This window comes from Skermanella mucosa (assembly GCF_016765655.2).
GTDB lineage: Bacteria > Pseudomonadota > Alphaproteobacteria > Azospirillales > Azospirillaceae > Skermanella > Skermanella mucosa.
On sequence record NZ_CP086106.1, the window covers coordinates 6,090,699 to 6,146,028 of the forward strand.

The window sequence follows — 55,330 nt, forward strand, 5'->3', positions numbered from 1 at the left end:
CCAGCCGAAGGCCCGGTCGCGGTCGTGGGCGGTCAGGTAGACCGGCCGCCCGCGCGGACCGACGCGGAACTCGGTGTCGTGCTCGCCGACCGGCTTGACCGAATAGGCCACCTGCCGCTCGCCCCGGCCGCGCAGCTCCTGGATGAACGGGTTGTTCACCGCCGACGAGTAGAAGCCGGTCGGCGAGAACTTGTTCAGGAAGACGTCGCCCTCCTTCAAGGTCAGGAGCTTGCGCTTCCACGCCTCGGAGATCGGGCTCTCCCGCGTGAGCAGCGGACGGGTGCCGTACTGGAAGGCGATCGGCCCCAGGTCGGGGTTGTCGATCCACTCCTCCCACTCGCGCAGATACCAGACGCCGCCGGCCATGATGATCGGCGTGTTTTCCAGCCCGAAGCTGTTCATCATCTGGCGCAGCGCCAGCACCCGGGGGAACGGATCCTCCGGCGCCTCCGGGTCCTCGCTGTTAGACAGGCCGTTGTGCCCGCCCGCCCGCCAGGGGTCCTCGTAGACGACGCCGCCAAGGTTGTCGGCGAACCTGTAGTACGCCCGCTTCCACAGCGCGCGGAACGCCCGCGCGGAGGAGACGATCGGGTAATAGTGGATGCCGTAGCGCACCGCGATCTCGGCCACCTTGTAGGGCATGCCGGCACCGCAGGTGACGCCGTGGACCATGCCCTTGGCGCCTTCCAGGATGCCGTGGAGGATCCGCTCGGCAGCCGCCATCTCCCACAGGACGTTCATGTGGATGCGGCCCTGGCCGTTGGAGACCTCGTGGGCGATGCGCGCCTGCGTGATCCCGCCGGCGATCGAGTACGCGACCAGCTCCTCGTGCCGCTCGCGCCGCGTCCGGCCATGATAGACCTGATCGACGGGCTTGCCGTCGTCATCGAAGCTGTCGGCGTTCACGCCGGAAAATGTGCCGACCCCGCCTGCCGCTGCCCAGGCGCCGGAACTCTCGCCGTTAGACACGGAGATGCCCTTGCCGCCTTCGACCAGCGGCAGGACCTCGCGACCCGAGATCAGCAAAGGCTTGAGCGCCTTCAACGAAACCTCCAAAAAGCTGCTTTATTCTTCGACCCGCAGACACGGACGGCCGCGCACCGGTTTCGCTCCGGCGGCGGCCACGGCCTGCCCTTACTGCTCCATATATGAAAAATTTGCGACGCAGAAGAGTGGCAGTCGAATAATTATCGCGAATTCCTCCGCTCAGCCGCCCAGCACCGCCAGAATGTCACGGGGCCGGTCGGTGAAGACGGCGGCGACCCCGAGCCCCACCAGCTCCTTCGCCCGCGCCGGATCGTTCACGGTATAGGCCAGCACGGGCCGCCCGGTCGCCAGGTATTCCGCGATGCTTCGGGCATTCTCGCGGGACGCGTTGACATTGATGGTCGAAGCTTCCACCCGGTCGGCGACGGCCCGCCAGTCGCGCGGGCGCCGGTCGATCAGGTAGCCGCGCGGCCAGTCGGGCATATGGTCGCGTGCCGTCTCCAGGCTCGGCACCTCGAAGCTGGAGACCAGCGGCGCCGGCCGGCCGGCCGGCCACAGCGCCCGCGCCGCGTCGAGCGCGACCCTGGCGGTCTCGACCTCGCGCCCGGGGCACGGCTTGATTTCCAGGTTGATGCCCAGGTCCAGGTCCAGGACCAGCGCCAGCGTCTCCTCCAGCGTCGGGATGCGCTCGCCGGCGAACTCCGGCGCGAAGCGCACGCCGGCGTCCAGATCCCGCAGGTCCGCGAATTCCAGGCCCGCCACGGCGCCGCGGCCGTCCGTGGTGCGGTCCACGTCGTCGTCGTGCATCAGGACCGGCACGCCGTCGCGCGACAGCTTGACGTCCACCTCGACCCAGCGGGCGCCCTGCCCGGCCGCGACCCGGATGCCGGCCAGCGTGTTTTCCGGCGCATAGGCCCTGGCGCCGCGATGGCCGATGGTCTTTGGAAACGACAGCATGATGACGGGTGGATCCCTGGTCTGTTGAGCGAGCGGGTGGCATGCCGGGCGGCGCCGACCTATAGTCCGGACCGGCCGGTATAACCCAAATCCGGTATAGACCGAGTTACAGCACGAGTCCCCGATCATGAAAAGTACCGCGACGGCGCGCAGCCTGGACGGCCTCGTCGCCGCCGGCGCCCTTGCGCCGGAGCGGGCCGCCGCCCTCGGGCGGGTGGCGGAACGCTACGCCATCGCCGTCACGCCGCACCTGCTGGACCGCCTGGACGGCGCCGACCCCGCCGGCCCGCTCGCCCGCCAGTACCTTCCTTCGGAGCAGGAGCTGGAGATCCGCCCGGAGGAGCTGGCCGACCCGATCGGCGACGGGGCCCATTCCCCGGTCAAGGGGATCGTCCACCGCTACCCGGACCGGGTGCTGCTGAAGGCGCTGCACGCCTGCCCGGTCTATTGCCGCTTCTGCTTCCGGCGGGAGATGGTCGGCCCCGGCGGCGACGCGCTCGACCCGGCCGAGCTGGCGGCGGCGCTCGACTATATCCGCGCCCGCGAGGAAATCTGGGAGGTGATCCTGACCGGCGGCGACCCGCTGATGCTGGCGCCGCGCCGCCTGGCCGGCATCGTCGCCGCACTGGACGCCACGCCCCATGTCGGGGTGGTGAGGCTGCACAGCCGCGTGCCGGTGGCCGACCCGGGCCGGATCGACGACGCCGTCGTGGCCGCCCTGAAGGCGTCGGACACGGCGGTCTGGCTGGCGGTCCACTGCAACCATCCGGACGAGCTGACGGCCGAGGCCAAGTCCGCCCTCGCCCGGATCGCCGACGCCGGCATCCCGCTGGTCAGCCAGACCGTCCTGCTCAGCGGCGTCAACGACGATGCCGCCGTCCTGGAAGCGCTGTTCCGCGCCCTGGTCCGCGCCCGGGTCAAGCCCTACTACCTTCATCACGGGGATCTGGCGCCGGGGACGGGCCATTTCCGGACCGACCCGGCGCGCGGCCGCGAGCTGGTGCGGAGCCTGCGCGGCCGGGTGTCCGGCCTGTGCCAGCCGACCTACGTGCTCGACATCCCGGGCGGCCACGGCAAGGCGCCGATCGGGCCGGACCACCTGGAGGGGAACGCCGAAGCCGGCTACGTGGTCGAGGACTATCGGGGCAACCGGCACGCCTATCCGCCAAAGCCTCCGGCCGGCGCCTAGCCCCGGCCGGAGGCCGGACCCTACTCTATCGGCCGGACCATGGTCCCCGGCGGCTGGGCGCTGATGGTGCCGGGCAGGGTGCCGAACCCGTCGGGGAAGAGCTGCTTGGCGATGTCGCTGACCAGGAAGCGGAAGCCGGCCTGGCCCGGCGACACGCTGCCCACCATGCGGTCGGTGGCGGTGTTCAGCGGCTCGCCGCCGTCGCAGAAGGCCGCGGTGATCCGCGTCGCCGCCATCAGGTCGGTCTGCTCCGGCGGGGGCGCCGCCTCCACGTCGTTGGTCCTGGTGCAGAGCGCCGGCGCCTCCATCATCTCCTCGCCGTGGAACGCGATGACCATGCGATAGTCCTTGTCGCGGTCGAAGCCGACGCTGGACGTGAAGTTGGTCTGCGGGTTCATTAGCGTGCCCGGCAAGGCTTCCAGGACCTTGCGGCTGAACTCGTCCGGGGACGATCCCTTCATGACGCCGATGACGATGACGTCGAAACCGCTTTCCGGCGGCGCCGGGGCGGTAACCGGATCCTGCTGGGTCGGGGCTTGGCCGCCGGCCTGCGGTACGGTCTGCGCCATGGCGCCGGTCGCCCCGAACGCGATCATGGCACAGGTCAGTCCGGCCGCGGCGGCACGGAAACAGGGCGTGCGCATGGTTTTCTCCTCGCTGTCGAGACGTCGGCCGATCGATGCCGCACGTCTCGTACAAACGAAGGATTTGCGCGGAAGTTCCGTGCCCGCCGAGTCCGTCCTAGGGCAATTGTGCGACAGAACACCAGGTCTGGCGGGCCTTGCCGCCGTAGGGGCGGGCCAGGCCGGCCGCGATCAGTTGCTCGCCGACGTCGCGGCCGGACCGGGTGAGCACGCGGGCGCGGACCCGTCCGCCATACTTGTCATGCTGGATGTCGTGGAGCGTCACGCCGGGCTCGGCCAGCAGCGTCTCGGTTAATTGTCGGGCCTGCTCGGCCATGTCCTTCTCGCGCTGGCACTTGCCGCGCTTCTCCGGCGTGTCGATGCCGTCGATCCGGACGCGGGTGACGACTTCCTGGTCCAGCCAGACCAGAACCCGGACTTCCAGCGTATCGCCGTCGATCACCTGCGTGACCAGGCCGGCCACCGGCCCCGACAGCCGTTCCGCCGCCCGGGCGGGCGCCAGGGCCGCGAGGAGGGAAAGCAGCAGGGCGGAAACGAGGAGGTGCGGGCGCACGGGAGCTGATCCAAGGGAACGGCGGACGGAAATCGCCCGCCTATCGGAAGGATACTCGAAGGCTAGGAACTACTCAAGTTGATTAGGTCCTATTTCCTACCTACGACCGTATGTCATATGCATTCCGAAGTATGCGCGGACTCTCACCCTACATGGGGACGTGAGTCCCTCTCAGAAATCCGTGCAGCGTCCCTTGCTTTCCCAATCTCCGTACCGGGTCGGTTCCGGTCCCCGCGGACCGCCGATCTCCCCGGGCTTCTGCACCGGCGCGCCGGGCTTCGGCGCCGCGGCGTCGTTTTCGGGAACGGGCTTCGCCGCGGCGGCCGGCTGGACGGCCACGGCGGGATCTGCCGGCTTGCCGGCTTCTGTGTCGATCTGGCTCATGGGATGGATATGGCCCCGCCAGCCCCGGACGCCAAGACTTGAACCCCCCGGGGCAGGCCGCACATATCGGAGGTCCATCCCGACCCTCCCGGGGGCCGGGACCGCGCAGAGGTGACCTTCATGACGAGCTATTTCCGCACCGCGATCCTGCTGGCCGGCATGACCGCCCTGTTCCTGGCCATCGGCTATCTGATCGGCGGCCAGGGCGGCATGCTGATGGCGCTGCTGTTCGCGGTCGGCACCAACCTCTTCGCCTACTGGAACTCGGACAAGATGGTGTTGAGGATGTACGGCGCGCGGGAGGTGGACGCCCGCTCCGCCCCGCAGTTTTACGGCATGGTCCAGCAGCTCTCCCAGCGCGCCGGCCTGCCGATGCCCAAGGTCTACATCATCGAGAACGACCAGCCCAACGCCTTCGCGACCGGCCGGAACCCGGAGAACGCCGCGGTCGCCGCCACCAGCGGCCTGCTCCGCCGGCTGAACCACGAGGAGGTCGCCGGCGTCATGGCCCACGAGCTGGCCCACGTGAAGAACCGCGACACCCTGATCATGACCGTGACCGCGACCATCGCGGGCGCCGTGTCGATGCTGGCCAACTTCGCGTTCTTCTTCGGCGGCAACAACCGCAACAACCCGCTGGGGATGGTCGGCACCCTGCTGATGGTCTTCCTGGCGCCGGTCGCCGCGATGATCGTGCAGACCGCGATCAGCCGGACCCGCGAGTACGAGGCCGACCGGATCGGCGCGGAGATCTGCGGCCGGCCGCTATGGCTGGCGAACGCCCTGGTCAGCATCCAGGAGAGCGCCGCCCGGATCGACAATGTCCAGGCCGAGAACAATCCGGCGACCGCCCATATGTTCATCATCAACCCGCTGCATTCGCGGTCGGTGGACGGGTTGTTCCGCACCCACCCCGCCACCGAGGAACGGGTGCGCCGCCTGCGCCTGATGGCCGGCCCCGGACGCGGGCTCTAAGGTCTTTTTGGGCCACAGATTCACGCAGATCGACACAGATGGGCTTCGGCATTCCGTCGGCATGACGGGCCGCGAAAACTCATCTGCGTCCATCTGCGTGCATCCGTGGCCAAGTCATGGAAATCAATTGTCGCCCGGGTAGCTGTCGGCGCCGGGGATGTTGTCCAGCCACTTGATCCGGTGGGCGGTCCAGATCTCGTATTTCGGCGGCGGGAAGTCGGACGGGTCGTCGAACCCGCCCAGGGAGACGGAGACATAGTCGGCGCCGTCGCGCCGCCAGAACAGGGCCGAGCCGCAGCGGGGGCAGAACTCGCGCGTCGCGAAGTCGGACGCCCGATACGCGCCGACCTCCCCCCGGATCATCTCGAACCGGTCGAGCGGGAAGCTGGCGAAGGCCGGCATCGGCGCGCCGGTCTGTTTCTGGCACTGGGTGCAGTAGCAGATATTGGTGTCGTTGGGGGCGCCGGTCGCCCGGTAGCGGACGGCGCCGCACAGGCACCCACCCTCGTGGATGGCATCGGTCATGGCTGGTTTCCTCCCGTGGCCGGTTACCGGATCATGGCCGGAGCGTCGCGCATGCCCGCCCCCGCTTCAACCAAGGCTTTCTCATGCCTTCATGAGAGGAATTCATGCCGCGGTCAGCTATACAAATGGAAAGCTTCGCGGTATGACGGTTGCAGCGTCAACCGATTTCGGCGTATTCCCCCTCTTCCCACCAGGGTTGCCCGTCCCATGACCACCGGCCCCGACATCCGTCCCGCGATCACGGCCCTGCCCAACAGCCTCATCGGCGTCGTCGCCAATTACGGCCGGGGCCGCGACGGCTTGATACCGCTGTGGTTCGGCGAGGGTGACGTGCCGACGCCGGGCTTCGTCATGGACGCGGCGTACCAGGCGATGCGCGACGGCCATGTCTTCTACACCTGGCAGCGCGGCCTGCCGGAGCTGCGGGACGCCCTGTCGGCCTACCACCGGCGGACCTACGGCGCCGATGTCGCGACCGACCGGATCACCGTGACCGGCTCGGGCATGTCGGCCATCGCCCTGTCGATGCAGAGCCTGATCGACGCGGGCGACGAGGTCGTCGTGGTCTCCCCCGTGTGGCCCAACGTGTTCGCCAGCATCCGGATCATGGGCGGCGTGGTGCGGCAGGTGCCGCTGGCGCTGGAGAACGGGAAATGGACGCTGGACCTGGACCGGCTGTTCGATGCCTGCGGCCCGCGCACCCGGATGATCTTCGTCAATTCGCCCTGCAACCCGACCGGCTGGACCATCGGGACCGAGGACCAGCGGCGGATCATGGAATTCGCCCGCGGGCGCGGGCTGTGGGTCATGGCGGACGAGGTCTATTCCCGCCTGGTCTTCGACGGCGGCCTGGACGGCAGCGGCCGCGCGCCCTCCTTCCTCGACGTCTCGGAGCCGGATGACAAGCTGCTGGTCATCAACAGCTTCTCCAAGAACTGGGCGATGACGGGCTGGCGGCTGGGCTGGGTCGTCGCCCCGGCGGCGATGGGACCGGTCTACGAGAAGATGATCCAGTTCAACACCTCGGGCGTCGCCGGCTTCGTCCAGAAGGCGGGCTTGGCGGCCCTGGAACAGGGCGAGCCGTTCCTGGAGGAGATGGTCGAGCGCTGCCGGACCGGCCGCGACATCGTCTGCTCCGCCCTGGAGACCCTGCCGCGGGTTCGGGTCGAGCGGCCCGACGCGGCCTTCTACGCCTTCTTCTCGGTCGAGGGTGCCGGCGACAGCCTTGAGCTGGCGAAGCGCATCGTGGACGAGGCGCTGGTCGGGCTGGCGCCGGGTGCCGCCTTCGGCGACGGCGGCGAGGGCTACCTGCGGCTCTGCTTCGCCAGCTCGCCGGAATGCCTTGCCCAGGCGATGGAGCGCCTCGTCCCGATCCTGCGATGATCCGAGCGTTAACCATGATTTGGTTAATCGCTGATTAACCAGCCATGGCATGGCCTCATGCCAACCATGTGGAAGCCGCACTTCTCGCAAGTGCAGCATGCCACCATATTCCAGTCCACGAACAACGGCGGCCGGTGATCCTAGCCGGCCTTATTCTATCGAGGACTCATATCATGGCACTGGCAGTTCGCACGTCCGGTTACGCCGGTCGACGTTCGGCCGACTCTTCCGCTGACTTCATGCAGCGGTTGACCGACACCCTGAAGACTTGGAAGTACCGCATCGTCAGCCGTCGTGAACTGATGGACCTGGATGCCCACATGCTGCGCGACATCGGCCTGACCGACTTGGAAGCGCAGGCCGAAGCCTCCAAGCCGTTCTGGCGCGCCTGACGCCAAGCCGCGCCGCATGGCCGATCGGATCGAGCCGCGCTCGTCAGTATCGAGTATACTGGGCGCGGCTTTTCGATTCCGGGCACCGCCATGACGCCAGAACATTTCCGCACCTTCGCCCGCTACAACGCCTGGGCCAACGCACGCCTCTATGCCGCCTGCGCGGCGCTTCCCGACGCCGAGTTCCGCAAGCCGCGGCAGGCCTTCTTCGGCTCCATCCTGGGTACGCTCAACCATGTGCTGGTGGCGGATCGGGCCTGGCTCGGCCGTCTCGAAGGCGTCCCGTCCGGCATCACCGGCCTGGATCAGATCCTCTACGGTGATCTGGCCGAACTCACCGCCGCCCGGACCGCCGAGGACGCGCGGATCACGGCCCTGGTGGATCGCCATGACGCCGGAGACCTGGGCCGCGACCTGGTCTACCGGACCCTGGCGGGAACCGAGCAGCGCACGCCGGTGGTCTGGGTGCTGTCCCACCTGTTCAACCATCAGACCCACCATCGGGGCCAAGCCCACGGCCTGCTGTCCCAGACCGCCGTGGCCCCGCCCCCGCTCGACCTGATCTATTTCCTGCGCGAGCGGGAAGCGGACGTCACCGGGGATCGCGCTTGAGCCCGCGCTTCTCCAGTTCCCGGAGATAATCGGCCCACAGCTCCTCCTGGTGCTCTCCCAGCTCGTACAGGTACTTCCAGGAGAAGATGCCGCTGTCGTGCATGTCGTCGAACTGGATCCGGATCGCGTAGTTGCCGACCGGCTCCAGCCCCATGATGCCGACATGCCGGCGGCCGGAGACGATCTGCTTCTGGCTGGGGGCGTGGCCCTGGACCTCCGCCGACGGGCTCTCGACCCGCAGCAGTTCGGCCGGCAGGGAAAAGCGGCGTCCGTCGTCGAACGCGATCTCCAGCCGCTTCTCGGCCTTCTTCAGCCGCACTTCCACCGGCCAGTGCTGCGTGCCGAAGGGATCGGTGGCGAAGGATTCACCGGAAGCGGGCGCCATCAGTGGCCCGCCGTCTTGGAGGAATGGCCGCCGGCCGGATGGGAATGGGTGGGATGCGCGGTGTCGGCATCCAGCGTCCGGGCCTCGTCCACCAGCATGATGGGAATGCCGTCGCGGATCGGATAGGCCAGCCCCGCCCGGTCGCTGATCAGCTCCTGCGCCGCCGCGTCATAGCGGAGCGGCCCCTTGGTCAGCGGGCAGACCAGGATCTCCAGAAGCTTGGGATCGACCTTCGCCGCCGACCCCGTTTTGGTATCGCTCACGTGTTCGTCCCCTCGATGCGGCCCGGCAGCCGATATGTCACGTCCGTTACCGGGTCAGTGCCGGGCCATGGTATCGCCGTCCCGCTTGTCCAGGACAGCCATTTCGATGATGGCGATCATCATGCCGGCCCGTTCGGACAGCGTGCCGCATTCCAGCAGGGCCTGCTTCTCCGACGGCTCGAACGGGCAGATCATCGCGAGCGACGTCACCAGCCGTTCGTCCGGCGTCGATTCGATGGCGTCCCAGTTGGCCGAGATGCCCTGGATCTTGAAATAAGTGCGCAACCCCTCGACCAGCCGCGCCCTGTCGAACAGGGCGTGACCCGGCTCCGCCAGGTCGCCGGCGAATCGCTCCCACGAGGCCGTGACGCGGCGGTATCCGCGCGTGATCGGCAGCTCGCGCACGATCTCGAACCGGCAGACGCCGGTCAGCGTGATCAGGTAGCGACCGTCGTCGGTCTCGCTGAAGCTGGTGATCCGGCCGGCGCAGCCGATCGGATAGACCGGCTGGGCGCTGGCGCGGCTCAGGGGATCCGACGGCTGGATAATGCCGATCATCCGGTTGCCGGACAGCGCATCGTCGGTCATCGCCAGGTAGCGGGGCTCGAAGATGTTCAGCGGCAACTTGCCCCGGGGCAGGAGCAGCACCCCGGCGAGCGGAAAAATCGAAACGATTTCCGGCAGTTGGTCGAAAGATGGGTCGAACGGGTTTGGGCTCATGAAAATAAGATAGATGACAACTTCCGTCTTGCCATGACGGTCAGCTTGTCAGTCGGCCCGAAAGCCTCGAAAAATTTCACGAGCTGCTTGCGAGCCTGCTGATCGTTCCATTCCCGGTCACGGCGCACGATCTCCAGCAGCTCCTCCACCGCGGCGTCGCGCTTGTTGCCGGCGTAAAGCGCCATGGCGAGGTCGAAGCGGGTCTGGTGGTCGTCGGGATCGCGGGCGACCCGGTCCATCAGCTCCGGGACGGGGCCGGCGGCGGCGCTCTGCTCGGCCAAGTCCAGCGCGCTGCGGACGGCGGCAAGCTCGGGCGCCTTGGCCAGCTCGGGCGGCGCGCCGTCCAGCATCTCGCGGGCACGGGCTAAATCCTGGGCCGTCATGAGGCAGCGCACCAGCCCGGCATAGGCGGCGGCGTTGGTCGGCTCGACCCCCAGGATCTGGCTGTAGATCTCGCTGGCGGTGGCGGCATCCCCCGCTTCCAGCGCCTCGGCGGCGGCGTCGAGCGCTTCCTGGAGCCCGCCGTCGTCGGCGCCGCCGGCCAGCTTGGCCAGCCGGTCGACGAACTGCTTGATCTGCGATTCCTGCTGGGCGCCGACGAACCCGTCCACAGGGCGGCCCTGGAAGAAGGCGTAGACCGCCGGGATCGACTGGATGCGCAGCTGGCCCGCGACCTGCGGGTTCTCGTCGATGTTGATCTTGACCATCTTCACGGCGCCCTTGGCGGCCTTGACGGTCTTCTCCAGCAGGGGTCCGAGCTGCTTGCAGGGGCCGCACCAGGGCGCCCAGAAATCGACGATCACCGGCACCGTGCGCGAGGCCTCGATGACGTCCGCCATGAAGGCGCGGTCGCTGGTGTCCTTGATCAGGTCGGCGGCCGGCTTGGGCCCGCCACCCGGCGCGCCGGGCATATTGAACATGGTCTGCATGGAGGCGTCCTGTTGCTGGAAAGCTGGCTGGTCCGGAATCCGTGTATCGGATGGCTGCGTGTTTAGATGAGCCTTGCCGGATTATCCAGCAAGGTCGGCGACCACGGCCTCGTGGCCGGTGGAGGAGAGGAACTTGAGCAGGTCGGCCGAGCGGATCGCCGTCGTCCGGCCGTTGTCGAGCGGATGGTAGTTCAGCAGGTCGTGCGCCATCATCGCCTTTTCCAGCACCACGGTGACGCGGTGCCCGGTATCGTTGATCACGGCGAAGGGCGTCACCGACCCGGGCCGGACCCCCAGCACCTCCCGCAGAAGGTCGCCGTTGCCGAACGACAGGCGGGCCGAGCCGATCCGCTTGTCCAGGGTCTTCAGGTCCACCGCGCTGTCCTCCAGGGCGACGACCAGCCACAGGCGGCCCTTCTTGTCCTTCAGGAACAGGTTCTTGCAATGGCCGCCCGGCAGCGTCCCGCGCAGCGCCTGCGCCTCCTCCACCGTGAAGACCGGCGGATGGGAATGGGTGGTGGTCTCGATGCCCAGGCCATCCAGGTACGAGATGAGCTGTTCCGGCGACGTCGGCAGCGTGTCGCTATTGGAGCCGGTGTCGGGACCGTTGTCGGTGTCGGCGTGGTCGGGCATGGCGGAAACCTCGGTGTTCCGGCGGAATGTGGCGCCGCTGTTATAGCCGCTTCCGGCGGGGGCGCAAACCGGCGAGGAGGAATCGAAAAAAGGCCCTTGCAAAGGGGTCGGACTTCCGTATTATCCGCGCTCACCGCTGGTCACCACCCGGACCAGCCGCCGATGCGGGCGTAGCTCAGGGGTAGAGCACAACCTTGCCAAGGTTGGGGTCGAGGGTTCGAATCCCTTCGCCCGCTCCAGTTTCAAAAGATGAGTCGGATTTCGCGAGCGTCCCTTTCGGGGCGCTTTTCGCGTTCCGGGCAGGTCGTTGCCGCTGCCGTCCCCAAAAGCCGTCATCGAGCGGAAATCGGAAGTCCTTACCGTCCGCCACCTGCGCATCCCCTGCCCGGCAGGTTTCGCGATCCTTCGATGAAGGTCCCGCGGTTGGTCGGGCCAAGCTATGGGTTTCAGCCGCCCCTCGGCCATTCGGAATGATGCCGGTCGATGACAAGGGCGTGCGTATGGCGGATCGGCCCATGCCGATGGGGGTGGGCGTGCGGCTCCGGCCCCTCCCAGCCTTCATGTCCGTGCTGGTGATGCTCGTCATGGACGTGGAGATGCTCGTGCCCCAGCGGCCCATGCACATGCTCGACCTCGACCGGGTCGCCGGTCGGCCAAAGGCGGGCCGCGAGGGCCACGGAGGTCGCGGCCAAGGTGCCCAGGACCGCGAAGGCGGCGGCGAGGCCCGCCCCGCTCCCCAGCCACCCGGCCAGGGGATACGCCACCAGCCAGCAGGCGTGGCTCAGGGCGAACTGCGCCGCGAAGACCGCCGGGCGGTCCTCGGAATGCGCCGAACGCCGGAGCAGCCGGCCGGAAGGGGTCAGCACGGCCGAGTTCGCGGCACCCAGCACGAACCAAACCGGCAGCAGCGACGGCAAGGCCGCCGGTAAATGGGCGGGCAGACCGCCGCCGCCCAATATGGCGGCCATGACCAGGGTTCCGACGGCGAGCAGCCAGCCACCCGCGAGCATGACGCGGCGGGTGGACAGGCGCTCGAGCAGGCGCGGCAGGAGGAACGCCACCGCCATCGACCCGGCCCCGTAGGCGGCCAGGACGGCGGCGACATCGGAGTCCGTGCCGCCCAGCGTACCCCTGACGAGGACCACCGTGTTGACGATGACCATGGCCCCGGCGGCCGCGACCGCGCCGTTGAGCGCCAGGAGACCAAGCAGGCGGGGAGTCTTCAGGTAGATCCTGATCCCGCGCGTGATCCGGTCATGGATGCCGCCGCGGTGGTCCACCGCCTTGGGGTCGGGCAGTCTCGCGGTGACCACCATCAGGGCCGAGCCCATGAACCCGATCATGGTGCCCGCGAACAGGTCATGGTAGCTGACGACGGCCAGCAATGCCGCCGCGAGGGCCGGGCTGGCGAGGCTCTCCAGATCGTAGGCAAGTCGGGCCAGGGACAGGGCCTTGGTGTATTCCGTCTCGTCCGGCAGCACGTCCGGGATGGTCGCCTGGAAGGTCGGCGTGAACGCGGCCGAAGCGGACTGGAGGACGAAGACCAGCAGGTAGACCTGCCAAGGCTCCGTCACGAACGGCAGGCACAGCGCGACGGCCGCCCGGACCAGGTCCGTGGCGACCAGGAAGGCGCGCCGGGGCAGCCGGTCGGCGAAGGCGCCGACGACCGGCGCGATCCCGACATAGGCGACCATTTTGATCGCGAGCGCGGTGCCCAGGACGGCCCCGGCGTCGGCTCCGGCGAGATCGTAGGCGAGCAGGCCGAGGGCGACGGTCAGCAGGCCGGTCCCGGCCAAGGCGACGACCTGAGCGCCGAACAGGTGCCGGTAGGTGCGGTTGGAGAGGGGGGAAAGCATGACAGCCTCCGGGATGTCAGCGGAGCCGGGCGCCGGACAGCCGGATGGCGCCGGGACGGCTCAGAGATGTTTCGTGATCTCCTTGAACTCCTGGATCAACGCCCTGGACTCTTAACCGATCCTCAACCCTTGGCCGCTATTCACTTTACGGCCACACGGCCACACCGCCGTTGAAAGCTCCAGATCCCCGGATTGACCAGGCGATACCACGGGCCGGTGCCGCTGGACGGGATCGCTCGTTTTCCAGCATAATCCGGTCACCGTGTCCAGGCTTCCACCGAAAACGGTCCGCATGTCGTTGGCCTGCCTCATGAACGGTTTTCGCCTTGTCATCGCCGCCGCGGTGATGGCGGGGATTTTTTCGTTCGGGAACCACGGCCTCTCGTCCCACGGCCCTGGCGCGTTCCTGGCCGCCGCGGCGGACTTGGACGCTGGTGAAGGTCACACCCATGACCACGATGAAGGTCATGGCCATGACCATGATCTGGACGAGGATTCCCAGCCCGGGCATGTCCACGGGCACAATCCGCTCGACCATTCCCATGTGACGATGAGCCCTGCGACGGCGGTTGCGGAGCTCGCCGGCGCGAGGGATACCGCATGGCACGACGGGCCACCGCGGGAGTCCCGCGGTGCTCCGCCCTACTTCCTGGAACGTCCTCCCCGCTCCGGTCCCGTCGTGTGACCACGCCGTCGCCCCGGGGGCGCGGCCTTCCACAACACGGAAACCGGAAACGATGATGAACGGACCTTCACCAGGGGGGTGGTCGCGCCCTCCGTGCGCGCGGCCGTGGACCGCTCTCCTCGGCCTCGCCGCGGTTCTCCCGATGCTCGCATTCACCAGCCTCGATGCGCAAGCCCATGCCGTGACGCAGGGCGACAAGGGCTACATCCAGGAGATCACCGGCATCCACCTGCTGCCATTCGTCTATCTCGGCGCCAAGCACATGGTGACCGGGTACGACCACCTCCTGTTCCTGTTCGGGGTGATCTTCTTCCTCTACCGCCCCAGGCATATCGGCATCTACGTCAGCCTGTTCGCGCTGGGCCACTCGACGACGATGCTGCTCGGAGTGCTCTTCGACACGAATGTCAGCGGCTACCTGATCGACGCGATCATCGGCCTCTCGGTCGTCTACAAGGCGCTCGACAATCTCGGCGCCTACCAGCGCTGGTTCGGGTTCCAGCCCGACACCAAGGCGGCGACGCTCGTTTTCGGCCTGTTCCACGGTCTCGGGCTCGCGACCAAGATCCGCGAGTACGAGGTGTCGCCGGACGGCTTGGTCCCTAACCTGCTCGCCTTCAACGTCGGCGTCGAGATCGGGCAGCTGCTCGCGCTCGCCGCCATCCTGATCGTCATGGGCTATTGGCGCCGCACCGCAAGCTTCTGGCGCCACGCCTACACAGCCAACGTCGCGATGATGTCCGCCGGGTTCGTGCTGATCGGGTATCAGCTGACCGGCTGGGCCGTCGCCTCCTGACAAGGACCAGAGCCATGTACAACGCGAACATTCCTTCCCCAGCCGAACTCCCGACCTCCGGACAGCTGCTCCGGTCCACGGCGATCGCCGCGGCGGCGGCGGCCGTGCTGCTCGTCACGGTCGTCCTTCCGGCCGAATACGGCATAGACCCCACCGGCGTCGGCAAGGTGCTCGGCCTGACCGAAATGGGCGAGATCAAGGCATCCCTCGCCGAGGAGGCTGCGGAGGACGCGCGGGCCGCACGGGAACTCCCGGTCCCGGCGATACCCGCGCCGGAGCGGCGTTCAGACGCATCCGGCTCCCCGGCTTCGTCCCTGGTTTCAAGGGTGGCGGGCCTCGTCGTGTCGACCGCCGCGGCGGCACCGCCCGTTCCGGCGATTCCCGGCGAAGCGGGACTCGCCGCGACCGCCGTCGCCCAGACGGCCAAATCCGAACAGACATCTGTCACGCTCCGTCCCGGCGAGGCCGCCGAGGTCAAGGTAAGGATGCGCCAGGGGGCCAGGACCGACTATTCCTGGAAAGCCGAAGGGGGAGTGGTCAATCACGATACGCACGGCGAACCTTTCGATGCGCCCGATAAAACGCTCAGCTACAGAAAAGGGCGCGGGGTGGAGAGTGACCAGGGCACGCTTTTGGCAGCCTTCGATGGCAACCATGGCTGGTTCTGGCGTAATCGCGGAGACAAGGAAGTGACGGTGACGCTGAATGTAAACGGCGAATACACCGACCTGAAGCGCATGAAGTAGAAGCTCCTGGCGGCGTGGAGTTTCTCCGCGCCGCACTTTCTTGTCATACTTATCGCTGTCGAAAGCTGAAGCCATGGCTGGCGCGGGAGCGGGCCGCGTTCTCGTCGAGGGCATCGGCCACCACCATCGAAGAGCCGACGGTTCCGGCGCTGCCATAAGCCCGTCGAACAGCGTCGGCGAGCAGGACGGCGCCCAGACCCTGCCCTTGGCGTTCCCTTGCAATGGCCGGGCGACCGATCAGCATCGCGCTCGCGGGCGGATAGCGGGGAACGTGCTTGAGCGCCTCGTCCGGGACCTCCCCTTGAGAGATCGCCCCTGGAACAGACCTGTCGCCGATCGGCGACTTGCCTACTATGACGCCGTTCGTTGACATCCACCGAAAATCACCGATGTTCATTCGCACCGTTACCGATATCGGACTGGTCATCCGGGAGCGGCGCCGGAGCCTTGGTCTGGACCAGGGGGAACTTGCCGGCCAAGCCGGTGTCAGCCGCCAGTGGATCGTGGAGATCGAGAAAGGCAAGCCGCGCGCCGAGGTCGGCCTCGTCCTCCGGACGTTGAGTGCGCTGGGACTCGGCCTCTCCGTCGATGCCGCCGACGAGCTCGGCGGGACCGAGGCGCTGCGGGCCGATGCCATCCCTTCGATCGATATCGACGGGCTCCTCGACGATCTCGCGGCGAACCGGTCGTGACCAATTGGCTGATCGCCGGCACGGATGCCCATGCCAAGAACTATTCGCTGCTGATCGGCGCAGCCGGGCGCGGCCGTCTGGCTCCACTCTACGACATCGCCAGCGCGCTGCCTTACGGCAACCTCGACCCCCAGCGCCTGAAGCTCGCGATGAAGATCGGCGGCGAATACCGACTCCGCGACGCCGGTGTGCGTCAATGGCGGAAATCGGCCTTGGAACTCGGCCTTGATCCGGACAGGGTCCTGGCCAGTGTCGCCGAACTCGCCGGGATGATAAGCGGGCATATGGCGGAGGTTCGCCTGCGCGCGCAGGAGGACGGCCTGGATCACCCCCTCACCGGGCTGCTGGCGGACGCGATCACGGCAAGGGCACGCCATTGCGCCGGCATGCTCGCGGAACCGGCAAATCGGGGCTGATGAGAGTTCCCCGACGAAGTGACCACTGGAGCAGTGCCCGATCAGGTTGATCCGGCCGAGAGAGCCGGCCCAACGCTTGGAGCCAAATGTCTCGGTCGGAACACTGGTCGGATACTGCTTTAGACAGCGACCTTGAATTCCACGGAAGACACGCCCTCGGCGTTCTTCGATGCGTCGAGGATCTCCAACGCCACGAGGGCGCCTGTTCCGTCGTAGTCGAGGATTATGCCCGGCTTGTCCTCGTCGCTCTCAACCACCACGGCGTCACGAAGCACGACCGACAGGATGTCGGCCGCCGGATCGTACGTGATCTTCATGAGCCGCCTCCATACTTCGCCAGCTTTCCGGTACGGAACGCCGCAGTCACGACGGCCGACATTCCTAAAGCGACAGGTGATCGGTCATCAAGACAAAATCTTAAGCCGGACGGGCGTTGCGCTCTACCGTCTTGTCCATTTCCGCCTCCGATGTTTCCCCGAGAACTTCTCCAAAACCCCGCAGACGAACCGCCGGATAGTCGGGCAGCTTCACGATCAGCTCCAGCTCGCCGCCGACCGCCTCCACATAACTGCGGAGGGTCGAAAGATACATGTCGGCCTGCTTCTCGATCTTCGACACGGATGGCTGCTTGATGTTCAGGGTGGCCGCGATGTCGGCCTGCGCCTTCCCGGCGATCTGGCGCAACTCGCGCAGGCATTCCACATCCCGCTTCAGTTCCCGGTACTTCGCCTCGATGCGTTCCTGCCGCTCGGACGGAAGTTCGGCGATCACTTGGTCAATGCTCCGGCCCATCTGATCCGATCTTCCTCGCAGCTCTCAATGATTCCAAATGGGCGGAAAATCGGTGGTCCGCCTTGTCGATGAATTTCCTGTAGAAGCGCTTACCGCTCCCGCCGGATTTGTCGCCGACGACCAGAAGAACCGCCTTCCTTTCCGGATCGAAAGCGAAAGGGGCTCCCCGCGGATCGCGGGAAGCCCCTCCTTGATTGATCGAAAGCAGCCGTCCCCCGTCACTTCCCGGCCTGGGCCGCCGCAGCCACCGGCACCGCGCCGCTATCCACCATCTTCAGCTTCCAGTCCTGTGCCTCGGTGCCGTCCAGGTTCAGGTGGCCGGCCAGGAACAGCAGGCGGTCGGTGTCGGCGCCCTTGGCGGTGCAGAAGCGGTCCTGGAGGTAGTAGGGCGGCGTCGCCTGATAGTAGAGCGTCGCCTTGACCGAGGCGGCCGTCCCCTTCAGGTCCGCCAGCGGTACGGCATAGACCAGCGTGTCGCCGCCGCCGTCGCGGTAGTCGGGATCGTCGCCGACCGCCGTGGGAGTCACGTCCTCGGCAAGGTCAGGGCCGGCGCCCAACGCCTTGGCGATGGCGCGCCGCTGGTCGAGCCCCAGGAAACCGTGGGGCAGGATGCGGTTGTCCTTCACGTCGGCGCAGATCGACAGGAAGCTGGTGGTGAAGTCGCCGGTCGGTTTCACGTCGTGGCCGCAGACGGGGGCCTGCCCCGCCGGCAGGTCGGTGGGGGGAGCCGTCACCAGCTCCTGGTAGATCTGTGCCTGGTCCTGGCGGCTGACCACTTGGTAGTGCGGCTGGTGCGGCAGGCTGCCGGCGTTGGCCCGGCCGGAGCAGTCGTCGTTCCACCACAGCTCGCCGGCGACCGGCTTGCCCGCCTCGTCCACGATGACGCCGGCGCCGTTGGTCCGGCCCGAGGCCCACAGCACGTTGCCGTTGGCGTCGAGCACGTCGAACTCGATGAAGGCGCGGCGGAAACCGACGCCCGACGGCAGCTTGTGGCCGGTCCTGCTGGTGACCGCGACGGTCGCCCGGAGGTTGCCGCCGTCCGTCTCCACCCCCGTCACCGCGATCGCGGCGGTGCCGCCGGAGGCCTGGTCGAGCATCGCCTGCTCGGTCCGAAGCAGCGGATCGACGCCCTTGGACACCAGCATGGGGTCCTGGGTGCGGATGCCCAGGATGTCGGGGAACTGCTGGGCCATCTTGGTGAAGAAGACGTTCAGCCCGACCAGCGTGTGCTGGGCGAATCCATCGCGCACGGGCAGGTCGATGTCCTCGGGTCCCAGGTTGTTCTCGGCCTGGGGGAAGTTGGAATATTCCTGGATGCTCGCGATCTTGCTGCGGTACGGCTTGCCGTTCTCGTCCTTGCTCGGCATGTGGCAGTCCTGGCAGCTCGCGGGCGTGGCCCCCGGCCCGCCGGGCAGCTTGCCGTCCACGCCCTCCCCGGTCCGGTAGGCGCTGAAGGCCCATTCCGGATATGTGGTCTGCTCGTAGACGTGGGTCAGCACCTTGCCCTTGTCGAGCACCGGCAGATGGACCGTGTGGCAGGTGCCGCAGGTCTCGGAATTGGTGATCGCGGCGTGGTATTCCGGCCGGTTGCCCAGGGCCTGCTCCATCGGCTTGACCTTGGGGTCCTTGAAGGGGCCGAAGATCGTGTCCGGCCGCCCGACCAGGAAGCTGCCGGTGAAGGTCCGGGCGAAGCCGGTATTGTCCGGGTTCAGGAAAGCCTGCCGCTCGGCGATGCAGGCGTTCTGCGGCGCGTCCTTGAACTGCGCCGTCGCCTCCGCGCCCAGCGCCATGCGGTGGCAGGCGGTGCAGGAGACGCCGTCGCGCGCCAGCGCGCCGTACGGCGCGTGCCCGGCGGTCGGGTTGCCGGCGGGGAACGGCACGGCGTTGGCGAAAGACCGCAGGAAGTCCTGGCACTTGCCGGTCTCGGCGAACTTGTCCACCGTGAACTGCCGCTGGCCCAGGATGCCGTGGCAGCCCAGGCAGGTGTTCTCCACCAGGTCGGCGCTCTCGGGATGGAAGGTCTGGGTCTCGCTGGCGAGCTGGGCGAAGAAGATCGGGTCGCGGCCCGCCAGCCCCATGGGCGAGGTCCACCATGTGGCATAGGGCGACAGGTTCAGCAGCTTGGCGCCGTGGGGGTTCGGGCGGGTCATGTCGAACTGCAGGCCGGTGCTGCCGGCGTCGTGGCAGCCCATGCACTGGTCGGAGGTGATGAACTCGCTGGCGGCGCCGGGACCGCCGGCCTTGACCCAGACGCTGTCATAGGTCTGGGACGGCATCTTGGACACCGTCTCCCAGGTCGGCTTGGGAAGGCCTGCAACCTTCAGGCCGCTGGCGATGTCGGCATCGTAGCCGTACTGCGGCTGGCCCAGCCGCGCCGCGTCGTCGGTCGGCAGGCTGACCAGCCGGTGGTGGATCTCGGGCGCCGGGGCCTCGAAGAAATGCTGGCTGAGGAAGACCAGCGGCTCGCCCGGCTGGCCCAGCATGTTCTTCAGGCTGGCGAAGGTGTAGCCGTCCTTGGCCGAAGCGTGGCAGTTCAGGCAGTACTGGCCGAAGCCCATGTTGGCCAGCGGGTTGGTCGGCCCGGGCGGCCAGTCCGGCGCCCAGCCGCTCCAGCCGAACCAGCCCCAGAACCAGCCGTCGTGGGACGCCTGGGCGTCGCGCACCATGATGGCGGCGCCGCTGGTCGGCAGGAGGTTGAGCGGGTCGACGCCGTCGCAGGCCGCGGCCGGCGCCGGGAACATCTCCTTGACCATGATGGCGCCGTCGGGGACCGGCGCCGGGTCCGCCGGGGCGGCGGCCTCGTCGGACGGCCGGTTGACCTTCAGCCACTCCACCATCTCGGGCGAGTACCAGATCACCACCGGCGCATGGGTGCCGGCATAGGTCCCGACCCATTTGCCGTCCTGGAGGCTGGCGGTATAGGGGCCGGTGTCGCGCACCCGCTTGTCCCGCACCCACCCGGCCGCCGTATCCCGGTGGCAGAAATTGCGCAGGTAGTCCCCCAGCTTCGTCTCGTACTGGTCGAGCGGCAGGGCGCCCGGCTTGCGCACCGCCTCGGCCAGCGAGGCGCACAGGGCGCCGTCGGTCGGCACCAGCGGGGTCGGCCGGGCCGCCGTGCAGGCGGGCGCCGCGAGGGCCGGCCCCGCCGCGAGCAGGCCGCACAGGACCAGCGCGGGGGCGCCGGACAGGCGCGAGAGGACGGGGGCCAGGAGACGGGACAGGAAGGCTTGGGACATCCGCGGTTTCCCTTCGGAAGGACAGCCCGGTGCGGTTGAGCGGCGACCGGTTCTTTCTCCAGGGTATTAAACCTTCGTGGTTAAGTCTATCGGTCAGAGCCGGCGGCGGCTCCGGCACCGCGCGATTGTCACAGGCGCCGCTCCCCCGCTTGTCTGCCGCCCTGCCCGCTGTCATAGTGCCGGATGGTCCCGGAAGGCGGCGAAGATCCGCTTCGCCCTGCGTCATGGCGTCGCGACCCTGTGTCAGTCCGGACAATTCGGACCAAATGGGCTCGGACCAGATGGGCAATGGACCGGCAAGACGGATTTGCCTTTCAATCGGCGCATTCTGGTGAGATGACGGCTTGGTGGGAGAACGGGTAAGCATGAAGGCGGTCAAGGGTGCCCTGGAGAGCGCCCGGCGAGGGATCAACTGGCGGGATCATGGCTGAGTTCTTTTCGATGGGCGGCTATGCCGCCTATGTCTGGCCGGCCTACGGGGTCGCGGCCGTCTTCCTCGTGGGCATGCTGGTCGCCAGCCTGCGCGGCCTCCGCCGCCACGAGGCGCTGCTGAAGACCCTGGAGACGAGCCGCCCGCGGCGGCGCAACCGCCGCGACGGCGCGCCCGCCCCCGCGGCTCCCGCCCCATCGGCCGCCACGCCGTCAGGACTGCCCGCCGCGGAAGGACACGAGGGATGACCCGCAAGAAACGCCGCCTCTACATGCTGGGCCTGGCCCTGCTCGGGCTGGGCACCGCGACCGCGCTGGCGCTGACCGCGTTCGAGGACAACCTGGTCTTCTTCTACAGCCCGTCCGACCTGGCGGCCCAGCAGGTCGGCGACCGCAGCTTCCGCCTGGGCGGGCTGGTCGAGGAGAACAGCGTCAAGCGCCTGCCCGACGGCCTGACCATGGAATTCCGGGTCACCGACACCGCCCGGTCCGTCCCCGTCACCTATGCCGGCATCGTGCCCGACCTGTTCCGCGAGGGGCAGGGCGTCGTCGCCGAGGGGCGGCTGCGTCCCGACGGCGTCTTCGTGGCGCGCGAGGTGCTGGCCAAGCACGACGAGAACTACATGCCGCCCGAGGTGGCCGACGCCCTGACCCGCGCCGGCGCCCCCCAGCACGCGACCAAGTCGCTGGAAGCCCCCGTGCCGGCATCCGCGACCGGTCCCCTGACTCCCGCCGCCAAGGAGTAGCGCCGTGATCCCCGAACTCGGCCATTACGCCCTGGTCCTGGCGCTGTTCCTGGCGCTTGTCCAGGCGACCTTGCCGCTGGTCGGCGCCGCGCGCGGCGACACCGCCTGGATGGACGTGGCGAAGCCGGCCGCGATCGGCCAGTTCGCCATGATCCTGGTCAGCTTCCTGGCGCTGACCTACGCCTACGTGGTGTCCGACTTCAGCGTGCTGAACGTGGTCGAGAACAGCCACTCCATGAAGCCGATGCTCTACAAGGTGTCGGGCGTCTGGGGCAACCACGAGGGCTCGATGGTCCTGTGGGTGCTGATCCTGGCCCTGTTCGGCGGTGCCGTCGCCGTGTTCGGCCGCAACCTGCCGCCGACGCTGAAGGCGCGGGTGCTGTCGGTCCAGGCCATGATCGGCGTCGGGTTCCTGCTGTTCATCCTGGCGACCAGCAATCCCTTCATCCGGATCGATCCGGCGCCGCTCGACGGCAACGACCTCAATCCGCTGCTCCAGGACCCCGGCCTCGCCTTCCATCCGCCGTTCCTGTATTTCGGCTATGTCGGCTTCTCCATGGCCTTCTCCTTCGCCGTGGCCGCCCTGATCGAGGGCAGGGTCGATCCCGCCTGGGCGCGCTGGGTGCGGCCCTGGACGCTGGCCGCCTGGGCCGGCCTGACTCTCGGCATCGCGCTGGGGTCGTGGTGGGCCTATTACGAGCTGGGCTGGGGCGGCTGGTGGTTCTGGGACCCGGTCGAGAACGCCTCCTTCATGCCCTGGCTGGCCGGCACCGCGCTGCTGCACTCCGCCATCGTGGTGGAGAAGCGCGACGCGCTGAAGAGCTGGACCATCCTGCTCGCCATCCTGACCTTCGCCCTGTCGCTGATCGGCACCTTCCTGGTCCGGTCGGGCGTGCTGACCTCGGTCCACGCCTTCGCGGTCGATCCCGCCCGCGGTGTCTTCATCCTGGTGCTGCTGGTGATCGCCACGGCGGGGGCGCTGCTGCTCTACGCGATCCGCGCGCCGTCCATGAAGATGGGCGGGCTGTTCGCCCCGGTGAGCCGGGAAGGCTCGCTGGTGCTGAACAACCTGCTGCTGTCCACCGCGACCGCGACCGTGTTCCTGGGCACCCTCTACCCGCTGTTCCTGGACGCGATCGGCGCCGGCAAGGTCTCGGTCGGGCCGCCCTTCTTCAACTCCACGTTCATCCCGCTGATGGTGCCGCTGGTCGCCGTCATGTCGGTCGGGCCGCTGCTGGCGTGGAAGCGCGCCGACTTGGCCGGCGCGCTGGCCCGGCTGAAGTTTGCGGCCCTGCTGACCGTGATCTGCGTGCTGGGCGCCCTCTACGCCTACCAGGGCGGGCCGGTGCTGGCGCTGCTTGGCGTAGCGCTGGCGGCCTGGGCCTTCTTCGGCGCCATCGTCGAATTGGCCGACCGGATCAGGCTGTTCCGCGCGCCCCTCGGGGAAAGCTGGCGCCGCGCCAAGGGGCTGCCGCGGTCGAGCTGGGGCATGACCATCGCCCATGCCGGCATGGGCATCGCGATCGCCGGCATGACCGGGTCGGCGGCCTGGATGACCGAGCGCATCCAGCTGATGCGGCCGGGCGACACGGCGCAGATCGCCGGCTACGACATCCGGTTCGACGAGGTCCACCAGCAGCAGATCGCCAACTACATGGCCAAGTCGGCCACCTTCACGGTGATCCGCGACGGCGAGGTGATCGCGACGCTGCACCCGGAGGAGCGTTGGTTCCCGGTGGCCCGGATGTCGACCACCGAGGCCGCGATCCGGACCAACTGGGTGTCCGACCTCTATGTCGTGCTGGGGCAGGAGCAGGAAGGCACCGGCGGCTACGCCACCCGCCTGTACCATCACCCGCTGGTCCCGTGGATCTGGATCGGCTGCGTTGTCATGGTGGTGGGGGGCTGCGTCTCCCTCAGCGACCGACGCTTCCGGATCGGCGTGCCGGAACGCCGGCGGAACCGGCCGCCCGTGCCCCAACCTGCCGAATAGACCGCCCGCACAGGAAATCCAGAGATGCGCCGCCTGATCTATATCCTGCCGCTGGTCCTGTTCGTGGTCCTGGCCGGGTACTTCGCCGTAGGCCTGACCCGCGATCCCTCGGTCGTGCCGTCGGCCCTGATCGACAAGCCGGTGCCGGAGTTCGCCCTGCCGCCGCTCCTGAACGACGGCAAGGGCCTGGCGACCTCCGACCTGAAGGGCCAGGTCCAGCTGGTCAACGTGTTCGCCTCCTGGTGCGTGCCCTGCCGGGTCGAGCATCCCGTGCTGATGCGCCTCGCCCGCGAGCAGGGCGTCACCGTCAAGGCGATCAACTACAAGGATAAGCCGGAGGACGCGGTCCGCTGGCTGAACCAGGGCGGCAACCCCTATGCCGCCATCGGCGCCGACCAGGACGGCACGGTGTCCATCGACTGGGGCGTCTACGGCGTGCCGGAGACCTACGTGATCGATGCCGAGGGCCGCATCCGCTACAAGGTCGTGGGTCCCGTGATGCCTGACGAGGTCGAACGGACGATCCTGCCGCTGATCAGGGAGCTCCAGGGATGAGGGCGCACCTTCGGACCAGCCTCGCCGCCCTCCTCCTGTCCCTTTCCCTGGCCCTGCCCGCCCTGGCGGTCCAGCCCGACGAGGTCCTGAAGGACCCGGCGATGGAGGCCCGGGCGCGCGAGATCAGCAAGGAACTGCGCTGCCTGGTCTGCCAGAACCAGTCGATCGACGACAGCAACGCGCCGCTCGCCCGCGACCTGCGGGTGCTGGTCCGCCAGCGTCTGGTGGCGGGCGACGACAATTCCGGAGTCCTGGAATACGTCACCGCGCGCTACGGCGACTACGTGCTGCTCCGCCCGCCCTTCAAGGCCAGCACCTATGTGCTGTGGATCGGCCCGGCGGTCGTGCTGCTGCTGGGAGGGATCGGTGCGGCGCTGTTCCTGCGCGGCCGCCAGCGCGCCGTGGCCGGCGGCGAGACCGCCGCCCCGCTGACACCCGAGGAACGCCAGCGGCTGGACCGGCTGCTGCGCGAGGATACCTGATACCATGCTGTTCTGGATCGTCGCCGCCCTGATGACGGCGGCCGTGACCGCCCTGGTCCTCACCCCGCTGCTGCGCGCCCGGCAGTCGGCCGCCGGCCGCGCGCCCTACGACATGGAAGTCTACCGCGATCAGCTGGCGGAACTGGACCGGGACCTTTCCCGCGGCGTCATCGACGAGCGGCAGGCCCAGGCCGCCCGCACCGAGATCGGCCGCCGCATGCTGGCCGTCGCGGACGAGGGCGAGCGCGAAGCCGCCTCCGGCGCCGCGCCATCCGGCCGGGGCAGCCGCGCGATGGCGCTGGCGCTGTGCGCCCTGATCCCGCTGGGGGCGCTGGCCGTCTATATCCCGACCGGCCATCCCGACCTGCCGGCCCAGCCCTTCGCTTCCCGTGAAGCCCCGCCGAACGGCGGCCCGCCGGGCGAGGTGATGCAGGCCATCGCCAAGCTGGAGCAGCACCTGAAGGACGAGCCCGGCGACCTCCAGGGCTGGCTGCTGATCGCCCAGACCTATACCCGCATGGGCCGGTTCGAGGACAGCGCCGAGGCCTACCGGAACGCCGTCGGCGTCAGCCAGGGCAAGGACACCGGCATCCTGTCCTCCTACGCGGAAGCCATGACCGCGGCCAACCAGGGCGTGGTGCCCGAGGAGGCGGTCCGCACCTTCGACGCCGTGCTCCAGGCCGACCCGAAGGACGCCCGCGCCCGCTACTATCTGGCGCTCGCCCGCGCCCAGGCCGGCGACCTGCGCGGCGCGCTCGACCGCTGGGTCGCCCTGGCGGCGGAGAGCCCGGCCGACGCGCCTTGGCTCGCCACGGTGCGCCAGCGAATCACCGATACCGCCGGCCAGCTCGGCGTCGATGTCGCCACGGTGATGCCCCAGCCGCTGCCGCCCTCCCAGGCCCAGGCGGCGCCCGCCCCCCGGACCGCCCCCGGCCCGACGCGCGAGCAGATGGCCGACGCCGCGGACATGGCTCCTGAACAGCGCGACGCCATGATCCGGAGCATGGTGGACGGCCTCGCCAAGCGCCTGCAGGACAACCCTAACGACGCCGACGGCTGGCTCCGCCTGGGCCGCGCCTACAGGGTGCTGGGCGAGCGGGACAAGGCGACCGAGGCCCTGGCGTCCGGGGTAAAGGCCGCGCCGGGCCGGGTCGACCTGCTGACCGCCTATGCCGACGCCCTGATCGCCTCGGGCGGCGACCAGGACACCCCGCCCGCCCCCGCCGTGGCGGTGCTGCGCGACGTGCTGAAGATCCAGCCCGACAACCCGCAGGCGCTCTATTTCGTCGGCCTGGACGCCGCCCGCGCCGCCAACACCGCCGAGGCCTCCCAGCTCTGGGGCCGGCTGCTGACCCAGCTCCGGCCCGGCTCGCCGGAGCATGCCGAGGTCCAATCGCTCCTTGAGCGCCTGAAGCAGGGCGGCTGAGCCGCCTCGTGATCGTTCCCGACCTGCGATTCTCAAGAAGAAGCGGACCGGCGGCGCGGCTTCGCCTCAAATTGGAGTGATTTGGAAAATCGGATTTGCGCCGCAGCGGCTGCCCGGATAGCCTGTTGCGGTCATATCGGTAGCAGTCAGATCGGAAGCATGGGCCTGTCACAGCCGCCGCCAGCCAACCAGATCCCCAGCCCCGATCCCGGGGCGGCCATCGTCGTCGAAGATCTCCACAAGCGGTTCGGGCAGCTCGAGGTGCTGAAGGGCGTCTCGCTGGTCGCCCACGAAGGCGACGTGATCTCCATGATCGGGTCGAGCGGCTCCGGCAAGAGCACCTTCCTGCGCTGCATCAACCTGCTGGAGACGCCCGACGAGGGCCGCGTCTGGGTCAACGGCGAGCTGATCCGCATGAAGCAGGGCCGCCACCATGCGGTGCCGGCCGACCCCCGCCAGGTCGACCGCATCCGGTCCCGGCTCGGCATGGTGTTCCAGGGCTTCAACCTGTGGAGCCACATGACCGTGCTCCAGAACGTGATCGAGGCGCCGGTCCATGTCCTGGGCGTCCCGAAGGCCGAGGCGATCGCCCGGGCCGAGGCGCTGCTCGAGAAGGTCGGGCTGGAAGCAAAGTCCAAAGCCTATCCCAGCCATCTCTCCGGCGGGCAGCAGCAGCGCGTCGCCATCGCCCGGGCATTGGCCATGCAGCCCAAGGTGATGCTGTTCGACGAGCCGACCTCGGCCCTGGACCCCGAGCTGGTCGGCGAGGTGCTGCGCGTGATGCGCCAGCTCGCCGACGAGGGCATGACCATGATCGTCGTGACGCACGAGATGGGCTTCGCCCGCGAGGTGTCGAGCGAGGTCATCTTCCTGCACCAGGGCCGCATCGAGGAACGGGGACCGCCCGGCCAGGTGCTGGTCGATCCCCAGTCCGAGCGCTGCCGCCAGTTCCTGGCGCGCAATCTCTGATCGATGAAAAAGACCGCCGACAAAAAATACCGCCAACTAGAAAATACCAACGGAACAGCGACGACAAGTCGATGAACAGGAGAGACCGTATCTTGAAGAAGACCCTCGCAGCCATCGCAACCGGCATGATCCTGATCGCCGCCGCCGGCGTCCCGCAGGCCCAGGCGCAGACCAAGGTGCGGATCGCCACCGAAGGCGCCTACCTCCCCTGGAACGGCATGGACGCCTCGGGCAAGCTGATCGGGTTCGAGATCGACCTGGCGGCCGAGCTGTGCAAGCGGATCGGCGCCACCTGCGAAGTGATGGCCCAGGACTGGGACGGCATCATCCCCGGGCTCCAGTCGCGGAAATACGACGTGATCATGGCCGGCATGTCGATCACCGACGAGCGCAAGCAGGTGATCTCGTTCGCCGGCCCCTACGCCACCGAGCCGACCGTCTTCGCCGCCATGAAGGGCAGCCCGCTGCTCGACCAGAACCTGCCGACCACGGCCGTGGACATGGCCGAGATCAGCCCGGACGAGCAGAAGCTGATAGACCAGACCGCGGCCGTCGTCGACGGCAAGACCGTCGGGGTCCAGGTCTCCACGATCCAGCAGAACATGCTGGAACAGCTGATGCCCGGAGTCGAGGTCCGGACCTACGACAAGGTGGACAATCTCGGCCTCGACCTGGTGTCCGGCCGGATCGACGCCATCGTCGCCGACCGCTCAGCGATCGAGGGCCTGATCAAGGCCGGCGACCAGAACAAGGACATCACCAAGTTCGGCCCCGCCTTCTCGCGCGGCGTCCTGGGCGAGGGCGTCGGCGCCGGCGTGCGCAAGGCCGACACCGAGCTCCAGGCCAAGCTGGACAAGGCGATCAAGGAGGCGACCGCCGACGGCACCATCACCAGGCTGACGACGGAGTGGTTCGGCTACGACACTTCGATCAAGTAAGGGCCCGGGGGTGACCGGAAGCCGGATCCCGCGCCATGCTTGACCTGCTCGCCTGGGGCGACACCGGCTGGGGCGACGAGCTGGTCCGCGGCACGCTGATGACGCTGGCGGTGGCGCTGTGCTCGTTCGCGCTGGGCCAGGTGTTCGGCGCGCTGGGCGCCACCGCCAAGCTGAACGGCGGCATCGTCGCCCGCGGCATCGCCGAGGTCTACACTACGGTGGTGCGCGGCGTGCCCGAGCTGCTGGTCATATACCTGCTGTTCTTCGGCACCGGCAACGCGATCATGGCCGTCGCCGCGGTGTTCGGCTACACCGACTATATCGAGGTCAACGCCTTCACCATCGGCGTGCTGTCGGTCGGGCTGATCTCCGGCGCCTATTCGACGGAGGTGATCCGGGGCGCCATCCAGGCGGTGCCGTTCGGCCAGATCGAGGCCGGGCGCGCCGTGGGGATGCGCAGGAGCCAGATCTTCTTCCGCATCCTGCTGCCCCAGACCTTGCGCTACGCCCTGCCCGGCCTCGGCAATGTCTGGCAGCTCACCCTGAAGGACACGGCGCTGATCTCGGTCACGGCCCTGGCGGAGCTGATGCGCTCCGCCCAGGTCGCGGCCGGCGTCACCCGCGACCCGTTCCTGTTCTACACGGTCGCGGCGGCGCTGTACCTGGTTCTGACCTCGCTCTCGACCGTCGCGTTCGACCGGGCCGAGCGCTATTCCAACCGCGGCGTAAGGCGGGCCTGAGACCATGAACCTGTCGGTGATGTGGAGTGCCGTGCCGACGCTGCTGGCCGGCGTTCCGGTGACGCTCCAGCTGGTCGGTCTGGCGCTTCTGTTCGGCTTCGTGCTGGCTTCGGGCGTCGCCTGGATGCGGCTGTCGGCCAACCGCGTCCTGTCCGCGATCGCCGGGACCTATGTGTTCGTCTTCCGGGGCACGCCGCTGCTGGTCCAGATCTTCCTGATCTATTACGGGCTTGGCCAGTTCCAGGCGGTCCGCGCCAGCATCTTCTGGGAGATCCTGCGCGAGCCCTACTGGTGCGGCATCCTGGCGCTGACGCTCAACACGGCGGCCTATACCAGCGAGATGATCCGCGGCGGCATCCAGTCCGTGCCCCACGGCCAGATCGAGGCGGCGCGGGCCTGCGGCTTCTCCCGCTTCCTGGTGTTCCGCCGGGTCGTGGCGCCGATCGCGGTCCGCCAAGCGCTGCCCGCCTACGGCAACGAGGTCATCCTGATGGTCAAGGCCAGCTCGCTCGCCAGCACCATCACCCTGCTGGAGATCACCGGCATCGCGCGCCGGATCATCTCCCAGACCTTCGCGGTGTTCGAGGTCTTCATCGTGGCGGGCGCGATCTACCTGCTGATCAACTTCCTGATCACCCGCCTGATCCGCTATGCCGAATGGCGGGTCACCCCGCACCTGCGCCGGCCGGCATAGCGGGCGGCATCCGTTCCGGTCAGTCCAATTCGCGCTCGGCCGGATCGTCCTCGGCGTCGCCTGCCAAGCCCGATGAGATCCGGCCCGGCGAAATCCGGCCCTTGCCCCCGGCCGCGGTTCCCTCGTTCTCGTCGAGCGCCGCGTCGATGCCCATGAAATCCTCGAGGTCGTGGTAGCTCAGCATTTTCATTCTCCGGTGCGCGATCCTGGGACATTATCGATCATGATGCGCGTCATAAATTAAAAATGTCATCGATCCCTGCCGGATGCGGCAATAGGCCGATCTTTCTTCCGGTCGGAACCCCGGCCGATCAGACCCTTCGTTCCTCCCGCACCGCAAACAACAGCACCAGACCCAACGCGAGCAATAGCACGATGGTTGCCATTCCGGCCCGTTGACTTTCGAAGGATTCCGTGGCCCACGCGAGGAGAAGCGGCCCCACGAAGGAGACAGCCCTCCCGGATAGCGCGTACAGGCCGAACATCTCCGTTTCCATCCCCGGCGGCGACAGGCGGGCCATCATCGACCGCCCGGCCGCCTGCGCCGGCCCGACGAAGATCCCCAGCCCGAGCGCCAGCACCCAGAAGGCCGTCTGCGATTCGGCGAACAGCAGCGGAATGCCGAATCCGATCAGACCCCCCAGGCACCAGGCTATGGTCCGCTTCGGCCCGATCCAGTCGTCGATCCAGGCGAAGCCGAAGGCCCCGGCGGCCGAGGTGACGTTCAGCGCGATGGCGAACATCACGATCTGGTCGAACCCCATGCCGAAGGTCCCTGCGGCATAGATGCCGCCGAACGCGAACAGCGTGTTCAGCCCGTCGCGATAGAGCGCGCTGGCGACCAGCCAGCGGGCGATGTTGGCATAGCGGCGGATCTGGCGCAGGGTGTCCACCAGCGTCGCCAAGCCTTCCCGCACCGCCGTCCCGAGCGGCACGCCGGTGGACGGCCGGTCCGGCGTCAGCAGGAACAGCGGCAGGGCGAAGACGCCGTACCACAGCGCCACCAGCAGGGCCGTCGCCCGGACGTTCGCCTGCTCCGCCGTCCCCAGAAGGCCGAACAGCGGCGTTTCCGCCTGCACCAGCCCGAACAGCGACAGCACCAAGCAGCCCAGCCCGCCGACATAGCCCAGGCCCCAGCCCCAGCCGGACACCCGGCCGGTATGGCCCGGCGGGGCCAGAGACGGCAGCATGGCGTTGTAGAAGACGTTGGCCAGTTCGAAAGTGACGCCGGTCAAGGCCACCAGCACCAGCGCCGGCACGACGGAGGACGGCTCCGGCGTGACGAACCACATCAGCGCCGTCCCCGCGACGGTCAGGGCCGTGAACAGGGCCAGCCAGGGCTTGCGCCGCCCGCCCCGGTCTGCGATGGCGCCCAGCACCGGGCTCAGCACGGCGACCGCCAGCCCGGAGACGGCGACCGCCCTGCCCCATTGGGCGGTGCCCGCCACCTCCGATTCCGCCACCGCGCGGGTGAAGTACACGCTGAAGATGAAGGTGCCGATGACCGTATTGTAGGCCGACATGGCCCAGTCATAGAGGCACCAGGAGAAGATCCCGCCCCGCCGTCCCACCAAGATCCGCTCCCGTCCCGCCGGTCGAAGCGCCCCGGCTCCGGAAACAGGCTCCGGCCGGTCAGCGCTTCATGATGGCGCCCAGGATACCCCGCGCGATCTGCCGGCCCAACTGCGTTCCGAGGCTGCGCAGCGCGCTGTTGACCATCGCCTCCCCCGGGGACTGGCGCGGCGCGGCGGCGCGCGGCTGGCGTCCCGCGGGCTTCTGGGCTTTCGCGGGCTCGATCGCCGGCTTTTCCGCCCTTTCGCGCAGGTGCTCGTAGGCGGAATGGCGGTCGATCGGGTGGTCGTAGCGGCCCTTGACCGGGCTGCGGGCCAGCAGGTCGGCCCGCTCGGCGGCGCCGATCGGCCCCAGGCGGCAGCCGGGCGGCGCCATCATCACCCGGTCGACCACCGACGGGACGCCCTTGGCCTCCAGCAGCGAGACCAGCGCCTCGCCGACCGCCAGTTCCTGGATCGCCGTCGCGGCGCTGAATTTCGGGTTGGCCCGGAAGGTCTCGGCGGCGGCGCGCACCGCCCGCTGGTCGCGCGGGGTGAAGGCGCGCAGCGCGTGTTGGACCCGGTTGCCGAGCTGTCCCAGCACGTCCTCCGGGATGTCGAGCGGGTTCTGGGTGATGAAATAGACGCCCACCCCCTTGGAGCGGATCAGGCGGACCACCTGCTCGACCTTGTCCACCAGGGCCTTGGGCGCGTCGTCGAACAGCAGATGCGCCTCGTCGAAGAAGAACACCAGCTTGGGCTTGGGCAGGTCGCCGGCCTCGGGCAGTTCCTCGAACAGCTCCGACAGCAGCCACAGCAGGAAGGTCGCGTAGAGGCGGGGCGAGCGCATCAGCTTGTCGGCGGCCAGCAGGTTGACGGTGCCGCGCCCGTCCGGCGCCACCCGCATCAGGTCGGCCAGTTCCAGCGCCGGCTCGCCGAAGAAGCTCTCGGCACCCTGCTGCTCCAGCACCAGCAACTGGCGCTGGATCGCGCCGACCGACGCCTTGCTGACGGTGCCGTAGCGCGGCGCAAACGTCGCGGCATTGTCGGCGACATGGGCCAGCATCGCCCGCAGGTCCTTCAGGTCGAGCAGCAGCAGGCCCTCGTCGTCGGCGACCTTGAAGGTGAGGTTGAGCACGCCTTCCTGGACGTCGTTCAGCTCCAGCAGGCGGGCCAGCAGCAGCGGCCCCATCTCGGAGACGGTCGCCCGGATCGGATGCCCCTGCTCGCCGAACAGGTCCCACAACACCGTCGGGCAGCCGTCCGACGCAGGGTCCGCGATGCCCAGGAGCGCCGCCCGCTCGGCAACCTTGGGATTGCCGCCGCCAGGCTGGCTGATACCGGCGAGGTCGCCCTTGACGTCGGCCAGGAAGACCGGCACGCCCGCCCGGGAGAACCCCTCCGCCAGCACCTGGAGCGACACCGTCTTGCCGGTCCCGGTCGCCCCGGCGATCAGCCCGTGCCGGTTCGCATACTTGAGCGGGAGGACTTGGCTTTCCTCCCCCTTGCCCACGAAGATGCCCTCGCCCCCAGCCATGCGCCGCTCCTCTCCCCGGATGTCGCCCGTGATAGAATGCCAGGAATCCGGAGCGGATGCATATCATCATAGGCCTCCGCACCGCGGAGGGGAGGGATCACGGATGCACACGGGTAGGCACGGATAAACACGGATAGCGTTCGGAAAATCCTCGCCCCCAATCAAGCCGCGGCGCATGTCGGTTCCGTGTCCATCCGTGCCTACCCGTGTGCATCCGTGATCCATCGACCTGCCCGGCCCCAAGGCCCCCGCCGCCAGCCGGCACCCTGGCCCTCGATACCGAGTCGTTGACTCCCCCTCCCTCCCCGGTGCTATTTTCCGGCCGACGCACGGGTGAAAAGCGCCCGGAGCGACCATATGCATTGATGCAAGGCCGCGTCGCCGCACCGGACGCGCCGACCGCAACGGGTTTTCCAGGGTTCAGCTTTTGACCAAGAAGAAACTGTTCATCAAGACCTGGGGCTGTCAGATGAACGTCTATGACAGCGCCCGCATGGCCGACGTCCTGGCGCCGCTGGGGTATCGGCCGGTCGAGGTCCCCGAGGGGGCCGACATGGTCATCCTGAACACCTGCCACATCCGCGAGAAGGCTTCGGAGAAGGTCTTCTCCGAGCTGGGCCGCCTGCGCCTGGAGAAGAACCGGCAGGCGACCGACGAGGACGGGCGCCGCATGATCATCGCCGTCGCCGGCTGCGTCGCCCAGGCGGAGGGCGAGGAGATCATGGCGCGGGCACCATTCGTCGACATGGTGTTCGGCCCCCAGACCTACCATCAGTTGCCCGAGATGGTCGCCCGCGCCAGCCGCGCCGCCGGCGAGCGGGTGCTGAACACCGATTTCCCGGTGGAGAGCAAGTTCGACTTCCTGCCGGGCGAGAGCGCCGACGCCGGCGTCTCGGCCTTCCTGTCCGTGCAGGAGGGCTGCGACAAGTTCTGCACCTTCTGCGTGGTCCCCTACACCCGGGGCGCGGAGTACTCGCGTCCCGCGGCCCAGATCGTCGCCGAGGCGCGGCGCATGGCCGCGACCGGCACCCGCGAGATCACCCTGCTCGGCCAGAACGTCAACGCCTACCACGGCGACGGCCCGGCGGGCGGCACCTGGGGGCTCGGCCGGCTGATCCGCGAGCTGGCCGAGATCGACGGCGTGGAGCGCATCCGCTACACCACGTCCCATCCGCGCGACATGGACGACGACCTGATCGCCGCCCACGGCGAGGTGCCGCAGCTGATGCCGTTCGTCCACCTGCCGGTGCAGAGCGGGTCGGACCGCATCCTGGCCGCCATGAACCGCAAGCACACCGCCGACGACTACCGCCGGCTGATCGACCGGATGCGCGCGGCCCGGCCGGACCTCGCCCTGTCGTCCGACTTCATCGTGGGTTTCCCCGGCGAGCGCGACGCCGACTTCGCGGACACGCTGCGGCTGGTCACCGATATCGGCTACGCCCAGGCCTATTCGTTCAAGTACAGCGCACGGCCCGGCACCCCGGCCGCCGGCCTGGGCGACGCCCAGGTGCCGGAGACCGTGAAGAACGAGCGGCTGGCGGCGCTCCAGCAGCTGCTCAACGCCCAGCAGGTCGCCTTCAACCAGGCCTGCGTCGGCCGCGTCCTGCCGGTATTGCTGGACCGCGCCGGCAAGCGGCCGGGCCAGCTGATGGGGCGCAGCCCCTTCATGCAGTCCGTCCCGGTGGCGGCACCGCAACGTCTGGCCGGAACGGTGGTTGATGTCCGTATCGACGCCGCCCACGCCAACAGCCTCGCCGGCGATCTGGTGCTGGCGGACGGCGTGACGGTTTCCGGCCCGGAGGCTTCGACGCCGCCCGTGGATTTTTCCAACCCCCCAGCCTGGGAGGCAACTGCTTGACGGGGTCCCCCGACCGTCGCATCGACTTGGCCTTCGACGACAACCGGCTGCTGCCGCTGCTCTATGGCGAGCATGACAGCCATCTCGCCCGGATCGAGACCCAGCTCGGCGTCTCGCTGATCAGCCGCGGCAATACCCTGACCATCGCCGGTCCGCCCGACGCGTCGGAAAGCGCCCGCGCGGCGCTCGACGCGCTTTGGGAGCGGCTGAAACGCGGCATGGTGGTCGGCTCGGCCGAGGTGGACGCGGCGCTTCGCATGGCGACCGGCGTCGGCGACGGCGCCGCCCGCGAGCTTGCCATGCAGGCGATCGCCCGGCCCGACTTCAACGTCAAGACCAAGCGCCGGTCGATCTCGCCGCGGTCGCCGACCCAGGCGGCCTATATCCAGGCGCTGCAGGAGAACGAACTGGTCTTCGGGCTGGGTCCCGCCGGCACCGGCAAGACCTATCTGGCCGTGGCCCAGGCGGTCGTCATGCTGACCAGCGGGCAGGTCGACCGCATCGTGCTGTCCCGCCCGGCGGTCGAGGCGGGCGAGCGGCTGGGCTTCCTGCCCGGCGACCTGCGGGAGAAGATCGATCCCTACCTGCGCCCGCTCTACGACGCCCTGTACGACATGCTGCCGGCCGAGCAGGTCGCCCGCCGGCTGGGCAACGGCGAGATCGAGATCGCCCCGCTCGCCTTCATGCGCGGCCGGACGCTGGCCAACGCCTATGTCATCCTGGACGAGGCGCAGAACACCACGCCGATGCAGATGAAGATGTTCCTAACCCGCCTGGGCGAGAACGGGCGCATGGCGGTGACCGGCGACACCAGCCAGATCGACCTGCCCTCGGGCACCCGGTCGGGCCTGAAGGACGCGATCGAGATCCTGCACGGCGTGCCGGGCGTCAGCTTCGTCCATTTCGGCGACGCCGACGTGGTCCGCCACCCGCTGGTCGGCCGCATCGTCCGCGCCTACGACCGGCACGACGCCGAGCGCAAGGCCGGCCGGCCCGGAGAGGATTTTCGTCGGGAAGACGGGCGGCGATGACGGCTCCCGTCCGACCGCCGCTCGACGTCTCGGTCAGCCTTGAGGCCGGCGACTGGGAGGAACTGGTCCCGGACGCGGAGGGGCGGGTCGAGGCGGCGGCCCGAGCCGCCTTCGCGGCGGCCGAGCATCCGGACGTCCTGCGCACCGCGGCGGCGGCGGAGATGAGCCTCGTGCTGGCCGACGACGACATGGTCCGGACCCTCAACCGGGACTACCGCGGCAAGGACAAGCCGACCAACGTCCTTTCGTTCGCATTACTCGACGATGCCGGGCTCGACGATGCCGGGGACGCGGATGATGACTTGGCGGCGCATCCGGGAATGCCTATACTGATCGGAGACGTGATCCTTGCCTGTGAAACCGTGCGGCGCGAAGCAAGCGAGCAGGGAAAACCGGTCGAGGATCATCTGACGCACCTTGTAATTCATGGCGTGCTCCATCTTCTCGGTTATGATCACGAAACCGACCCTGACGCCGACCGCATGGAACGACTGGAAACCAGCATTCTCGCCGGCATGGGCATCGCCGATCCCTATGCCGGGCCGTCGCCGCATTCCGATCGATCGCCTGGCGATCAGCCGGGCCTGGACGACGGCGCGGATGGCGTCTCCAAACCCCAAACCATATGACGATGGCAGACATATCCGGCAGTAGGACGCCCCGTGAAGACGGGGCCGACGAGCAGAATTCCTTCACCGGCCAATTTCGCGGCTGGTTGAGGACCATCCTGGGGGGACGCGGCGACACGACGCTGCGCGACACCATCGAGGAGCTGATCGAGGAACGGCGCGAAGCCGAGGGATCGATCGCCGCCGACGAGCGGGTGCTCCTCGCCAACATCCTCAAGCTGCGGGACCGCACCGTCGTGGACACGATGGTGCCGCGCGCCGACATCGTCGCCGTCGACATCGACACGACGCTGCCCGAGTTGATCGAGCGCATGTCGGAGGAGGCCCACTCCCGGATGCCGGTCTACCGGGAGACCCTCGACGACGTCGTCGGCGTGGTCCACATCAAGGACGTGCTGTCAGCGGTCGCGCGGAAGACGCCGTTCCAGCTCAAGGACATCACCCGCGACGCGGTGATCGTGGCGCCCAGCATGCCGGTCCTCGACCTGCTGCTCCAGATGCGCCAGTCGCGCCAGCACATGGCCCTGGTCGTGGACGAGTTCGGCGGCATCGACGGGCTCGTGACGATCGAGGACCTGGTGGAGGAGATCGTCGGCGAGATCGAGGACGAGCACGACGAGACCGAGGAGCCGATGCTGGTGACCCGGCCGGACGGCACGATGCTGGCCGACGCCCGCGTTCCGATCGACGATTTCCTCAGCCTGGTCGGACCCGTCCTGGACGACGGCGAGCGGGAGGACTTCGACACGCTCGGCGGGCTGGTGTTCAACCTGGCCGGCCGCGTGCCGAGCCGGGGCGAGTTGCTCAAGCATCCCTCGGGCCTGGAGTTCGAGGTGGTCGACGCCGATCCGCGGCGGATCAAGCGCCTGCGGGTCCGCAACCTTCCGGAACCCGTCAACGCCACCCATGGATGACGTCTCCCCGCGCCTCCGGGGCTCGGGCGGGGTTGCGGGCGACGCGCGCGGCGGAGCGCTCCGGGAAAGCGACGGCGGGGCCTCCCGGGAACGGGGCGGCCTGCGCTTCGCCGCGCACCTGTCCGCCCTGACCGGCTGGCGCCGATACCTCGCGGCGGCGGCGTTCGGCGGCCTCGCGACCCTCGCCCTGCCGCCGGCCTTCGCCGTGCCCGTGCTGCTGCTGGCCTTTCCCGGCCTGCTCTGGCTGCTCGACGGCGCGGCGACCCGCCGCTCCGCCTTCTTCACCGGCTGGTGGTTCGGCTTCGGGCATTTCCTGCTCGGCCTCTACTGGATTTCCTTCGCGCTGCTGACCGACATCGCCCGCTTCTGGTGGATGATGCCTTTCGCCGCCGCGGGACTGCCGGCGCTGCTCGCCGTCTTCGTCGGCCTGGCGACGCTCGCCCTGCACGTCCTGTCACGGCGGTTCCGCCTGGGCGGCCTTTCCCGCGTGCTCGCCTTCGCGATGCTGTGGACGGTGGCGGAGTATCTGCGCGGGCATGTCCTGACCGGCTTTCCCTGGAACCTGATCGGCTATTCCTGGGTGGGGTTCCTGCCGGTGCTGCAGAGCGTCGCGGTGATCGGCACCTACGGCCTGGGCCTCCTGACGGTCGCGGTCGCCGCCACGCCTGCCCTGTTCGGCGACCCGGCCGAGTCGCGGCGGCGGGCGGCCGGATCCGTGGCGGCCGGCCTGCTTCTGGTCGCCGCGATCGGTATCGCGGGCTGGGTCAGATTGTCGCAGAACGACAGGTCCGTGGTTCCCGGCGTGGTGGTGCGCATCGTCCAGCCGAACATCGCGCAGACCCTGAAATGGGACCCGGCCGAGCGGGCGCGGAACTTCGAGCGCCTGCTGGAAATGACCGCCGAAGGCCCAGCATCGGGCGGCCCGGCGCCCACCCACGTGGTCTGGCCGGAGACCGCGGTCCCCTTCTTCCTGGAGCGCGACGCGGCGGCCCGGCTGGCGATCGGGTCGGTGACCCCGCCCGGCGGCAGCGTCATCACCGGCGCCCCGCGGGTCAGGACCGGGCCGGACGGCACCAACCGGTTCTGGAACAGCCTCCATGCGGTGGACGGCAGCGGCGCGGTGGTCGCCACCTACGACAAGTTCCACCTGGTTCCGTTCGGCGAGTATATGCCGCTCAGGGGCATCCTCCCGGTCGCTTCCATCGCCGCCGGATCGACCGACTTCTCCGCCGGCTTGGGTCCGGAGACGATCGACGTCGCCGGACTGCCCGCTTTCAGCCCGCTCATCTGCTACGAGGTGATTTTCCCAGCCGCGGTGAAGGACCCGGGACGGCGGCCGGAATGGCTGCTCAACGTGACGAACGACGCCTGGTACGGCATCAGCGCCGGCCCCCACCAGCATTTCGCCATCGCCCAGGCGCGCGCGGTGGAGGAGGGTCTGCCCATGGTGAGGGCGGCGAATACCGGGATATCCGGCGTCGTGGATGGTTACGGCCGGATCTCGGCCTATCTCGAGTTGGGTTCGCGCGGCGTCGTCGACGCGGCGCTGCCGAAGGCGCTTGGAAACACCCCGTACGGTCGAATCGGCGACTGGATATTGGTGGTACTTCTGATGAGTTTCGGCCTCAGCACAACCATCGCTCGACAGACCCCTTGATTGTCGCACATATTTTCGTATGCGCGTGCACAAGAATGCGCTAGTACGTACTATTGAATGCATACACGTGCATGACTAGTTAGAGTGCTAACATTCAACAGGGGTTTGAGGGCATGCAACCACAAACACGAGGCCGGCGTGGAACCGGCGGGCGGCCCAAGACCGGCAAGCCGAATCCGATCGACGTACATGTCGGATCACGGGTAAGGCTGCGCCGCACTCTCCTCGGCATGAGCCAGGAGAAGCTGGGCGAGGCGATCGGCCTGACGTTCCAGCAGGTCCAGAAATACGAGCGGGGCGCGAACCGGATCGGTGCGAGTCGCCTGTTCGACCTCAGCCGCGTCCTGGACGTCCCGGTTTCGTTCTTTTTCGACGACATGCCGGCCGACTCGAACGCGATCCTCTCGGGCGAGCCTTCCCATGGCGGTTTCGGCGAGGAGAAGCCGGGTTCGTTCGAGCCCGACCCGATGGCCAAGCGGGAAACCCTGGAACTGGTCCGGGCATACTATCGCATCACCGACCCGCAGGTCCGCAAGCGCCTGTTCGAATTGACCAAGTCGGTCGCCAACGCGTCGAACAGCGAAGGCGGCTGACCGGCGGCTGTTCGCCTTGGCCAGGGTTCCGGCCGGCCCTGCGTAGCGTGGGCCGGCAGCGGGGCAATGCTGGAAGGGCGACCCCGTGAGATTTCGAAACAATTCCTGCTTGCTAGCCGTGCGGGATACCCAGATTGCAGGTTCCGGATCAAGTCACTTGACCCGGATGGTTCGGATTGCGAAAAGAGTGATAATGCTCGTCAGTCAAGTGGCGGGCCGATTATCTTCGTATGTCATCAATCCGCAACGCGCCGAGGCAACCTGTGGCTCTACGCAACTATGTCTTCACCAGTGAATCGGTTTCCGAGGGCCATCCAGACAAGGTCTGCGACCGCGTTTCAGACGCCATCGTGGACCTGTTCCTCGGCCATGACCCGTATGCCCGGGTAGCGGTCGAGACCCTGGCGACGACCAACCAGATCGTCCTGGCCGGCGAGGTTCGGGGACCGGACTCGATCACGCCCGACCTGATGGAAAGCGTCGCCCGGCATGCCATCAAGGACATCGGGTACGAGCAGGAAGGATTCCACTGGGAGAAGGCCGACGTCAAGATCCTGGTGCATGCCCAGTCGGCCGACATCGCGGTCGGCGTCGATGCGGCGGGCAACAAGGACGAGGGTGCCGGCGACCAGGGCATCATGTTCGGCTATGCCTGCCGCGAGACCGAAGCGCTGATGCCGGCGCCGATCTACTTCGCCCACGGCATCCTGAAGAGCTTGGCCGAGGCGCGGCATTCCGGCGCCGCCCCGCAACTCGGGCCCGACGCCAAGAGCCAGGTCAGCCTGCAGTACGAGAACGGCAAGCCGGTGCGCGCGACCTCTATCGTGGTTTCCACCCAGCACATGGACGGGCTCGACCAGGCCGAGGTCCGGGAGATCGTGCGCCCCCACGTGATCAACGTCCTGCCGGAAGGCTGGATGTGCGACGAGGAGTTCTTCTACGTCAACCCGACCGGCCGCTTCGTGATCGGCGGTCCCGACGGCGACGCCGGCCTGACCGGCCGCAAGATCATCGTCGACACCTACGGCGGGGCGGCCCCCCACGGCGGCGGCGCCTTCTCCGGCAAGGACCCGACCAAGGTCGACCGGTCCGCGGCCTACGCCGCCCGCTACCTTGCCAAGAACGTGGTGGCCGCCGAGCTGGCCGAGCGCTGCACCATCCAGTTGGCTTATGCCATCGGCGTGTCGCGGCCGCTGGCCGTCTACATCGAGACCTACGGGACCGGCCGGGTCGACGAGGACAGGCTGTCCAAGGTCCTTCAGGAACTGGTCAACCTGAGCCCGCGCGGCATTCGCGAGCATCTCGGCCTCAACAAGCCGATCTATGCCCGTACCGCGGCCTATGGTCACTTCGGCCGCGCGCCGGAGGCCGACGGCGGTTTCTCCTGGGAGCGCACGGATCTGGTGTCGGACCTGCGGTCGGCCTTTGCCTGATCGTCCTCCAGGCCCGCGCGACGACGCGCCGGCCGATCTGCGGGAAAAGGTCTACGGCCGCCGGCGCGGCCGTAGACTGCGCCTCTACAAGACCAACCTGCTGGAAACGCTGCTGCCCCGGCTGGCCATCGAGCCGCCGGCGGACGGCCGGCGCGTCGATCCCGTCTCGCTCTTCGTGACACCCGAAGGCGCGTCCGGAATCATGGACGTGTGGCTGGAAGTGGGATTCGGCAGCGGCGAGCACCTGGCCGGCCAGGCCGCGGCCCATCCCGACATCGGCATGATCGGCTGCGAGCCCTTCCTCAACGGCGTCGCCAATCTCCTGGAACACATCGATGCCGGAGGACAGCGGAACATCCGCATCCTCGCCGACGACGCCCGGCCGCTGATCGATGCCCTGCCCGACGCGTCGATCGGCCGCTGCTTCGTGCTGTTCCCCGACCCCTGGCCCAAGATCCGCCACCACAAGCGCCGCTTCATCGGACCGGACAACCTGGCCCGGCTGTCGCGCGTGCTGAAGGACGGGGCCGAACTGCGCATGGCGAGCGACGTCATGGGCGTCGCCATGTGGATGCTGGAGCACACCTGGCGCCATCCCGACTTCGAGTGGCTCGCCAGGACCGCGGAGGATTGGCGCCGGCGGCCGGACGACTGGCCCCAGTCGCGCTACGAGCAGAAGGGCATCGAGGCCGGCCGCAAGCCGGTGTTCCTGCGCTTCAGGCGGAAACCGCGGGGCTGAACCGGCGGGCCGGGTGCGGCACCCGGCCCGTACGCCGCCCACGCCGGAGCGGGCGGGAAAGCAACGGAAAGCCGCAGGGAAAGTATTGTGGAAAATCCTTGCGGCCTGCCTCAACTCCGCTATATTCCATTCCGTGATCCCATACGATCCGGCGGTCCCGCCAAAACGGGCAAGGCTGGATCGCATCCGGGTGGGCCACTGGCCCACTTTTTTGTTTTTGTCTACAGTTTATTGAACCGGGCCCCTGAAGCCCGGTCATGTTGCCTCAAGTCAGGTGGAATGGACGCAACCGATCGGATACAACAGATCATCGCCCCCTCGGTCGAAGCCATGGGCTACGAGATCGTACGGGTGCAGGTGTCGGGCACGCAGCGGCCCACCTTGCAGGTGATGGCCGAGCGGAAGGACAATGCCGCCATGACCGTGGAGGATTGCGCAGACATCAGCCGCGCTGTGTCCGCCATCCTTGATGTCGAGGATCCGATTTCTTCCGCCTACACGCTGGAAGTCAGCTCGCCGGGGATCGACCGGCCGTTGACCCGGCTGAAGGATTTCGAACGGTTCGCCGGCTTCGAAGCGCGCATCGAAACCCGCTTCCCGCTGGACGGCCGCAAGCGGTTCCGTGGCGTGCTGAAGGGCGTCGGGGACGGGTCCGTGCTGATCGAGACCGATACCGGTCCGGCCACCATCCCGTTCGACGCCGTGCAGCGCGCCAAGCTGATCCTGACCGACGCGCTGATCGCCGCCACCGCGGCCCAGCAGTAGCCGGCCTTTTCGCCTCACGTCCGAGTGCCTACTCTAACGAACGCCAGGGACTTCTGGAATGGAACTGCTACAAGTAGCCGATGCGGTCGCCCGCGAGAAGAACATCGACCGGGATGAGGTCCTGGAAGCGATGGAGCAGGCGATTCAGAAGGCAGGCCGCTCCAAGTACGGACACGAACACGACATCCGGGCGCGGATCGACCGCAAGACCGGCGACATCCACCTGATGCGCTACCTGGAAGTGGTCGAGGAGGTCGAGAACGAGGCGACCCAGCTTACCGTCCGCGAAGCGCAGCGCATGAAGAAGGACGCCGCCGTCGGCGAGTTCCTGACCGACGAGTTGCCGCCGATCGACTTCGGCCGGATCGCGGCGCAGACCGCCAAGCAGGTCATCGTCCAGAAGGTCCGCGAGGCGGAACGGCAGCGCCAGTTCAAGGAATACAAGGACCGCGTCGGCGAAGTGGTCAACGGCCTGGTCAAGCGGGTCGAGTACGGAAACGTCACGGTCGACCTGGGCCGGGCGGAGGCGATCCTGCGCCGCGACGAGCTTCTGCCCCGCGAGCACTTCAAGAACGGCGACCGCGTACGCGCGTACATCTATGACGTACGGGCCGAAGCCCGCGGTCCGCAGATCTTCCTGTCGCGCACCCATCCCACTTTCATGGCGAAGCTCTTCTCCCAGGAAGTGCCGGAGATCTACGACGGCATCATCGAGATCAAGTCGGTCGCCCGCGACCCCGGCTCTCGCGCCAAGATCGCCGTGCTGAGCCACGACAGCTCGATCGACTCGGTCGGCGCCTGCGTCGGCATGCGCGGCAGCCGCGTCCAGGCCGTCGTCGGCGAGCTCCAGGGCGAGAAGATCGACATCATTCCGTGGTCCCAGGACCCGGCGACCTTCGTCGTCAACGCCCTGGCCCCGGCCGAAGTGGCCAAGGTCGTGATGGACGAGGAAAGCAAGCGCATTGAAGTCGTGGTTCCCGATGACCAGTTGAGTCTGGCGATCGGACGCCGCGGCCAGAACGTGCGTCTCGCCAGCCAGCTGACCGGCTGGGACATCGACATCATGACCGAGAACGAGGAGTCGGAGCGGCGCTCGGAAGAGTTCAAGACCCGTTCCCAGCTCTTCATCGACGCCCTGGACGTGGACGACGTGATCGCCCACCTGCTGGTCGCCGAGGGCTTCTCGTCGGTCGAGGAGATCGCCTTCGCCGAGACCAACGAACTCGCCGAGATCGAAGGCTTCGACGAGGACGTGGCCGAGGAGCTGCGCGAGCGCGCCCGGACCTTCCTCGACCAGCAGAACAGCGAGATGACCGAGCGGCGCCAGGCGCTGGGCGTCGTCGACGAGATCGCGGAGATCGAGGGCCTGACCCCCGTCATGCTGGTCAAGCTGGGCGAGAACGGGGTCAAGACCCTGGACGATCTGGCCGACCTCGCGGGCGACGAGCTGCGCGAGATCGTCGGCAAGGACGCCATGACGCTGGACGACGCCAACGCCATCATCATGGCGGCCCGCGCCCACTGGTTCACCGAGGACGGCGAACCGGCGACCGCCGCGACCGAACAGCACTGACCCTGGTCTTTCCAGGACTACCGCTCTCGAACCAAGGACCGACCCTGCACCGGATGACATTACTGAACGCCCACCCCACCCTGCCCCACGAGGCAGCAGACCCGCCCGAAACGTTCGAGCCCGGTTTCCCCGGGCACGAACCGCTTGAGGAGGAGGCGATCGGCGGCCGGCGCAGCCCATTGCGGCGCTGCATCGTCACCGCCGTCGTCGCCGACCGCCAGGGCATGATCCGGTTCGTCGCGTCGCCGGAAGGCGCCGTCGTGCCGGACCTGGAGGGCACGCTGCCCGGACGGGGGCTGTGGGTCACGGCGGACCGGGAGATCCTGGCCAGGGCGGTCGCCAAGAACCAGTTCTCCAAGGCCGCCCGCCGCAAGGTCAAGGTCGATCCCGGCCTGGCCGACCGGGTGGAGGCATTGCTCAAGCGGCGCTGCCTCGACTCGATCGGCCTGTGCCGTCGCGCCGGGGTGGCCGTCTCGGGGTTCGAGAAGGTCCGCGAGGCGTTGCGCAAGGGCAAGGCGGGCGCGCTGATCGCCGCCGCCGACGGGGCGGAGGACGGGCGCGGCAAGATGCGGGCGCTGGCCGGGGAGGCGCCCGTCGTCGACCTGTTCGACGCGGCCGATCTCGGCCACGCCTTCGGTCGCGACCACGTGGTGCATGCGATGCTGGCGCCCGGCCGATTGGCCGCGCGCTTCCTGGAGGAGTGCCGGCGGTATGCCGGTCTTCGACGGGGTGCCTCGGGTGAAGGCAATTGCGGTCCGGCATCGGCCGGCCGGGCAACAGATACAACGACGAGCTAGTCGGACACAGATGACTGACAGTAACGACCAGGACCGCAAGAAGGTTTTGAGCCTCCCCACCAAGGGCAAGCTCGAACTGAAGAACAAACCCGCCGATGCCGGCTCGGTTCGGCAGAGCTTTTCCCATGGCCGGTCGAAGACCGTGACCGTCGAGGTCAAGCGCAAGCGGACGATCGAGAAGGGAGCCGCGCCCGGCGTGGCCGACGGCGGCGCCGCGGCCCGCCGCGCGGCCGAGGGGCTGCCCCTCAAGGGCGCGCCCGGCGGCAGGGGCCAGCGTGGCCAGCCCGCCGTCCGGCAGCTCACCAAGGAGGAGCGCGACGCCCGCCTGCGCGCCCTCCAGGGCGCCATCCGTTCCGACGAGGAGCGGCGGCAGGTCGAGGCCGAGCTGGCCGAGGCCACCGTCATCGAGGAGCCGGAGGTCGTCGAGGAGGCGCCGGAGCCCCAGCTCGACGCCGAGGCCCTGCGCCGGCGCGAGCTCGAGGAGCTGAAGAGCATCCAGGAAGAGGAGCGCGCCAAGGCCGAGGAGGCCGAACGCAAGCGCCAGGAAGAGGAAGCCAAGCGCAAGGAGGCGGAAGCCGCCAGGCGCCCGGCTGCCAAGGCTCCGGCCCGCGACGAGGAGGCCGCTCCGGCCGCCGCCCGCTCGGGCGAGGACGACCGCCGCCGGACTCCGGCGGCGCCGCGTGCCGCGGAAGCCGCCATCGGCAAGGCGGCCGGCATGATCGCCCGCGCCGGCGAAGAGGAAGACGACGGCCGCGGCCGCCGCAAGACGGCTCCCGGTGCCGGCGGCGGCCCCGCGAAGGCCCCGGCCAAGCCGCCCGCGGCTCCCAAGGGCAAGGCGGGCGACCGCCGCCGCGGCAGCGGCAAGATGACGGTCACCCAGGCGCTGAGCGGCGACGAGTCCGAGCGGACCCGCAGCATGGCGGCGCTGCGGCGTGCCCGTGAGCGCGAGAAGCAGCGCCTGAACAGCCGGCAGGAGACCCAGAAGGTCACCCGCGACGTGGTGGTGCCGGAAGTCATCACCGTCCAGGAGCTGGCCAACCGCATGGCCGAGCGCGGCGCCGACGTGATCAAGTCGCTGATGCGCATGGGCGTGATGGCGACGATCAACCAGACGATCGACGCCGACACGGCGGAGCTGGTAGTCGCCGAGTTCGGTCACCGGATGCGCCGCGTTTCCGAGGCGGACGTCGAAGTCGGCCTGAAGGGCGAGGAGGACATCGAGGAGAACCTGATCCCGCGGGCTCCCGTCGTCACCGTCATGGGCCACGTCGACCACGGCAAGACCTCGCTGCTGGACGCGCTGCGCGCCACCGACGTGGCGAGCCGCGAAGCCGGCGGCATCACCCAGCACATCGGCGCCTATCAGGTGCAGCTGGGCTCGGGCGGCAAGATCACCTTCATCGACACCCCGGGCCACGCCGCCTTCACCGAGATGCGGGCGCGCGGCGCCAACGTCACGGACGTGGTGGTGCTGGTGGTGGCCGCCGACGACGGCATCATGCCGCAGACGGTCGAGGCCATCCACCACGCCAAGGCGGCCCAGGTGCCGATCATCGTGGCGATCAACAAGTGCGACCTGCCCGACGCGAACCCCGACCGGGTCCGCCAGGAGCTGCTGCAGCACGAGCTGGTCGTCGAGGAGATGGGCGGCGACGTGCTGGCGGTCGAGGTTTCGGCCAAGACCCGCATGGGTCTCGACCGGATCGAGGAGGCCATCCTCCTCCAGGCGGAAATCCTGGAGCTGCGGGCCAACCCGAACCGCGCCGCCGAAGGCGTCGTGATCGAGGCCAAGCTGGAGCGGGGCCGCGGTTCGGTCGCGACCGTGCTGATCCAGCGCGGCACCCTGTCGGTCGGCGACATCTTCGTCGCCGGCGCCGAATGGGGCCGCGTCCGGGCGCTGGTCAACGACCGCGGCGCCAGCGTCGACACCGCCGGTCCGGCGATGCCGATCGAGGTGCTGGGCCTGAACGGCACGCCGCTGGCGGGCGACGAGTTCGCGGTGGTGGAGACCGAGGCGCGGGCCCGCGAGATCACCGAGTTCCGTCAGCGCAAGCGGCGGGAGGCGGCGGCCTCGGCGGCGTCGCGCGGCACCCTGGAGCAGATGTTCACCCGCATCCAGGCGGGCGAGGCCAAGGAACTGCCGATCGTCATCAAGGGCGACGTGCAGGGCTCGATCGAGGCGATCAGCGGCGCCCTGGAGCGTCTGACCGCCGCCAACACCGAAGTGAAGGTGCGGGTGCTCCACAGCTCGGTCGGCGCGATCAACGAGTCCGACGTGACCCTGGCGAACGCGTCCAAGGCGATGATCTTCGGCTTCAACGTCCGTGCCAATCCCCAGGCTCGCGAGATGGCGAAGCGGGACGGCATCGAGATCCGCTACTACTCGGTGATCTACGACGTCATCGACGACGTGCGGGCCGCCCTCACGGGCATGCTGTCGCCGATCCTGCGCGAGCGGTTCCTGGGCAACGCCCAGATCCGCGAGGTGTTCAACATCACCAAGGTCGGCAAGGTCGCCGGCTGCATGATCACCGAGGGCGTGGTGAAGCGCGGTGCCGGCGTCCGCCTGCTGCGCGACAACGTGGTCATCCACACCGGCACGCTGAAGACCCTGAAGCGCTTCAAGGACGAAGTCCGCGAGGTCCGCGAAGGGTACGAATGCGGCATGGCGTTCGAGAACTACGACAACATCCAGGCAGGCGACGTGATCGAAGCCTACGAGATGGAAGAAGTGGCACGGCAGCTCTGACCGACCGCCGTCGCGGATAAGGCCTTGCGGCGCCCTCGGGCGCCGCGGGCCTCTTCCCATTTCGGGGCTTCCCGGAGCCCGCGAACAGGAACAGGGGCATGAAGCCCGCCGGCGGGTCAGGCTATACCCCCGTCGGTACCGACCGGCGCCGCGCGCGCGGCCGGTGGAAGAGGAAATAAACCCATGAGCAGCAAACGCGCAGGACGCAACCCGTCGCAACGCCAATTGCGGGTCGGGGAGGAGTTGCGCCATGCGCTGGCGGAAGTGCTCCGCCGCGGCGATTTCCGCGATCCCGACCTGCAGAACCTGAACGTCACCGTGACCGAGGTCCGGATCAGCCCGGACCTGCGCAACGCGACCGCCTTCATCACCCCGCTGGGCGGCGGCCACTCCGACGAGACGGTGGCGGCGCTGCGCCGCGCCGCGGCCTTCTTCCGCAGCCAGATCGCCCGCGCGGTCAAGCTGCGCTACGTCCCCACCCTGTCGTTCGAAGCCGACACCTCGTTCGAGTACGCCGACCATATCAACCGCCTCCTGCACGACCCCGAGGTCGCGCGCGACCTCGATGCCGACGGCCACGACGACGATGGGGATGCCGAGGAAACGCACAACGGCACCCACAACGGCATGAACGGCGACGGACCCGGCCACGACGAGCCGGACTACGAGGACGAGGACGACCTCGACGACGAGGAAGACGAGGAAGAGGCCGAGTTCGAGGACGACCTCGACGAGGACGACGACGACGAGGAAGACGACGTCGAATACGAGGAGGACGACGAGGACGAAGAAGAGGAGGAGGAGGCCGACAAGCCCGCTCCCTTGAAATCCTCCAAATCCTCCCCCGGCGGCCGAGGCCCCCGTGGCGCGTAAGCGCAAAGGCGTGCCCGTCCACGGCTGGCTGGTGATCGACAAGCCGGCCGGCATGACGTCCACCCAGGTGATGTCCCGGGTCCGCCGCCTGCTCAACGCCGAGAAGGCGGGGCACGGCGGCACCCTCGACCCGATCGCCACCGGCGTGCTGCCGGTCGCCTTCGGGGAGGCGACCAAGACCGTGGCCTATGCCATGGACGGCGCCAAGACCTACCGCTTCCGCCTGCGCTGGGGCGAGCAGACCACCACCGACGACCTGGAAGGCAGCGTCATCGCGACCAGCCCGAAGCGTCCGTCCGAGGACGAGATCGAGGCGGCGCTGGAAGCGTTCCAGGGCGAAATCTCCCAGGTGCCGCCCCAGTTCTCCGCGATCAAGGTCGACGGCGAGCGCGCCTACGACCTGGCCCGCGAGGGCGAGACGGTCGTTCTGGCGCCGCGCATCGTGCGCATCGACGGTTTCCACCTGATCGGGCTGCCGGACGCCGACCACGCGGATTTCGAGGTGGAATGCGGCAAAGGCACCTATATGCGCAGCCTGGCGCGCGATCTTGCCCTCGCTTTGGGCACCGTGGGGCACATAACGCGCCTCCGGCGGCTCAACGTGGGCTCTTTCACGCTCGAAAACGCGATTTCCCTGGACGATCTGGCGGCCATGGAGCATGGTGCCGCCGTCGAAAGACTTCTGCTTCCGATCGAGACGGCGCTGGACGACATCCCGGCGTTCGCCCTGACCGAAGCCGAAGCGCACCGACTGAGACTTGGCCAAACGGTGGCGCTGTTGCGCCGGCAGGATCGCGAGAGGCTCGAAGGCCTCGACTACGATCCGTCGGGCGATGGTGCTGTCGTTTTAGCCGTTTCCGGCGGCAAGCCGGTCGCGCTGGCCCGCGTCGAAGGGGCGGAGATCCGCCCGGTGCGCGTATTGAACCTGTAAGCATCAACCAGACCCGATTGGAGAGACCCGATGTCGATCACTGCCGAGCGCAAGCAGGAGCTGATCAAGGAATACACGACCGGTGCCAACGATACCGGTTCCCCCGAAGTGCAGGTCGCGATCCTGTCCGAGCGGATCCGGAACCTGACCGAGCACCTCCAGACCCACAAGAAGGACTTCCACAGCCGCCGCGGCCTGCTGGTCATGGTCGGCCAGCGCCGAAGCCTGCTGGACTACCTGAAGCGCAAGAATGTCGGCCGCTACGAGCAGCTCATTCAGCGTCTCGGCCTGCGCCGCTAAGGCCGGGTTCTTTCCGCACACCGCCCACCGGACAATTCCGTTTGCCGAAACCAGCCCGGATCCCTGACCGTCCAGGCTTCGCTTCGCGGAGCGGGCGGCGGGCTGCGGTGTGCACGGCATCATTCCGCCCGCGAAGGATTTTTTCGCGGGCGGGAAATGCTTTCGGCTCCATTTCATTGATGAGCTTTGCCTGCCGGCCCGGACCCGTTCCCGGTCGGCTTTCCGCCTGTGCTCATGCAGGATTGTTTTCACGCGGGGTCGACAACGACTGAGGGCCCCGGCCCGGCCCATCCAATCCGGGATGGCCTGGGCGTCGGATGGAAGGAAGAAACGATGTTCAACGTCTACAGAAAAGAAATCGATTGGGGCGGACGCAAGCTGGTGCTGGAGACCGGCAAGGTCGCCCGTCAGGCCGATGGCGCCGTGATGGCGACGTACGGCGAGACGACCGTGCTCTGCACCGTCGTCGCGGCCAAGGCGGCCAAGCCCGGTGTCGATTTCTTTCCGCTGACCGTCAACTACCAGGAGAAGGCGTTCGCCGCCGGCAAGATCCCGGGCGGCTTCTTCAAGCGCGAAGGCCGTCCCTCCGAGAAGGAGACGCTGGTCAGCCGCCTGATCGACCGGCCGATCCGCCCGCTGTTCGCCGACGGCTTCCGCAACGAGACGCAGGTCATCTGCACCGTGCTGAGCCACGACATGGAGAACGATCCCGACATCGTCGCCATGGTCGGAACCTCGGCCGCCCTGACCATCTCCGGCATCCCCTTCCTGGGCCCGATCGGCGCCGCCCGCGTCAGCTACCGGAACGGCGAATACACGCTGAACCCCCTGCTCGACGACGAGGTGGGCGAACTGGACCTGGTCGTCGCCGGCACCCGCGACGGCGTCCTGATGGTCGAATCCGAGGCCAGCGAACTGTCCGAGGACGTCATGCTGGGAGCCGTCATGTTCGGCCACCGCGGCTTCCAGCCCGTCATCGACGCGATCATCGAGCTGGCCGAGCAGTGCGCCAAGGAGCCCTGGGACATGCCCGCGGCCCCCTATGACGCCGCCGCCGTCAAGGCCCGCGTCAAGGAGACCGTCGGCGAGGACATCAAGGCGGCCTATTCCGAGATCCGCAAGCAGGACCGCCAGAACAAGCTGGGCGCCGCCAAGCTGAAGGCGCTGGAGGCCCTGACCTCGGACGAGATCCCCGCCGAGGCGATCGCCGGCACCTTCAAGGACGTCGAGAGCGACGTGCTGCGCGGCGCCGTCATCGACACCGGCCGCCGGATCGACGGCCGCTCGACCACCGACATCCGCCAGATCGTGGCCGAGGTCGGCGTGCTGCCCCGCGCCCACGGCTCCGCCCTGTTCACCCGCGGCGAGACCCAGGCCCTGGTGGTCGCCACGCTCGGCACCAGCCAGGACGAGCAGATCATCGACGCGCTCGAAGGCGAGTACCGCGAGAGCTTCATGCTCCACTACAATTTCCCGCCCTACTCGGTCGGCGAGGCGGGCCGCGTCGGCTCCCCCGGCCGGCGCGAGATCGGGCACGGCAAGCTGGCGTGGCGGGCGGTCCGTCCGCTGCTCCCGACCAAGGAGCAGTTCCCCTACACCATGCGGATCGTGTCGGAGATCACCGAGTCCAACGGCTCCTCGTCGATGGCGACCGTCTGCGGCGCCTCGCTGGCCCTGATGGACTCCGGCGCTCCCCTGCCCCGCCCGGTCGCCGGCATCGCCATGGGCCTGATCAAGGAGGACCGCGGCTTCGCCGTGCTGTCCGACATCCTCGGCGACGAGGACCATCTGGGTGACATGGACTTCAAGGTCGCCGGCACCGAGAAGGGCATCACCGCGCTCCAGATGGACATCAAGATCACCTCGATCACCGAGGAGATCATGCGCGTCGCCCTCGACCAGGCGCGCGGCGGCCGGATGCACATCCTGGGCGAGATGGCCAAGGCGATCGGCGGCGCCCGCGACGCGGTCAACCAGAACGCCCCGCGCATCACCGTGATCAACATCCCCAAGGAGAAGATCCGCGACGTGATCGGCTCCGGCGGCAAGGTGATCCGCGAGATCGTCGAGCAGACCGGCGCCAAGATCGACATCGAGGACGACGGCACGGTCAAGGTCGCGGCGGTGGACGGCAAGGCCAGCCAGGCCGCCATCGACTGGATCCGCGGCATCGTGGCCGAGCCGGAACTGGGCGTGGTCTACACCGGCAAGGTCGTGAAGGTCGTCGACTTCGGCGCCTTCGTGAACTTCCTGGGCTCGCGCGACGGCCTGGTCCACATCTCCGAGCTGAAGAACGAGCGCGTCGGCAAGGTCGGCGACGTGGTCAAGCAGGGCGACGAGGTGAAGGTCAAGGTCCTGGGCTTCGACGACCGCGGCAAGGTCAAGCTGTCCATGAAGATGGTCGACCAGGCCACCGGCGAAGACCTGAGCAAGAAGGCCGAGTAATCGGCATGACGGCGCCGCCCGGACCGGGCGGCGCCGTCCCCGCATTGGTCGCGTTTGGAACAATGGCCGGCGAACCTTGTTTGATCTGCTCTCAAGGTTCTACCCGTGTGTAAAAAAGAAGAAACGGCGGCTTGCGGACCGGTCTCCTCCAGGAGAGGGCACACGGAACCTGATAACTCAGGAGGCCAAACGTGCAGACTCCTCCCAAGGAGATGGACAATATCGCCCTGATCAACCATCCGTCGCGGGAGAATCCCTTCCGCAGCGTGGTGGAGGGCAGCCGGATGCCGATCGTGGTCACCGACCCGAACCAGGCCGACAATCCGATCGTCTTCGCCAACCATGCGTTCCTCGATCTGACCGGCTACGGTCTCGACGAGATCATCGGACAGAACTGCCGCTTCCTGCAAGGCCCGGACTCGGACCCGGAAGCACGCCGCCTGATCGCAAGCGCCCTCGCCGACCGGCGCGACATCAAGGTCGAGGTGCTGAACTACCGCAAGAACGGCACATCGTTCTGGAACGAGCTGTATATCAGTCCGATCCATGACCAGGACGGCAAGCTGCTCTATTTCTTCGGCTCCCAGCTCGACTGCACCCTGCGCCGTCAGGCCGCGGCCCGCATCGTCGAAGCCAACGCCCAGCTGGAGCGCAGGGTCGAGGAGCGCACCCGCGACCTGGAGCAGGCGTTGCGCCACCGCGAGGTGCTGCTCCACGAGCTTCAGCACCGGGTCAAGAACAACCTCCAGGTCATGGCCAGCCTGATCCGCCTGCAAGCCGTCCGCAGCGACAGCGAGGCGATGAGGTCCGGCCTCGACAACCTGCTCCTCCGCATCAACGCCCTGGAACTGATCTACCGCAAGCTCTACACCGACGACGCCGGGCCGACCCTGGAACTGGGCGGCTACTTGGCGGAGATCTGCGAGACGCTGGCGAATTTCCACGGTCCCGACAGGGGAGTCACCATGGACATCCGAACCCGGCCGTGCCACGTGCCGGTCGAGACGGCGCTGCCGCTCGGCCTGATCCTGAACGAGCTGGTCACCAACAGCTTCCGCCACGCCTTCGCCGACCGCGAGACCGGCACCGTCCGGCTGGAGCTCGAACCCCTGGACGGCAGCCGCTGGGAACTGCGGATCGGCGACGACGGGATCGGCGCCGCCGGCGGCCTGGATTGGGAAAACAACACCAACCTGGGCCTGTCCCTGGTCAAGGCCCTGGCAAATCAGATCCGTGCCACGGTCGGCGTGGACGGCAGCGCCGGTACCCTGTTCACCCTGACCTTCAAGGCCGAAGCGGCGGATGCCCGGACCGGACGCTCGGCAACGGGGTAGAAGGTTTTTGCCACAGATCCACGCAGATAAACGCAGATAAGAACCTCGATATTTGCCTGCGGGTGACTGAAGCTTCAGCAAGCCGGAGTTCATCTGTGTTTATCTGCGTCCATCTGCGGATGATTTTTTACACCCTCATCATGAAGTAACGCCCCGGCCGGACCGTCTCCGGCGGGCGCAGCGGTTCCCACTGGGGCATGCCCAGGTCCTGGTCGCTGACCACGATGCCGCCGTGCGCCATCAGCTTGTGCAGCCGGGGCGCCAGGAAAGCCGCCAGCTCGGCGTTGGCCCCGGGGTCGCCGGAGCCGATATCCACGTGGGCCAGGGCCGCGGGCGCTCCGATCACGGCGCCTGCCGACTCCAGCGTCTCGAACAGGTCGCCCAGCAGCAGGCACTCGGCCGGCGGGATGCAATCGGGATGGGCGGCGACCTGACGCTCGAACACGAAGATCGTGCGCTCCGGCAGCAGCGAGCGCAGATGGTCATAGGTCCGGCCGTTGCCCAGGCCGAACTCCAGCACCGGCCCGGGAATGCCGCGGACCAGGTCCGCGGCGGCGTTGAGGCAGTCGCGCTGGGCGCTGACCCGCCTGATAAAACTGTCCAACCGGCTCATGAACCGCCTTCTTCAGATTACGTCATGTGTGCGGCGGGGCACCGTGGGCGACGGCTTCGCGCAATTGCCGGGTCGTGTTCTCCAGGCGCTGGGCCAGCACCCTCATGATCTCCACCGCCATCTGCGGAAACTCGGTGATCATGCGGAAGAACAGGTCCTTGGAAATGCACAGCGTGGTCATGTCGGTGACGGCGACCACGCTTGCGGTACGCGGCACGTCGCACAGGATCGCGATCTCGCCGATGAAATCGTTGCGGCCGACCTTGGCGACCGTCAACGGCCCGTTCGGCGTATCGACCGTTACGTCCGCCTCGCCGTCGACGATGATGAACGCGCTGCTGCCCATTTCGTTCTGGGTGAAAAGCATGTCGCCCGCGTGGAAGGCGACTCGCTCGCTGGTGAAAGCCAGCAGCTTCAGCTTGCTCGTCTCCACGTTGGCGAACATGGGGATCCTGCGCAGCAGTTCGACTTCTTCGGCAAGGCTCACGACACGCTACTCCCGCTTCCGGCTTCTCATCATCCAACCGCCCGTCATTCGGCCGCCCGTCATTCGGCCGCCAGCAACTCGTGCATGACGGTGCCCGGCTTGTCCAGGTCCTGATAGCTCCCGTGCTCGGCGATCTGTCCACCCCGGAGCACCAGGGTCTGGTCGAACCGCCGGGCGATGCTGGGCCTGTGCAAGACCCAGACCACGCCGCGTCCCTGGCGCTCCTCCAGGATCGCGTCATGGATGCGCGTCTGGCTGGCGCCGTCCAGTCCGGCGGTCGCCTCGTTGATCACCAGCAGGTCGGGATTCTTCAGGATGGCGCGGGCCAGCGCCACCTTCTGCCGCTGCACCCGGGACAGCCGAGAGCCCGAGACGCCGACATAATGGTCCAGGCCGATCTCCTGGATGGTCTCGCGCAGGTGCAGTTCCTCGATCACCTGTGCCACCAGCCGGCCGACCTTGCCGCCGACCTGGGCCTGGCCGTACGCGACCTTTCCGAACAGGATGTTGTCCTGGATGGTCGAGGCCGAGTTGTAGCTGTCCTCGACGAAGAACTCGATGCTCTCGCGCAAGCCCTCCGGCAGGTCGCGGGCGAAGACGTGGCGCGCTTCCAGCAGGCGCCGCTCCATGCCGTCGTCGATCAGGCCCAGTCGGTGGCGGGCCGGGATCAGCTTGAAGGGCAGCGCCATCAGCCGGCGCTTCTCTTCCGGCTTCAGGCTGTCGACGCCCTCCTTGTCCGCCTTCGCCACCATCGGCTGGAAGTCGGGCAGCTCCTCCGAGCTGATGAAGCTGAACTG

General features: G+C 68.2%; 59 protein-coding genes and 1 tRNA gene (2 of these 60 only partly in view). 37 read left to right on the forward strand and 23 right to left on the reverse strand.

Annotated elements, in window-relative coordinates; translation table 11 throughout:
- Positions 1-1,044, reverse strand: the 5' portion of a protein-coding gene (locus JL100_RS28200; protein WP_202684451.1) for an NAD(P)H-dependent flavin oxidoreductase. The gene continues 354 nt to the left of window position 1, outside the view; the window shows 1,044 of its 1,398 coding nt (coding positions 1-1,044); its start codon is at positions 1,042-1,044; its stop codon lies beyond the left edge, outside the window.
- A 162-nt stretch (positions 1,045-1,206) separates the two neighbouring features.
- Positions 1,207-1,944, reverse strand: a complete 738-nt coding sequence (gene ugpQ, locus JL100_RS28205) for a glycerophosphodiester phosphodiesterase (protein ID WP_202684452.1) — start codon at positions 1,942-1,944, stop codon at positions 1,207-1,209.
- A 127-nt stretch (positions 1,945-2,071) separates the two neighbouring features.
- Between ugpQ and JL100_RS28210 the strand changes: the two genes are divergently transcribed.
- A complete protein-coding gene (locus JL100_RS28210) occupies positions 2,072-3,133 on the forward strand; it encodes a lysine-2,3-aminomutase-like protein (RefSeq protein WP_202684453.1) in 1,062 nt (353 codons plus the stop codon).
- A gap of 20 nt (positions 3,134-3,153) precedes the next feature.
- Here JL100_RS28210 and JL100_RS28215 read toward each other — a convergent pair whose 3' ends face one another.
- The 3 genes from JL100_RS28215 to JL100_RS28225 form a co-directional block, all read right to left on the reverse strand.
- Positions 3,154-3,777 carry a hypothetical protein gene (locus JL100_RS28215; protein ID WP_202684454.1) on the reverse strand — a complete coding sequence of 208 codons (624 nt, stop codon included), beginning with the start codon at positions 3,775-3,777 and terminating at the stop codon, positions 3,154-3,156.
- 97 nt (positions 3,778-3,874) lie between these two features.
- Complete coding sequence (locus tag JL100_RS28220) at positions 3,875-4,330, reverse strand: thermonuclease family protein (protein WP_228420949.1); 456 nt, start codon at positions 4,328-4,330, stop codon at positions 3,875-3,877.
- 171 nt (positions 4,331-4,501) lie between these two features.
- On the reverse strand, positions 4,502-4,714 hold the full coding sequence (locus JL100_RS28225; protein ID WP_202684455.1) for a succinate dehydrogenase assembly factor 4: 213 nt from the start codon (positions 4,712-4,714) through the stop codon (positions 4,502-4,504).
- Between the two features lie 120 nt (positions 4,715-4,834).
- Between JL100_RS28225 and htpX the strand changes: the two genes are divergently transcribed.
- The gene (htpX, locus tag JL100_RS28230) at positions 4,835-5,689 is read left to right on the forward strand and encodes a zinc metalloprotease HtpX (protein WP_202684456.1); all 855 of its coding nucleotides are present in this window, start codon (positions 4,835-4,837) and stop codon (positions 5,687-5,689) included.
- Positions 5,690-5,812: 123 nt separating this feature from the next.
- On the opposite strand, the gene JL100_RS28235 is transcribed toward htpX, so the two are convergent.
- Positions 5,813-6,214 (reverse strand): GFA family protein, encoded by a 402-nt coding sequence (locus JL100_RS28235; protein ID WP_202684457.1) that lies wholly within the window; start codon positions 6,212-6,214, stop codon positions 5,813-5,815.
- Positions 6,215-6,421: 207 nt separating this feature from the next.
- Between JL100_RS28235 and JL100_RS28240 the strand changes: the two genes are divergently transcribed.
- The 3 genes from JL100_RS28240 (at position 6,422) to JL100_RS28250 (ending at position 8,601) form a co-directional block, all read left to right on the forward strand.
- Positions 6,422-7,597, forward strand: a complete 1,176-nt coding sequence (locus tag JL100_RS28240) for a pyridoxal phosphate-dependent aminotransferase (RefSeq protein ID WP_202684458.1) — start codon at positions 6,422-6,424, stop codon at positions 7,595-7,597.
- A gap of 173 nt (positions 7,598-7,770) precedes the next feature.
- Complete coding sequence (locus JL100_RS28245) at positions 7,771-7,989, forward strand: DUF1127 domain-containing protein (protein WP_228420950.1); 219 nt, start codon at positions 7,771-7,773, stop codon at positions 7,987-7,989.
- Positions 7,990-8,079: 90 nt separating this feature from the next.
- Positions 8,080-8,601: a DinB family protein gene (locus JL100_RS28250; protein ID WP_202684459.1), complete on the forward strand. Its 522-nt coding sequence runs from the start codon at positions 8,080-8,082 to the stop codon at positions 8,599-8,601.
- Here JL100_RS28250 and JL100_RS28255 read toward each other — a convergent pair.
- The 5 genes from JL100_RS28255 to JL100_RS28275 all read right to left on the reverse strand — a co-directional run bounded on the left by JL100_RS28255 (position 8,582) and on the right by JL100_RS28275 (position 11,531).
- A complete protein-coding gene (locus JL100_RS28255) occupies positions 8,582-8,986 on the reverse strand; it encodes a gamma-butyrobetaine hydroxylase-like domain-containing protein (protein ID WP_202684460.1) in 405 nt (134 codons plus the stop codon). The genes JL100_RS28250 and JL100_RS28255 overlap by 20 nt on opposite strands.
- Positions 8,986-9,249 carry a Trm112 family protein gene (locus JL100_RS28260; RefSeq protein WP_228420951.1) on the reverse strand — a complete coding sequence of 88 codons (264 nt, stop codon included), beginning with the start codon at positions 9,247-9,249 and terminating at the stop codon, positions 8,986-8,988. The genes JL100_RS28255 and JL100_RS28260 overlap by 1 nt, the downstream gene beginning before the upstream one ends.
- Positions 9,250-9,303: 54 nt before the next feature.
- Positions 9,304-9,969 carry an LON peptidase substrate-binding domain-containing protein gene (locus JL100_RS28265; RefSeq protein WP_202684461.1) on the reverse strand — a complete coding sequence of 222 codons (666 nt, stop codon included), beginning with the start codon at positions 9,967-9,969 and terminating at the stop codon, positions 9,304-9,306.
- The gene (gene trxA / locus JL100_RS28270) at positions 9,966-10,898 is read right to left on the reverse strand and encodes a thioredoxin (RefSeq protein WP_323378341.1); all 933 of its coding nucleotides are present in this window, start codon (positions 10,896-10,898) and stop codon (positions 9,966-9,968) included. The genes JL100_RS28265 and trxA overlap by 4 nt, the downstream gene beginning before the upstream one ends.
- An 81-nt stretch (positions 10,899-10,979) precedes the next feature.
- Positions 10,980-11,531 carry a prolyl-tRNA synthetase associated domain-containing protein gene (locus JL100_RS28275; protein WP_202684462.1) on the reverse strand — a complete coding sequence of 184 codons (552 nt, stop codon included), beginning with the start codon at positions 11,529-11,531 and terminating at the stop codon, positions 10,980-10,982.
- A gap of 164 nt (positions 11,532-11,695) precedes the next feature.
- Here JL100_RS28275 and JL100_RS28280 point away from each other — a divergent pair.
- Positions 11,696-11,770, forward strand: a tRNA-Gly gene (locus JL100_RS28280).
- A 207-nt stretch (positions 11,771-11,977) separates the two neighbouring features.
- On the opposite strand, the gene JL100_RS28285 is transcribed toward JL100_RS28280, so the two are convergent.
- Positions 11,978-13,387, reverse strand: coding sequence for an MFS transporter (locus JL100_RS28285; RefSeq protein WP_202684463.1), 1,410 nt, complete (start codon positions 13,385-13,387; stop codon positions 11,978-11,980).
- Positions 13,388-13,532: 145 nt separating this feature from the next.
- Entirely contained in the window at positions 13,533-13,931 is a 399-nt protein-coding gene (locus JL100_RS28290; protein ID WP_202684464.1) for a hypothetical protein, read from the reverse strand.
- Positions 13,932-14,214: 283 nt separating this feature from the next.
- Between JL100_RS28290 and JL100_RS28295 the strand changes: the two genes are divergently transcribed.
- The gene (locus JL100_RS28295; protein WP_228420952.1) at positions 14,215-14,868 is read left to right on the forward strand and encodes a HupE/UreJ family protein; all 654 of its coding nucleotides are present in this window, start codon (positions 14,215-14,217) and stop codon (positions 14,866-14,868) included.
- 14 nt (positions 14,869-14,882) lie between these two features.
- The gene (locus JL100_RS28300; protein ID WP_202684466.1) at positions 14,883-15,614 is read left to right on the forward strand and encodes a transmembrane anchor protein; all 732 of its coding nucleotides are present in this window, start codon (positions 14,883-14,885) and stop codon (positions 15,612-15,614) included.
- 49 nt (positions 15,615-15,663) lie between these two features.
- Here the strand turns inward: JL100_RS28300 and JL100_RS28305 are convergent, their stop codons facing one another.
- Positions 15,664-16,011 carry a hypothetical protein gene (locus JL100_RS28305; RefSeq protein WP_202684467.1) on the reverse strand — a complete coding sequence of 116 codons (348 nt, stop codon included), beginning with the start codon at positions 16,009-16,011 and terminating at the stop codon, positions 15,664-15,666.
- Here JL100_RS28305 and JL100_RS28310 point away from each other — a divergent pair.
- Together JL100_RS28310 and JL100_RS28315 are read left to right on the forward strand one after the other, a co-directional pair.
- A complete protein-coding gene (locus JL100_RS28310) occupies positions 16,004-16,306 on the forward strand; it encodes a helix-turn-helix transcriptional regulator (RefSeq protein ID WP_202684468.1) in 303 nt (100 codons plus the stop codon). The genes JL100_RS28305 and JL100_RS28310 overlap by 8 nt on opposite strands.
- Positions 16,303-16,722: a HipA domain-containing protein gene (locus JL100_RS28315; RefSeq protein WP_202684469.1), complete on the forward strand. Its 420-nt coding sequence runs from the start codon at positions 16,303-16,305 to the stop codon at positions 16,720-16,722. Before JL100_RS28310 ends, JL100_RS28315 begins: the two co-directional genes overlap by 4 nt.
- Positions 16,723-16,841: 119 nt before the next feature.
- Here JL100_RS28315 and JL100_RS28320 read toward each other — a convergent pair whose 3' ends face one another.
- The 3 genes from JL100_RS28320 to JL100_RS28335 all read right to left on the reverse strand — a co-directional run bounded on the left by JL100_RS28320 (position 16,842) and on the right by JL100_RS28335 (position 20,750).
- Positions 16,842-17,039 (reverse strand): DUF2283 domain-containing protein, encoded by a 198-nt coding sequence (locus tag JL100_RS28320; RefSeq protein WP_202684470.1) that lies wholly within the window; start codon positions 17,037-17,039, stop codon positions 16,842-16,844.
- A 100-nt stretch (positions 17,040-17,139) separates the two neighbouring features.
- The gene (locus tag JL100_RS28325; RefSeq protein ID WP_228420953.1) at positions 17,140-17,493 is read right to left on the reverse strand and encodes an XRE family transcriptional regulator; all 354 of its coding nucleotides are present in this window, start codon (positions 17,491-17,493) and stop codon (positions 17,140-17,142) included.
- Positions 17,494-17,732: 239 nt separating this feature from the next.
- The gene (locus JL100_RS28335; RefSeq protein ID WP_202684472.1) at positions 17,733-20,750 is read right to left on the reverse strand and encodes a hypothetical protein; all 3,018 of its coding nucleotides are present in this window, start codon (positions 20,748-20,750) and stop codon (positions 17,733-17,735) included.
- Positions 20,751-21,173: 423 nt separating this feature from the next.
- Between JL100_RS28335 and ccmD the strand changes: the two genes are divergently transcribed.
- From ccmD to JL100_RS28385, 10 genes are all read left to right on the forward strand, one after another.
- Positions 21,174-21,428 (forward strand): heme exporter protein CcmD, encoded by a 255-nt coding sequence (ccmD, locus tag JL100_RS28340; protein WP_202684473.1) that lies wholly within the window; start codon positions 21,174-21,176, stop codon positions 21,426-21,428.
- On the forward strand, positions 21,425-21,925 hold the full coding sequence (gene ccmE, locus JL100_RS28345; protein ID WP_202684474.1) for a cytochrome c maturation protein CcmE: 501 nt from the start codon (positions 21,425-21,427) through the stop codon (positions 21,923-21,925). Before ccmD ends, ccmE begins: the two co-directional genes overlap by 4 nt.
- A gap of 4 nt (positions 21,926-21,929) precedes the next feature.
- On the forward strand, positions 21,930-23,918 hold the full coding sequence (locus JL100_RS28350; protein ID WP_202684475.1) for a heme lyase CcmF/NrfE family subunit: 1,989 nt from the start codon (positions 21,930-21,932) through the stop codon (positions 23,916-23,918).
- Positions 23,919-23,942: 24 nt separating this feature from the next.
- Entirely contained in the window at positions 23,943-24,473 is a 531-nt protein-coding gene (locus tag JL100_RS28355; RefSeq protein ID WP_202684476.1) for a DsbE family thiol:disulfide interchange protein, read from the forward strand.
- Complete coding sequence (locus JL100_RS28360) at positions 24,470-24,955, forward strand: cytochrome c-type biogenesis protein (protein ID WP_202684477.1); 486 nt, start codon at positions 24,470-24,472, stop codon at positions 24,953-24,955. Before JL100_RS28355 ends, JL100_RS28360 begins: the two co-directional genes overlap by 4 nt.
- 4 nt (positions 24,956-24,959) lie before the next feature.
- Positions 24,960-26,381: a c-type cytochrome biogenesis protein CcmI gene (gene ccmI / locus JL100_RS28365; RefSeq protein WP_202684478.1), complete on the forward strand. Its 1,422-nt coding sequence runs from the start codon at positions 24,960-24,962 to the stop codon at positions 26,379-26,381.
- 159 nt (positions 26,382-26,540) lie between these two features.
- Entirely contained in the window at positions 26,541-27,350 is an 810-nt protein-coding gene (locus tag JL100_RS28370) for an ABC transporter ATP-binding protein (RefSeq protein WP_202684479.1), read from the forward strand.
- A 92-nt stretch (positions 27,351-27,442) separates the two neighbouring features.
- Positions 27,443-28,288 (forward strand): transporter substrate-binding domain-containing protein, encoded by an 846-nt coding sequence (locus JL100_RS28375; RefSeq protein ID WP_202684480.1) that lies wholly within the window; start codon positions 27,443-27,445, stop codon positions 28,286-28,288.
- 35 nt (positions 28,289-28,323) lie between these two features.
- Positions 28,324-29,028: an ABC transporter permease gene (locus JL100_RS28380; RefSeq protein ID WP_202684481.1), complete on the forward strand. Its 705-nt coding sequence runs from the start codon at positions 28,324-28,326 to the stop codon at positions 29,026-29,028.
- Positions 29,029-29,032: 4 nt separating this feature from the next.
- Positions 29,033-29,722 (forward strand): ABC transporter permease, encoded by a 690-nt coding sequence (locus tag JL100_RS28385; RefSeq protein ID WP_202684482.1) that lies wholly within the window; start codon positions 29,033-29,035, stop codon positions 29,720-29,722.
- Between the two features lie 19 nt (positions 29,723-29,741).
- Here the strand turns inward: JL100_RS28385 and JL100_RS28390 are convergent, their stop codons facing one another.
- The 3 genes from JL100_RS28390 to JL100_RS28400 all read right to left on the reverse strand — a co-directional run bounded on the left by JL100_RS28390 (position 29,742) and on the right by JL100_RS28400 (position 32,809).
- Positions 29,742-29,906, reverse strand: a complete 165-nt coding sequence (locus JL100_RS28390) for a hypothetical protein (RefSeq protein ID WP_202684483.1) — start codon at positions 29,904-29,906, stop codon at positions 29,742-29,744.
- Between the two features lie 127 nt (positions 29,907-30,033).
- A complete protein-coding gene (locus JL100_RS28395) occupies positions 30,034-31,293 on the reverse strand; it encodes an MFS transporter (protein ID WP_323378560.1) in 1,260 nt (419 codons plus the stop codon).
- Positions 31,294-31,354: 61 nt separating this feature from the next.
- A complete protein-coding gene (locus tag JL100_RS28400) occupies positions 31,355-32,809 on the reverse strand; it encodes a helicase HerA-like domain-containing protein (protein ID WP_202684484.1) in 1,455 nt (484 codons plus the stop codon).
- A gap of 469 nt (positions 32,810-33,278) precedes the next feature.
- Between JL100_RS28400 and miaB the strand changes: the two genes are divergently transcribed.
- From miaB to JL100_RS28485, 17 genes are all read left to right on the forward strand, one after another.
- Positions 33,279-34,670 (forward strand): tRNA (N6-isopentenyl adenosine(37)-C2)-methylthiotransferase MiaB, encoded by a 1,392-nt coding sequence (gene miaB, locus JL100_RS28405; RefSeq protein ID WP_202684525.1) that lies wholly within the window; start codon positions 33,279-33,281, stop codon positions 34,668-34,670.
- Positions 34,667-35,701: a PhoH family protein gene (locus JL100_RS28410; RefSeq protein WP_202684485.1), complete on the forward strand. Its 1,035-nt coding sequence runs from the start codon at positions 34,667-34,669 to the stop codon at positions 35,699-35,701. Before miaB ends, JL100_RS28410 begins: the two co-directional genes overlap by 4 nt.
- Positions 35,698-36,330: an rRNA maturation RNase YbeY gene (gene ybeY / locus JL100_RS28415; RefSeq protein ID WP_202684486.1), complete on the forward strand. Its 633-nt coding sequence runs from the start codon at positions 35,698-35,700 to the stop codon at positions 36,328-36,330. The genes JL100_RS28410 and ybeY overlap by 4 nt, the downstream gene beginning before the upstream one ends.
- A gap of 2 nt (positions 36,331-36,332) precedes the next feature.
- Positions 36,333-37,244, forward strand: a complete 912-nt coding sequence (locus JL100_RS28420; RefSeq protein ID WP_202684487.1) for a hemolysin family protein — start codon at positions 36,333-36,335, stop codon at positions 37,242-37,244.
- Positions 37,237-38,901, forward strand: a complete 1,665-nt coding sequence (gene lnt / locus JL100_RS28425) for an apolipoprotein N-acyltransferase (RefSeq protein ID WP_202684488.1) — start codon at positions 37,237-37,239, stop codon at positions 38,899-38,901. Before JL100_RS28420 ends, lnt begins: the two co-directional genes overlap by 8 nt.
- Before the next feature lie 113 nt (positions 38,902-39,014).
- The gene (locus JL100_RS28430) at positions 39,015-39,494 is read left to right on the forward strand and encodes a helix-turn-helix domain-containing protein (RefSeq protein ID WP_202684489.1); all 480 of its coding nucleotides are present in this window, start codon (positions 39,015-39,017) and stop codon (positions 39,492-39,494) included.
- 263 nt (positions 39,495-39,757) lie between these two features.
- Entirely contained in the window at positions 39,758-40,927 is a 1,170-nt protein-coding gene (gene metK / locus JL100_RS28435; protein WP_202684490.1) for a methionine adenosyltransferase, read from the forward strand.
- On the forward strand, positions 40,920-41,666 hold the full coding sequence (trmB, locus tag JL100_RS28440; protein WP_228420956.1) for a tRNA (guanosine(46)-N7)-methyltransferase TrmB: 747 nt from the start codon (positions 40,920-40,922) through the stop codon (positions 41,664-41,666). Before metK ends, trmB begins: the two co-directional genes overlap by 8 nt.
- A gap of 279 nt (positions 41,667-41,945) precedes the next feature.
- Complete coding sequence (gene rimP / locus JL100_RS28445; RefSeq protein ID WP_202684492.1) at positions 41,946-42,431, forward strand: ribosome maturation factor RimP; 486 nt, start codon at positions 41,946-41,948, stop codon at positions 42,429-42,431.
- A gap of 58 nt (positions 42,432-42,489) precedes the next feature.
- A complete protein-coding gene (gene nusA, locus JL100_RS28450) occupies positions 42,490-44,004 on the forward strand; it encodes a transcription termination factor NusA (RefSeq protein WP_202684493.1) in 1,515 nt (504 codons plus the stop codon).
- Positions 44,005-44,057: 53 nt separating this feature from the next.
- A complete protein-coding gene (locus tag JL100_RS28455; protein WP_202684494.1) occupies positions 44,058-44,801 on the forward strand; it encodes an RNA-binding protein in 744 nt (247 codons plus the stop codon).
- 10 nt (positions 44,802-44,811) lie between these two features.
- Complete coding sequence (gene infB / locus JL100_RS28460; RefSeq protein ID WP_228420957.1) at positions 44,812-47,550, forward strand: translation initiation factor IF-2; 2,739 nt, start codon at positions 44,812-44,814, stop codon at positions 47,548-47,550.
- A gap of 183 nt (positions 47,551-47,733) precedes the next feature.
- The gene (gene rbfA / locus JL100_RS28465) at positions 47,734-48,423 is read left to right on the forward strand and encodes a 30S ribosome-binding factor RbfA (protein WP_202684496.1); all 690 of its coding nucleotides are present in this window, start codon (positions 47,734-47,736) and stop codon (positions 48,421-48,423) included.
- Positions 48,413-49,354, forward strand: a complete 942-nt coding sequence (truB, locus tag JL100_RS28470) for a tRNA pseudouridine(55) synthase TruB (RefSeq protein ID WP_202684497.1) — start codon at positions 48,413-48,415, stop codon at positions 49,352-49,354. The genes rbfA and truB overlap by 11 nt, the downstream gene beginning before the upstream one ends.
- Before the next feature lie 30 nt (positions 49,355-49,384).
- Positions 49,385-49,654 (forward strand): 30S ribosomal protein S15, encoded by a 270-nt coding sequence (gene rpsO / locus JL100_RS28475; protein ID WP_158047707.1) that lies wholly within the window; start codon positions 49,385-49,387, stop codon positions 49,652-49,654.
- A 333-nt stretch (positions 49,655-49,987) separates the two neighbouring features.
- A complete protein-coding gene (gene pnp / locus JL100_RS28480) occupies positions 49,988-52,099 on the forward strand; it encodes a polyribonucleotide nucleotidyltransferase (protein WP_202684498.1) in 2,112 nt (703 codons plus the stop codon).
- 191 nt (positions 52,100-52,290) lie between these two features.
- Positions 52,291-53,433, forward strand: coding sequence for a PAS domain-containing protein (locus tag JL100_RS28485; protein ID WP_202684499.1), 1,143 nt, complete (start codon positions 52,291-52,293; stop codon positions 53,431-53,433).
- Positions 53,434-53,560: 127 nt separating this feature from the next.
- Here the strand turns inward: JL100_RS28485 and JL100_RS28490 are convergent, their stop codons facing one another.
- The 3 genes in view from JL100_RS28490 to JL100_RS28500 are tightly spaced (at most 59 nt apart) and all read right to left on the reverse strand, a layout consistent with a single transcriptional unit that may run on beyond the window.
- Positions 53,561-54,046, reverse strand: a complete 486-nt coding sequence (locus JL100_RS28490; RefSeq protein WP_202684500.1) for a class I SAM-dependent methyltransferase — start codon at positions 54,044-54,046, stop codon at positions 53,561-53,563.
- Between the two features lie 22 nt (positions 54,047-54,068).
- The gene (locus JL100_RS28495) at positions 54,069-54,533 is read right to left on the reverse strand and encodes a cyclic nucleotide-binding domain-containing protein (protein WP_202684501.1); all 465 of its coding nucleotides are present in this window, start codon (positions 54,531-54,533) and stop codon (positions 54,069-54,071) included.
- Between the two features lie 59 nt (positions 54,534-54,592).
- Positions 54,593-55,330 carry the 3' portion of an ABC transporter ATP-binding protein/permease gene (locus JL100_RS28500; protein ID WP_202684502.1) on the reverse strand. The gene runs 1,902 nt beyond the window's last position, so the window shows 738 of its 2,640 coding nt (coding positions 1,903-2,640); the start codon falls outside the window, past its right edge; it ends in the stop codon at positions 54,593-54,595.

Excerpts from the sequence above, each read along its gene's own strand:
- ugpQ (WP_202684452.1), bottom strand. The coding sequence starts at position 1,944 with ATGCTGTCGTTTCCAAAGACCATCGGCCATCGCGGCGCCAGGGCCTAT.
- JL100_RS28210 (WP_202684453.1), top strand. The coding sequence starts at position 2,072 with ATGAAAAGTACCGCGACGGCGCGCAGCCTGGACGGCCTCGTCGCCGCC.
- JL100_RS28215 (WP_202684454.1), bottom strand. The coding sequence starts at position 3,777 with ATGCGCACGCCCTGTTTCCGTGCCGCCGCGGCCGGACTGACCTGTGCC.
- JL100_RS28225 (WP_202684455.1), bottom strand. The coding sequence starts at position 4,714 with ATGAGCCAGATCGACACAGAAGCCGGCAAGCCGGCAGATCCCGCCGTG.
- htpX (WP_202684456.1), top strand. The coding sequence starts at position 4,835 with ATGACGAGCTATTTCCGCACCGCGATCCTGCTGGCCGGCATGACCGCC.
- JL100_RS28235 (WP_202684457.1), bottom strand. The coding sequence starts at position 6,214 with ATGACCGATGCCATCCACGAGGGTGGGTGCCTGTGCGGCGCCGTCCGC.
- JL100_RS28240 (WP_202684458.1), top strand. The coding sequence starts at position 6,422 with ATGACCACCGGCCCCGACATCCGTCCCGCGATCACGGCCCTGCCCAAC.
- JL100_RS28245 (WP_228420950.1), top strand. The coding sequence starts at position 7,771 with ATGGCACTGGCAGTTCGCACGTCCGGTTACGCCGGTCGACGTTCGGCC.
- JL100_RS28250 (WP_202684459.1), top strand. The coding sequence starts at position 8,080 with ATGACGCCAGAACATTTCCGCACCTTCGCCCGCTACAACGCCTGGGCC.
- JL100_RS28255 (WP_202684460.1), bottom strand. The coding sequence starts at position 8,986 with ATGGCGCCCGCTTCCGGTGAATCCTTCGCCACCGATCCCTTCGGCACG.
- JL100_RS28265 (WP_202684461.1), bottom strand. The coding sequence starts at position 9,969 with ATGAGCCCAAACCCGTTCGACCCATCTTTCGACCAACTGCCGGAAATC.
- trxA (WP_323378341.1), bottom strand. The coding sequence starts at position 10,898 with ATGCAGACCATGTTCAATATGCCCGGCGCGCCGGGTGGCGGGCCCAAG.
- JL100_RS28275 (WP_202684462.1), bottom strand. The coding sequence starts at position 11,531 with ATGCCCGACCACGCCGACACCGACAACGGTCCCGACACCGGCTCCAAT.
- JL100_RS28285 (WP_202684463.1), bottom strand. The coding sequence starts at position 13,387 with ATGCTTTCCCCCCTCTCCAACCGCACCTACCGGCACCTGTTCGGCGCT.
- JL100_RS28290 (WP_202684464.1), bottom strand. The coding sequence starts at position 13,931 with ATGGGAATGGTCGAGCGGATTGTGCCCGTGGACATGCCCGGGCTGGGA.
- JL100_RS28295 (WP_228420952.1), top strand. The coding sequence starts at position 14,215 with ATGCTCGCATTCACCAGCCTCGATGCGCAAGCCCATGCCGTGACGCAG.
- JL100_RS28300 (WP_202684466.1), top strand. The coding sequence starts at position 14,883 with ATGTACAACGCGAACATTCCTTCCCCAGCCGAACTCCCGACCTCCGGA.
- JL100_RS28310 (WP_202684468.1), top strand. The coding sequence starts at position 16,004 with ATGTTCATTCGCACCGTTACCGATATCGGACTGGTCATCCGGGAGCGG.
- JL100_RS28305 (WP_202684467.1), bottom strand. The coding sequence starts at position 16,011 with ATGAACATCGGTGATTTTCGGTGGATGTCAACGAACGGCGTCATAGTA.
- JL100_RS28320 (WP_202684470.1), bottom strand. The coding sequence starts at position 17,039 with ATGAAGATCACGTACGATCCGGCGGCCGACATCCTGTCGGTCGTGCTT.
- JL100_RS28335 (WP_202684472.1), bottom strand. The coding sequence starts at position 20,750 with ATGTCCCAAGCCTTCCTGTCCCGTCTCCTGGCCCCCGTCCTCTCGCGC.
- ccmD (WP_202684473.1), top strand. The coding sequence starts at position 21,174 with ATGGCTGAGTTCTTTTCGATGGGCGGCTATGCCGCCTATGTCTGGCCG.
- ccmE (WP_202684474.1), top strand. The coding sequence starts at position 21,425 with ATGACCCGCAAGAAACGCCGCCTCTACATGCTGGGCCTGGCCCTGCTC.
- JL100_RS28355 (WP_202684476.1), top strand. The coding sequence starts at position 23,943 with ATGCGCCGCCTGATCTATATCCTGCCGCTGGTCCTGTTCGTGGTCCTG.
- JL100_RS28360 (WP_202684477.1), top strand. The coding sequence starts at position 24,470 with ATGAGGGCGCACCTTCGGACCAGCCTCGCCGCCCTCCTCCTGTCCCTT.
- ccmI (WP_202684478.1), top strand. The coding sequence starts at position 24,960 with ATGCTGTTCTGGATCGTCGCCGCCCTGATGACGGCGGCCGTGACCGCC.
- JL100_RS28370 (WP_202684479.1), top strand. The coding sequence starts at position 26,541 with ATGGGCCTGTCACAGCCGCCGCCAGCCAACCAGATCCCCAGCCCCGAT.
- JL100_RS28380 (WP_202684481.1), top strand. The coding sequence starts at position 28,324 with ATGCTTGACCTGCTCGCCTGGGGCGACACCGGCTGGGGCGACGAGCTG.
- JL100_RS28385 (WP_202684482.1), top strand. The coding sequence starts at position 29,033 with ATGAACCTGTCGGTGATGTGGAGTGCCGTGCCGACGCTGCTGGCCGGC.
- JL100_RS28390 (WP_202684483.1), bottom strand. The coding sequence starts at position 29,906 with ATGCTGAGCTACCACGACCTCGAGGATTTCATGGGCATCGACGCGGCG.
- JL100_RS28400 (WP_202684484.1), bottom strand. The coding sequence starts at position 32,809 with ATGGCTGGGGGCGAGGGCATCTTCGTGGGCAAGGGGGAGGAAAGCCAA.
- miaB (WP_202684525.1), top strand. The coding sequence starts at position 33,279 with ATGAACGTCTATGACAGCGCCCGCATGGCCGACGTCCTGGCGCCGCTG.
- ybeY (WP_202684486.1), top strand. The coding sequence starts at position 35,698 with ATGACGGCTCCCGTCCGACCGCCGCTCGACGTCTCGGTCAGCCTTGAG.
- JL100_RS28420 (WP_202684487.1), top strand. The coding sequence starts at position 36,333 with ATGGCAGACATATCCGGCAGTAGGACGCCCCGTGAAGACGGGGCCGAC.
- lnt (WP_202684488.1), top strand. The coding sequence starts at position 37,237 with ATGGATGACGTCTCCCCGCGCCTCCGGGGCTCGGGCGGGGTTGCGGGC.
- JL100_RS28430 (WP_202684489.1), top strand. The coding sequence starts at position 39,015 with ATGCAACCACAAACACGAGGCCGGCGTGGAACCGGCGGGCGGCCCAAG.
- rimP (WP_202684492.1), top strand. The coding sequence starts at position 41,946 with ATGGACGCAACCGATCGGATACAACAGATCATCGCCCCCTCGGTCGAA.
- nusA (WP_202684493.1), top strand. The coding sequence starts at position 42,490 with ATGGAACTGCTACAAGTAGCCGATGCGGTCGCCCGCGAGAAGAACATC.
- JL100_RS28455 (WP_202684494.1), top strand. The coding sequence starts at position 44,058 with ATGACATTACTGAACGCCCACCCCACCCTGCCCCACGAGGCAGCAGAC.
- infB (WP_228420957.1), top strand. The coding sequence starts at position 44,812 with ATGACTGACAGTAACGACCAGGACCGCAAGAAGGTTTTGAGCCTCCCC.
- rbfA (WP_202684496.1), top strand. The coding sequence starts at position 47,734 with ATGAGCAGCAAACGCGCAGGACGCAACCCGTCGCAACGCCAATTGCGG.
- rpsO (WP_158047707.1), top strand. The coding sequence starts at position 49,385 with ATGTCGATCACTGCCGAGCGCAAGCAGGAGCTGATCAAGGAATACACG.
- pnp (WP_202684498.1), top strand. The coding sequence starts at position 49,988 with ATGTTCAACGTCTACAGAAAAGAAATCGATTGGGGCGGACGCAAGCTG.
- JL100_RS28490 (WP_202684500.1), bottom strand. The coding sequence starts at position 54,046 with ATGAGCCGGTTGGACAGTTTTATCAGGCGGGTCAGCGCCCAGCGCGAC.